Genomic DNA, 57,671 nt, shown 5'->3' with positions numbered 1-57,671 from the left:
CGGGCTGGCTGGCAAAATCGTGCAGCGTGACCATGACGAGCTTCAGGCGCGAGTCGTCGAAGACCTTGCCGTCGAGCATCGCGCGCAGGTAGCAGCCGTCGCGGCGATCGGTGCTGCACAGATCGTCGATGCCGTACTGCTTGATCGACGGCGGCGTGACGGTGAAGCGCACGGCCTCGAAGCCGTGGTCGAGCAGGAAGCCGACCGAGCGCTGGAAGCGGTCGACGCCGTGGCCGCCGTCGAGCATGCCGCCCCAGACGTAGGCGCCGATCAGCGGAGCGGCGATGGCGTGGCCGAGGCAGAACAGTGTGCCGCAGGTGATCAGGACAACGCGTTTTGTCAGTTTGAGCAAGGTCGAGTTCATGGCGAAACCTCTTTGTTATCACCGATTCCCCAACGGCGGAATGTTGCTCGTCACCTCGGCTGGGATTGCCGGATGACGAGCTTCATGGCGTATCGATCTGTGATCGAGGAGCTACCCACTCAATTCGGCAAGCCGAAATTCCACAGATAATGGTCGCCGTCGACGAAGTAGACGTTGCCGTCGACGACGGTCGGTGCCTGGAAGTGCAGGCTGTTCGCGATCGCGGGCGAGACGCGCAGTTCGTTGCCGCTGACCGGATCGAGTGCGACGAGGTGCTTGGCCCCGCTCGCGTCGGATGGCGTCGTGCCGGCGTAATAGAGCACGCCGTTCGCGATCACCGGTGAGGTCGTCAGCGCCGATTTGGTCCAGCGCGGCACGAAGCCGTAGACGGTCAGCTCGTAGGCGTTGAGGCCGAGCTTGTTGCCGACGAAGATCCACGGCGCGCCGGTTGCGGGGTTGACCCAGTTCGCGATCTGCTGCTTGACCTCGTTCGCGACGACATCGCCGCCGCTCGCGCAATTGTCCACGCCGGTCGGCAGGCCGACTTCCTGCAGCGCGCCGCCGACGTTGCCCGGGCCGCCGCGGCCGCTGAGGTTGTCGAGGTTGAGAATGCGCAGGCAGGCGTCCTTGCCGATCTGCATGGCGAGATGCGAGTAGTAGTAACCGCCCGGGATCGCGAGGATCACCGGCGAGGTCGAGCCGAGGTCGGCGTCGTTGTCGGCGAGCGCGTCGTAGGTCGCCGGCGTGTAGCTGTCGAGCGGCTTGCCGTTCACGCCGGTGCCGTTCGGCGTGAGCGCGAGCACGCTGTCGCCCCAGTAGGTGCCGCCCGCGTTCGCGTCGTACGGCCCGTTGCCGGTGGCGAGATAGACGCGATTGGTGCCGGGATCGAAAGCCACACCGCCGCGCGACCACATGCCATTACCGAAGCCCGGACAATAGTCCACGCCGGCGGTGCCGCTGGCATTCAGGTGCACGCTCAGGTTGCTGCACAGCGTGTTGAACACGTTCTGCGTGCCGCTCGCGAGGTCGATCGAAACGAGATGACCCTGATAGTTGCCGGTATCGTTGTAGCTCGCGGTGACGACATAGAGCGTGTTCTTGCCGCCGCTCGTGCCGACGGTGAGCCCGGCGGACACGCGCTCGACGTCGACCTTGCCGCTGACGAGCTGCGGCCAGCCGCCGCCGGTGACCTCGCTGCCGTCGGCGACGCGGTACTTGTGCACGTAACCCTGCAACGCCATCGCATAGAGATATTGGCGGTTCGGATCGAGCGCGGGCGTCGATACCGAATATACGGTCGCGCTGGCGACGGCGTACTGGCTGGCCGACCAGACGACGTTGCCGTTCGCCGCGTCGAGTGCGAGCACGGTGCCGTTCGAGGCGACGGCGAACAGCAGGTTCTTCTTGCCCGCCGCCGTGTTCACGCCGTTGAGGTAGAGCAGCTGGCCATCGATGCCGCTGCCGTTGATGCCCGACACCTGAGTACGGTAGCGAAGGATGGCCTGGTTGATGTTGTTCGCGCCGAGAGTCTTTTCGTTGAAATTGGTTCCGGAATGAATCGAGTCGTAGCCGAACTGGAGCCAGTCGTCGGCATGGGCCGCGGACGCGCTCAGGGTGAGGGCGATGGTCGCTGCCAGCAAGGATTTCGTATACATCACAGTGTCTCCTCTACTACTGCCGGATGAACAAAACCCTCGCGCGACCGGCGCGCGCGACGGCGTCGAGGCGCGCCTTAATTCATGGGCCAGCCCCGGACAAAGAAGGTGACCTGCGCTCGCGCGTTGCCGCCCACAGCCGCGGCAGGCGCAGGCCCGCGGCGAGCGCGCAGGCGAGCGCGAGCGTGGCAGCGATCGCGACTTGCCAAACGGGCGCGGCATGCAGCGCATGCACGCAGGCTGCAGCGAGCACGAGCGGCAGCGCCGCGGCGAGCGATTCGCGCACGAGATCGACTTCGTCGAGCAGATGGTTCTTGCGCAGTAGCAGCCAACCGGTCGCGATCACGCCGGCGAGCGCGCTCAGCGCGAGTCCGGGCAGGCCGAGCCAGTGCGGCAACAGCAGCAATCCCATCGCATTGATTGCGCTTCCTGCAAGCTCGCAGGCGAGCGGCGTGCGCGTGTCGCCGACCGCGTAGGAATAGCGTGCGAGCAGCGCGTTCCAACTGCCGAACACGATCACGCAGGCGTACCAGGCGAGCAGATTCGGCAGCGGTCCCGCGGCGAGGCCGCTGGGCAGCAATACGGCGACCAATGTCGGCGCGGCGGCGACGATCGCGACGGCAGCGGGCAAGGTCAGCAACGTCGACAGCGCGAGCCCCGCGCGCAGCAGGTCGAGGCGTCGGCGCGCGTCGATGCCGGCGCTCATGCGTCCGAGCAGAACCTGGTTCAAGCTGACCAGCGCGATCAGCGGCAGGTTAACGAGCTTGCGCGCGAGATTGGCCAGCGTCACCGCGCCTTCGCCGATGAGCGAGGCCGCGATGCGTTCGAGCAAGGTCAGGCCCTGGCTCGCCGCGCTGCTTGCGACCAGCGGTGCGAGGCGCGCATAGAACGCGAGCGTATCGCGGCGCACGCGTGTCGCGGACGGCATCGCGACAGAGCCGGCACGCATGCCCGGCAGCAGCACGAGGCACATGAGTACGCTGCCGCCGACGAAGCACGCGGACAGCGTCGTCGCGTTGGTGGCATGACCTTCGAATCCGAGCAGGCACACCGCGGGCAGGTTGTAGAGGAACGAGGCGAGCCCTGCGCGCACGAAACGCGACGCGGCCTGGTGCGGCACGCTCCACAACGCCTGCAGGCAGATCCCCGGCAGACACCAGGCGAGCGTGCGCAACGTCGCTGCGGCGTCGTCGCGTGCTGGCGCAGCGAGACCGGGGCCGATCAGCGCAACGAGCGCGGGCGCAAGTGCCCACAACGCGAACGCGAGCGCGAGGCCGATGAGGCCGAGGTTGACGCTTTGCCCGACGAGCCAGCCGTCGCGTCGCCGTGGCGTCTGTTCCTGGTAAAGCGGCAGTGCCGCCGAGTTGACCAGGCCTCCAGCCATCATCATGCGCAGTGCCTCGGGCAGGAACATCGCGACGAGAAACGCGTCGCTGCGCGCACCGCTGCCCCAGGCGGCAACGATGAGCCACTCGCGCGCGAAACCCGTGGCGAGGCCGGCCAGTGTCGCGAGCGTGAGCAGGGCGGCGGCGCCGAACATGGTCAATGGAAAATGTTGAACAGACTTTTGCCGCGGACCTTGTAGTCGAGGTCGCGTGGGCGTTCACCGAGTGCCTTCGCCGCGCTGCCGCCGACGATCTTGTATGGCGCAACATCCTTGCTGACCAGCGTGTTCGCGGTCACTGCGCAGCCGCGGCCGAGGTGCGCGCCGTTGGTGATGATCGCGCGTGTCGCGATCCAGGAGTAATCATCGATCGCGATCGGCGTGCCGACGGCCCAGAACTCCTTCGCGTGCATGTCGTGGCTGCCGGCGATGACGACGACGTAGGAAGCGATTGTCACGTGGTCGCCGATGGTCAGCCCGCAGCGCGCGTCGATCTGGCAGTGCCAGCCGATCGAGCTGTCTTCGCCGATGCTCAGGTTGCCCATGCCGAGCACTTCGGTGTTGCGCCAGATCGTCGAGTTGCGACCGATCTTCGCGCCGCCGAGGCGCAGCCAGGCGAGACGCACGTGGTGGCTCGGAATCTTGTTGATCAAGATGTTGTACCACTGCTCCCAGGCGATCGTGCAGAACGCGCGAAACGTGGCCATGTTGAAACCGGGAATCGGCACGAAACGGCGCATCGGCAACTCGTCGCGCAGGCGCAGGTAGAAGCGCCTCGTCGCCGGATCGTCGATGCGCGGAGTGAGATCGGTCAGCGACAGGTAGACGCGCATGCCGCTGCCGTTCGGCTCTTCGAACAACACCTCGTGTTCGAGCATCCACTGGTAGTGCGTCGACAGCGAAAGCGCGTCGGTACCGAGCTCGAGCGCGTACGTGCCGAGCCGATCGCGCAGGTCGCGCGAATGGAAGATGCGATGCCTCATCTCACGACGCCCTCGCCGCGAGCACGCGCTGCATCGGCGCGCGGCGTTCGACCGTGCCGACCTGCGGCAGCGCGCGCGCGGCCTGCAGGTTGATCCCCATCATCAGCCAGAACAGCGCGATCAGCACCATGGTGAAGCTGTAGTAATGATCGAACAGGCCGGTGACCAGCGCACCGCCGAGGCCGCCGAAGCACGCCAGCCATACCCCGTTGCCGTGATCGACGACGCGCACCGTGCCGCGCGGGCGCACCTCGCGCCACCAGCGCAACAGCACCGCGCAGTACAGCAGCGCGCCGAGCAGGCCGAGCTTGTAGACGTAGTTGAGCCAGAGGTTGGAGATGCCGATCAGGCCGCTGCCCGGCACCGGCGGATCGACCTTGAAGCCGATGCCGAACGGATACGTCGCCATCACGCGCGGGAATTCGCGGTATTCCTGCATGCGCACTTCGGTGCTCTCGTTCTTCGCCGAGAACGTCTGCGACAGGCGTGACTGCACGGCGGGGTAAAAGCTGACCAGCGCCGCGCCGAATACCGCGGCGGCGATCAGGGTTTTGCGCGTGCCGGGCACACGCAGCACGGCGAATATGCCGAGGACCGCGACGACGCTGAGCAGCGCGCCGCGCGAGCCGGTCAGGACGATGCCGACCAGGCCCATCAGCGCGACCGACGCGCCGAGCCAGCGTCGCCAGCCGCGATGCACGCCGGCGTAGTACATGGCCAGCGGCAAAAACATGACGATTTCGCCCGCGCTGAGGTTCGGATGCAGCCAGGTCGTGCCGAGGCGCACCTGCAAAGCCTTGAACAGATGCTGGGTCAGTTCCGGGTGCGCGTACTTGAGCGCGTCGAGCACGGGGATGATGTCGGTGGCGACGTTGTTGCGCAGGAACAGGGTCAGCGACAACCCGAGCATCGCGAAGTTGCCGAGCAGCAGCGCGGTGATCACCGCATCGCGCTTGCGCTCGCTGTCGATCACGAGCGGCACGAGGAAAATGCACGACACGTCGATCAGCCAGCGCGCCCAGTTGACGATGCCGCTCGGAGTCCCGGCGTTGCTGCTGCTGATGACCGGAGCGCCGATCGTGATCGGCGGATGCGGGTCGATGTAGATCATCCATTCGCCGACGATGAACGGCAGCGCGCTGAACAGCATCAGGTAAATCACCATGCGTTCGGTCGGGCCGAATGCGGGCAGGCGGCGGCCGAGCAGGAACTGCCAGGCGATGCCGAGCCAGATGAAGACGAGGATCGCCTCCGACGCGGTCGTGCGCAGACCGATCTGCACGGTCATGAACGGCACGAACGTCGCCGCGAATCCGAACAGGACCAGGCCGAATATCGGCCAGCGCAGGATCGCGATGAGGATGACCGCGCCGGCCAGCAGCGTGACGAACTGGCCCGGCGTCTGGAACAGCAGCAAGCCCGCGAACGCCACCGCGCAGATGACCGCAATGACGGCTTCAAGCTTCATGCGGCAAGTTCGTGCAGCAAGTTGTTGAGGCGTTGCGCATACGGCTCGGGACCGAAGTGCTCGGCCCATTCACGCCAACGTTCGGGTTCGCGCGCCGGCGGTTTCGCGGCGAGCTCGAGAATCAGCGCGGCGACTTCCTCGTGGTCCTCCGGATCGAAACGCACCGCGCCGGGCGGCGTCACCTCGTCGAGCGCGCTGCCGTGCGCGACCGCGACCGGCGTGCCGTTGCGCAGCGCCTCGACCACGGGCAAGCCGAATCCTTCCGCATAAGCGGGATGCCAGAAGCATTCCGCGCGCGCATACAGCGCCTGCAGCGAATGGTCGTCGAGGCGATTGACGAAGCGCACGCCGGGCGTATGCCGGTGGCGTTCGGCGAGATCCTCGGGCGAACCGACGATGACGACTTCGGGGAACTCGGTGCCGTTGACCGCATGCGCACGCGCGTTGGCGAGGCAGTCGAGAAAGAACGTCGTGTTCTTGCGCGGTTCCCAGGTGCCGACGAGCAGCCAGTAGCGGCCTTCCGGCAACGCTGCGGCGAGCTCGGGCGGCGGTGCCGCGCCGTTGTGGAAGCTCACGCAATTCGGCAGCACGCGCAGCTTGGCGGAGTGCTCGGGGAACAGGCGCGCGACTTCGCTTGCGGTGTAGCGCGACGGCGTCCAGATCGCGTCGGCGACCTTGACCGAATGGCCGATCGCGAAGCGGTCGAGGTTGCGATAGGCGAGCGCGGTCATCCACGAGCGATGGCGGTTGTCGAGGGTGAGCTGGAACACGTCGTGCAGCAGCAGCGCATAGCGCGCGTTGGCGGGCTTGTGTCCGAGCGGCAGGCCGGCGTTCGCCGTGGCGATATACAGATCGAGGCCCAGGTCGGCGACTTCGGCCGGCAGAAACTGCGATTCGAAACGCCAGCGCGGCAGCGGCCGGTGCAGGCGATACACCGGGATGGCCGAGTCGGGGCAGTGCGCTATGTCGCGATGCGGATGGCCGGGCGGACAGGCGCTGAACAGCTCCAGCGTCGTCTGTGGGCGCGCGCGCAGCACCTCCTCCATCGCCAGCACCTGGCGGCCGATGCCGGAGTAGGGCGATATGGTAACGGGGCGGTAATCGATTCCTATGCGCATGATTTCAGGGTTTGGTGGACTTGTTCGAGTTGGTTCGCCGCGTGCTCCCACGAGTGGTGCTCGCGCACATAGCGGCGGCCGGCGGCGCCAATGCGCTGCGCAAGTTCGCGCGACTGCAGCAGGTCGATCGTCCCTGCGGCGAGTTGATTCGCACTTTCGCCGGCAAGGTAATGTTCGTGATCGTGCACGCCGAGACCGGACACGCCCTGCGCGGTCGACACCAGCGGCAGGCCGGCGGCGAGCGCCTCGAGCACCTTGAGCTTGGAGCCGCCGCCTTGCCGCAGCGGCGCGAGGAACACGCTCGACTCGCGCTGCACCGTGCGCAGGTCGGCGACGAAACCGCGCCATTCGATGCGTGGATCGGGCCAGCGCCGTTCCCATTCGGCAGGCAGTTTGTAGCCGCATACGGCGAAGCGCGCTTGCGGTAGCGCCTGCCAGACGCGCGGCAGGATTTCGTCGAGCGCGAACGCCACCGCCTCGAGGTTCGGCGCGTATTCGAAATTGCCGACGAAGAGCACGCGCTGGCTGGCGTGATCCGGTTGCAGGCCTAGCGCGGCGCGCGTGTCGGCGCCGTTGACGACGAGGTGCGCCCTGCGCCCGCTGATCGCACGAAAGCTCTCGGCATCGCCCTCGGTAAGCGCGATCACTTCGGTCGCGTTGACGAGTGCGTTGCGCTCCCAGCGGCGGTAGCGCTCGCGGTCGATGCGTGCGAGCGGACGCAGCAGCGGCGGCAGGCGCTGGTAGGTCGCCGCGGAGAGGCCCGATTCGAGATTGTGCTCGGACAGCACGAACGCCTGCCCGCGCCGCGCGAGCGCGGCGATATACGGTTCGAGCGCGTAGCTGTGTTCGATCTGCACGATATCCCAGGGTTCGTCGAGCAGCGCCTCGAAGCGCGCTTCGAGATCGGGCGCGAAACCGTTGACGCAGACGAGCAGCGGATAGCGCGAGAACAGGACGCTGGTCAGCGTGCGCGGATGCTTGAGCGGGCGCCGTGGCAGCACGATCAGGCGCTCGACCAGCGGCGCGAGCTGATTGCGCGCCTCGTCGTCAAGCAGCGTCTTCGATTGCACGAGCAGGGTGATGCGGTAGCCGCGATCGGCGAGGCAGCGCAGCAGGTGGAACTGGCGCAGTTTGCCGCCGCTCGTCGTCGGCCACGGCAGATACGGCATCGCCCAGAGCATGCGCGGAGCTTTCATGGCGTCCACTCCAGCATCGCGAGGCGAGACGTCACCGGCACATGCAGCGCGCCGTCGTTCGCGGCGACCAGTTCCTTGTGCGTGTCGGCGAGCGGGTCGTGCAGCGTCGCGCGAGGAATCTGCGTCAGCTTCACTTCGCCCGCGTCCGCGGCCCAGAACATGAGCAGGCGGTGGCCGTCGGCGCGCGTCCAGGCGATGCCGATCAGGCCCGAAGGCACATCAGTGAATGCGGGCGTATCGGCCGGTTCGAGGCGCGGGCCGGTGATCGCGAGGAAGCGCTGCAGCGCGAGATACGCCGGCTTCGGCTGTGCGGCGAGGTCGAGCAGGCCGTAGCTGCGATCGCGCACCGAGGCGCGCTGGTCGAGGTCGGACAGGGTGAACAGAAACACGCGATCGAAGTCGAGTGCGCTCGTCAGCGCGACCCGGCGCAGGAGGAAATCGGCCTGACCGTCGCTGCCGATGATCGGCTGCTCTTCCTTTGGTCCGGCGTAGCTCGACCAACCCCACTCGTCGGCCCAAATCTGCTTCACGCCGAGCGTGCGCAGGTGCGCATTGAGCTTGTTCGACTTGTCGAGGAACTCGCGCGAGGTCGGTTTGTTGCCTTCGGGGTAGAGCGTGTATGGGTGATAGGCGACGACCGGAGGATCGATCTGCGGCAGCGTCGAGTTCGCCTGCGCGGCCAGCGCGCGCGCTGCGATCGCATCGATCATCGAGCCGCCGAGCACGCCCATCTCGCCGAAGTAGGCGAAGCCGCCGAGCACGACGGGTTTGTCCGGCACGGCCGAGCGCAGTGCTTTCGCGCTGGCGAGGAACAGGCGCGCATAGCCGTCGGGATCCTCGTGCGGGCGCCAGAAGCCCGGCAGGTTCGGCTCGTTCCACACCTGCCAAGCGGCGACGCTCGGATAGCGCTGCGCGAGTCCGGCCAGCGTGCGCGCATATTCGTCGTCGTCGCGCGGCGGATACTGGTCGCGGAATTCGCGTGCGCTCGCCGGCGCGGTCGTGGCGAAGCTCGCCGAACCGACCAGATAGACCTCGGGCTGTAAACCATCGTCGCGCATCGCGTCCACGATCGGATCGAGCACGTCGTAGCGGAACTTGCCCGGCTCAGGCTCGAGCAGTTCCCACTGCAGGCCGAGGCGCACCCACGACAGGCCGAGCGCGTGCAATGCCTGCATCTGGCGTTTGTATACTTCTGGCGGAAACCAGTGGAACTGCGCGTTGACGCCGAGGAAGTCGTTCCACACCACCGCGCGCGGCGCCTTGAGCGCAAGCGGCGGCAACGGTTGCGACTGGCAGGCCGCAACAAGAAGAAGCGCACCGGCAGCGAACAGCAGCACGGTCCGGCGGATGCTGGTTTCACGCCGCATGCAATTCCTCCTCGGCGAGGGTTTCGAACAGTTCGTGGAAACGGCGCGCGATCACCGGCCAGGTGCGTTGCCGCGACAGCCGCTGCGCGTGCGCGGCCCAGTCGGCGGCGAGGAACGGCTCGTCGAGCAGGCGCGTGATCGCGGCGGCGAGCGCGGCGACATCGCCTTCGCGGAAGACGACGCCGTTGCCGTGGCCGACTTCCTCGGCGAATGCGCGCGCGCTCGAGGCGATCGCGCCGCGGCCGCAGGCGATCGCCCAGGCGAGTGCGCCGCTGGTGCCGCGCACGCGGCCGAGCAGACGCAGCTTGCGCGACTCGCGGTACGGCAACACCATCGCGTGGTGCGCCTGCACGAGCGCAGGAATTTCTGATGCGTCGATATCGATCTGCCAGTCGACGATTTCCTCGAGGCCATGCCTCCAGATGAGTTTGCGCAGCTGATCGAGATAGCTCGCGTCGCGGCCGAAGGTCAGCTCGGGTGCGGTGCCACCGGCCAGGGTGAGGCGCAGGCTCGCCGCGCGTGCATCGCGTGCGCGCAGCAGCGCGAACGCGGCGATCAAATCCTCGATGCCCTTGCCCGGATAGATGAAACCGAAGTAGAGCAGGCGCAGTGCACCCGCGGGCAGCGGCGCCGGCGCGATGACCGGATGACCGTGTGCGATCACCGCGACGCGCTCGTGCGGCAACTGCATGCGCGCGCACAGCGCCTGCGCGCCGGTGTCGGTCAGCGCGACGATGCGGGCGAGGCCGTGGGCGAGGCGGCGCTCCTGTGCGAGCGTGGCCGGATCGCCGAGCACGCTCGCGAGCTTGGCCATCGGTTGCGGCAGGCGCTGCGTCCACGCGAGCGCAGGCGGCAATTTCGCCGCGCGCCAGATCAGGCGTTCGGGATCGTGCGCGGTCGCGGTCAGCGGCAATGAGGGCTTCAGCTGGCGCAGCAATTCGAGCGCGATGAATTCGCGCACGCGGCCACCGCCGAGTTCGGCGTGGGCGAGTTCGACGCCGCGCCAGCTCAGCGTTTCCAAGCGTGCGCGGATCGCGGCCGGATCCGCGGTGACGGGCATTCCGGCGAACGGGCGCAATACTTCGATCCCTTCGCCTTCGAGTGCGCTCGCGAAATTCGCGGCGTAGTCAGCGATGCCGTTCTGCTCGGGCGGCAGCGGTGCGAGCAGGACGATCTTCATGGCGAGGTCAGCCGCAGCAGCTGGCTGGAGCGGTCCATCAACGACTGCGGAATCTCGAAGTAGCGGCGGTTGAGGACGATGCCGCAGACATTGTCGAATGCCTGGCTAAGCGAACGCAGCGTTTCTTCGACCACCGGTATCGTCGTTGCGCGCGCCTGCACGACGACCACGATGCGGTCGGCGTATTGCAGTTCGTCGAAACCGATATCGTCCTTGAGCACGCCGGAGGCCTCGACAATGGCGACTTCGCCCGGATTCGCGCGACGCTTGCTCGTGATGCGCGTGTTGTAGCCCTGGCCCTGGGCGAAGTTGGCGATGCCTAGCGCGATGAAATGCACGCCTTCGCCGGGATTCGCCGAGGCGATGCCGATGGTCAGACCTCGCGTGGCTATGTCGTCGCTCGGCAACTGCCGCCAGATGCGGTGCAGCGCGGAGCGCAGCGGCAGGCCCTGCTTGGCGCGGCCGTTGAGTTCGGGGACCACGCCGAGCAGCGGCAGGCCGAAACGCTCGGTGACGCCGCCGCCGTCGTGGATGCGCTGGTCGAGCAGGCGGCAGAGGAAGACCGCGAACAAGCCAACTGCGATGCCGGCCGGTAGCGCGAAGAGCAGCATCGTCGTCGTCTTCGGGAACACGCGAGCGGCGACGAAGGTTGGCGGCTCGACTACGGCGACGTTGCTCAGACGGTTGGCGTTGAGGTCGCGCTGCACGCGCGCGTGCATGAGGAACTCGCTGGTCAGCCCGTAGGCTTTCTCGGCGGTGTTCAACTGCAGGCCGAGGCGCGAGAGTTCGGGTTCGATCGTCAGCACGTGGTCGCGGTCGGACTGCAGCGCGGCGATCTGCTTGTCGATCGCATCGAGCTGCGCGGTGAGATGTGCCTGCTGCGTTTCGCCGTCCTGGATGTCGCCCTTGAGCTTGAGCGCGAGTGCGTTCGGCGCGAGGTTCTGCGAGCTCTGCACCTGCTTGGCCAGCGAGTCGATCTCGGTGCGCATCGAAGCGATCGCCGCGTCGAGCGACTTCACCTTGGGTGCGTTTTCGTCGTAGGTACGCAACAGGTCGAGGCGCTGGGTCTGCATCGTGTTGAGCTTGGCCTGCATGTCCTGCTGGATCGGATTGAGGCTGATCGCGCGACCGGTGACGATCTCGGCCGGCATTGACGGCAGGCGCTGCTGCGCCGAGGCGATCGCGGCTTCGACCGCAACCTTCTGCGCGAGCGCGTCCTGGCGCCCCTTGTACAGGCGCTGCAACTGGTCGGCGGTGCTGTCGAGCTTCTGCTGCAGGCTGGCCGCGTTGAGGTCGTTGAGCTTGGTGTGCAGCTCCTGCTTGAGCGTGAGCACTTCCTTGCCGAGTTGCTCGCTCTGGTTTTCGTAGAAGCGCGACAGCTCGGCGCCGCCGGCAGCCTGCGCGCGTGCGTCGAAATAGGCGTCGACCCAGTGCTTGAGGATCTGCTGCGCCTCGGTCGGATCGTTCCAGGTCAGGTCGAGTTCCATGACGTCGGCGCCCGACTCATGGCTGACCTTGAGCGCCTTGGCGAGACCGGAGGCGAGTTTTTCCTGCGGCGTTTGCCGATCGATGATGCCGACGAAGGCGAGCGTCGCGTCGAAGCCGTCCTTGATCGCGCCGGTGAACACGCGCACCTTGGCCTTGATCCGTTTCCACAGGCTGCCGTCGCTGGCGTGTTCGAGGTCCTCGCGATAGGCATCGGCGACCTTGTTGATCACCGGCGCGCTGGTCAGGATCTGTTCCTCGTCGAGGATCGGGTCGCGCAACGTCGCAGGCTGGATGAAGTTCGGCTCGCGCATCACCTGCATCGGCACGCGCACCTGGTCGCCCTTCTCGAGGTTGACGAACAGGCGCGAGGTCGAGGTGAAGCGCGAAGGCAGGAACAGCGCGCCGAGCACGATCAGGATCATCGTGGCCAGCGCGGTCAGCACGAATGCGCGCTTGAAGATGAAAAGCAGACGCAGAAGGTCACGAAAGCTGCGGATCTCGATCATTTCACACCTCCCACCTGCTGCACGGGCACGCTGGTGTTGTTCAATTGATAGTTCGCGCTGACGCCGATGCCGTGGAAGAACGGAATCAACTGGGTCACGTAGAGATCCATGCTGTCGACGAGTTCGCCGATGCGCGACTTCGGCACGAACAGAATGTCGCCGCGCTGCAGGGCGATCGGCTGGCGGCCGCCGCCGTCGCCGGGTTGGAGCAGGTTCGCATAGTCGAAGAAATAGACCTGGTAGCGGCGCTTGTCGTCGAGGCGCACGAGCGCGACGTGGTGCGGATCCGCGCCCGAAAGCAATCCGCCGGAGGCGACGATTGCCTGCTCGGCCGTAGCGATCCCGGCGAGATCGAAACTCGCATTCGGCGTGCGCACCGCGCCGCCGACCATGACGCGGTTGCCGGGCGACTCGGCGATGTTCACCGTCACCCGCGGCTCCTTGTAGATGCCGGTCATGCGTTTGCCGAGGTCGTCGGCGATTTCCTCGGGCGTGCGCCCGGCAGCGTCGACCTTGCCGACTTCGGGATAGGAGAAGCTGCCGTCGCTGCGCACGGTGAACTGGGTCAGCGGCACCTCCTCGGGCCGCAGTGGCAGTTGCGAATCGCGCACGATGCGCAAGCTGTCGCCCGCATATACGCGCACGACCGCGGGTGGCAGTTGGTCGGACGATCTGGTGTCGATCTCGTGGGCCTTGGCTGTGCTGTCGCCGGGTGGGCGGATCGCGCCCGGCGTCGTGCACGCACCGAGCGTGAGTGCGAGGCTCGCAACAAGGCAGCCGGTGAGGTATTGGCGGTTCATGCGGAGTTCTCCTCCCAGTAACGGGGAAACATGCTGATGCGCCGTTTCAGCGCGGATGGCAGATGTGATTCGAAGAAGCCGAGCTTGTAGCCGGCGAGCTTGAGTGCGCTGCGCCACACCACTTCGATGCCGCGCCAGCGCTGGCCGGCGGCAGCGAGTGCGTCGACCTGGTCGCGGACGAAGCGCAGGCCTTCGCCGCCGGCATGGCCGAACGCTTCGGCGATCCACGACTCACGCCGGTAGAACGTGCCGATGTCGAAGTAGCGGCGCATTTCCTCGATCGGCGTGTACTCGTGCGAGTGATGTACCTGCGCGTCAGCGGCGTAGTGAACGGCGTAGTCTTTGAGCAGCATGCGCGCGGCGACCCAGGCGTCCTCGCTGCCGATCACGTCTTCGGGAAAGCCGCCGACCGCGAAGAGTGCGTCACGCCGATAGGCGGCGAACGCATCCGAGCTGAAGCAGGTCTTGATGCCGAGTTCGCGCGCGTCGCTGCGGCGCTTGATGCGGCTCTGTGGCGGATAGTTGAAGCTGCGTCCCGCGGCGCTGAGCAGGCTCGCGCCCGGATGCGGCAACTGGCGACCGTAGGCAACGCCGATGTCGGGCGCGGCGAACAGCGCGTCGTGAAGACGGCGCAGCGCGTCGCGGTCGGCAGGCACTGCGTCCTGGGTCATGTAGATCAGCACGTCGGCTTGGGTCAGCGTGCTCGCCCAGCGGCGCGTGCCGCCGTGATTGAAGCGCGCGGCATCGATCGCGACGACGCGTGCGCCGTATGTGCGCCAGCGTGCGGGCGAGTCGTCGCTCGAAGCACTGTCGACGACCAGCACCTCGTCGGGCTGCAGGCTCTGCGCCGCGAGCGCAGGCAGCAGGCGCGCGAGATGATCGGCGCCGTTTCTGTTCGGGATGATGAGTGCGCTGCGCATGCCAGGGTCCTCAGTAGGCGGCGCGCGCGGAAACGATCGCGGGGATCGTGCGCACGAGGATGTAGAGATCGAGCCAAACCGACCAGCGCTCGATGTATTCGAGGTCGTATTCGACGCGGCGGTGGATCTTGTGCAGCGTGTCGGTCTCGCCCCTGTAACCGTTTACCTGAGCGAGCCCGGTAATCCCGGGCTTGACCCGATGGCGCGCGGCGTATTCGGCCACGGCGTCCTCGAACAACACGTTCGCGGCCTTGGTCGCGCTTGCGTGCGGGCGCGGGCCGACCATCGACATGCTGCCGAGGAATACGTTGAACAGCTGCGGCAACTCATCGAGGCTGGTCTTGCGGATGAAGCGTCCGACCTTGGTGATGCGCGCATCGTCGCGCGTGGTCTGCTGCGCGGCATTGGCGTCGCGCAGGTGGTGGTACATCGAACGGAACTTGAACACTTCGATCAGGTGCTCGTTGTAGCCGTAGCGCTTCTGCCGGAACAGCACCGGGCCCGGCGACTCGAGCTTGATCGCAATCGCGACGGCGATCATCACCGGCGCCAACAGCAGCAGGCATAGCGTCGAAAGGACGATGTCCTCGGCGCGCTTGAGCAGCGGCGACCACCCTTGTAACGGGCGCTGCGAGAGATTCGCCATCGGCAACTCGGCGACCTGCGAGATGCGCGGCTGCGCATGGTGGAACGAGCCGAGGTCGGGCGCGAGCAGCACGTCCACCGGCATGCGCTTGAAGCGGTCGACGACCTCCTTGATGCGCTCTTCCTCGCTTGCAGGCAGAGCGACGATGACCTGCTCGACACGTTCGTCTCGCACCATGCCCTCGAGCCGATCGGTATCGCCGATCAGGTTCAACGCCTGGTTGTCGAGCAGCGCCGCATGCGAGGGTTCGTCATCGATGAAGCCGACGACGCCGGCGCGGATATCTTCGTTCTGTTCGATGTGTTCGGCGACGCGCAGGCCGTTCTCGTTGCAGCCGTAGATCACCGCGCGTTGCAGGTATTTGCCGCGTGCCATGAAATGATCGTTTACGCCGAGTATCGCGGCGCGCGCGAGCAGGAACAGCAGCACCGTCGCGGCGAACCAGGCGACGAGGTATTGCCCCGGAATCGGGAACGCGTTGAGGGTGAGGTTCTGCGCCACGAGCACGAGACCGAAGGTCGCGCTCAAGGCGAAGAAGGTCTTGCGCACGAGCAGGCGCTTGGAGAAGATTTCCTCGGAGTAGATGCCGAACGACTGGAACACGAGCACCGTGATCGCGCCGAATAGCATAGCCATCAGGCGTGGATGCAACAGATAGCGTGCTTCCTCGTGCGTCCCCTTCAGCACCATCAGAGTGACGAGGCAGGGCAGCGCGGCAAGCAGCCCGTGCAGCAGCTTGGTCAGGGTGACCGCGTAGGCGACCGCACCAAGGCGGAAGTCTGCGCTGAAGAGCTTCCCACTCGTTGCCGGACTACCGCCGGCCTTGCTGGACAAGGTCCTGGTTGAGCTCATCGAGCCTCCTTGATCGGCGTGGCCTGGAAGTCCGCCACGCTTGAGAAGGAAGCCGGTTTTTGGGTCAGATCAGCCCGGGGGAGGGAAATTCAAAGAACACCAGAAACCAACTTCGGCGAAACCCGGGCATCGATGCCCCGGCCATTTTTGGTTCTCGGTTCCCTGTATGACGAACGCTCGGAGCAGGTCATGCGCGAGGTCGAAATTCGTCACTTCATCGCAGTGAGAATCTGCGAAAAAAACTTGAACAAATCGGGGGTCGAAACGATGCTGCTGCTGTGCTCCTCGTTAGCGGAAAGTGTGCGCTGATGCACGATTGATGCTGCGGTGCAGAAGGATCATGCCATTGATTTTCCTGATTTTCCTGAACGTGTCCTGTCGTAAACACCCGTTTGAACGTTAAAAAGCGCGCGCACGCCGAAGGCCGCCACGCGCCGGAAAGCGCGTAGCGGCGGGCGATAGCGGCGAGGAGTTTTTTGTTAAACGAAGCCCAGATTCGGACTGGAAAAATTTTTCAGAAATGGGAACACGTTGGCAATGTCACACGACTGCATCCCGAGCCACGCGGCGAGCGTGGCTGAGTACTGATCACTCGACACAGTCGGGATCGTTTGTCCGCGTGCGAGGCAGTCGGGGCCGTTCAAAGTCTGATTCGGAAACAGCGTGCCGCTGGCACCCGGTGCGCCGTACAATTTTCCACCGCGCACCGCGCCGCCCATGACGAACTGGACGCCGCCCCAGGCGTGGTCGGTGCCGCCGCCGTTCGAGTTCAGCGTGCGCCCGAATTCGGATTGGGTGAACGTGGTGACCGCGCCGGGAATGCCGAGGTCGTTCGCCGTGCACTGGTAGAACGCGCCGAGCGCCTGCGAGAGTTGCGTGAACAGCGCCGGTTGGTCTGCGAGTTGATCGTGGTGCGTGTCGAAGCCGCCCATGGTCACGAAGAAGATCTGCCGCTTCACCTTGAGCGCGCCGCGTACCGAGATGATGCGCGCGATCATTTTCAATGCGTCCGCGAGCGGGTTGTTCGCCGGAAATGGTGCGTTGATGGCGGGGCCGGTGGCAAGCGCGGTCGACAGCGTCGCGGCGTAGTCGATCGCATTGTTGAGCACGGCGTTATAGCTGCGCGTGAGCGGATCGGGATAGGTGTTGGCCAGCATCTGTGCGATCGCATTGGCCGCCGCTGCGCCCGAAGCGCCGTCGTAGCCGACCGGACCGACCACGCCGCCGCCGGAAACGCAGTATGGCTGTACCTGCACGCCGGTCTGGAAGCGGTTGGTGCCGCTCAGTGAAATCGACATCGGCAGGGTCGCGCCGGGATTGAGCACGGCGAGCCGGTCGGCGGCGAGACCGCCCCAGCCGGTGATGCCGTGCGACGCCGGCTGGCCGTATTGCCACTGGCCCTGCTGGTCGAGATGCGAGAACAACAGTGGCGGCAGCGGATAGCCCGCCGTGAGGTATTGGCTCTTCGTCGTCGGCTGGCGCAAGGTGCCGACATTGACGATGAAGGCACCCTTGCCGGCATTGAACAACGAGCCCATTTCGTTGCAATTCGGATGCAGACCGTAGGTTTCACCGCTGGCCGCGCCCTGCACCGCGAGCGGCAGCAGTGATCCGCGCGCAACGGCGAGGCTGCCGCGTGCGTTGCCGTAGGTCGTGTAACGCGTCGTGTCGCTCGGAATGAGCATGTTGTACGAGTCGTTGCCGCCGGCGAGATAGACGCAGACGAGCGCCTTGTAGTCGCTGACCGCCGAGTAGCTGGAGCAGGACGCGGCGAGCGCCGAATTGACGAGGCCGAACTGGCCGTAGAGGGCGCCCCCGCCGATGCCGGCAAGGCAGGAGGAAGCGGCCGCGCGCAGGAAGTCGCGGCGCGAGCGCGAATGGGAAGTGGTCATGGTGGGAATTCCGGGCTATTTCTGTACGGCGAATTCGGGCGAGACAAGTACGACCTTGAGCAGGTCACGCACACGTATTTGCGCGGACAGGAAGGAGTACGAGGCCTTGTCGTTGAGCATGCCGATGAGTGCATTGCGTGCGACGCTGCTCATGCTTCCGTAGAGCAGATCGTGATTGACCTGGTCGACCAGATTCGCCGCGTTGCCCGCGATCGCGGTCAACGGCGAGATGTCGATGAGCAGTGCGTTCGCGGCGTTGCTCGGATTGCCGACGTAGGTCTGCGCGCGCGCGGTGAGATCGTTGGCGATGGTCATGATTGTGCTCTCGGTGAGCACCTGCAGCTCCGGCGCGTACTGGCCGCTTGCCGCGAGTTCGCCGGGCGGACGGTAGTCGGGTTGGTAGAAGTTGAACACCGAGTTCGCGCCGTAAGGATGCTCGGTGTAGTAGTTCTCCGGGTGCGATGCCATGTACTTTCCGGTCTGCGTCGCCGGCGCGTAGTAGCGCCACAATGCAGTCAGGCGCAGCAGCGGCTCGCGCAGCTTGCCGAAGGTATATCCCGGATATTGCGTCGGGATCGTGCCGGTCAGCGCTTCGGTGTCGAGCAGGATTGCCTGCGCGACTTGGCCGAGGTCGCCTCCGCTCGCGCTGAACACCGCGCTGACGCGCGCGATATAGGCCGGCGTCGGATTGCTCGTGGTCAGACGCTGGATCAACTGGCGCGAGATGAACGGTGCGACGTTGGGATGGGACGTAATCGCCTTGAGCGCGGCGGCGAGATCGTTCTCGCAGCTCGTGCCCGCGGGCAGCGTCGGCGCGTCGGAGGTGGCACCGTAGTTGCCGCTCGGGCTGATCAGGGTCTTGGCGCCGCTGTCGTGATAGGCGGCATAGCAGACCAACGGCTGGTAGTTCGCCGGCGCCCAGTTGCCGCTGCTCGGATCGGTACCGAATCCGCTCTGATAACTCCAGCCGGTGAACACGCGCGCGTTGGCGGCAACCGTAGCCTCGGTATAGGTCGGAATCTCGGCGCCATTGGCGTCGAGTTTCGGCGAGAAGTCGGCGTTGCGCAGGATCAGGCCGACCGAGAACAACTGCATCAGTTCGCGCCCGTAGTTTTCGTCGGGCGAGGTACCGAGAAGCGGGTCGCCCTTGCGGTTGCTGGTGTAGCTGAGCATCTTGCCCATCGCCGGGCTGCGCGTGACGTCGTAGATCAGATTGTAGTAACTCGCCGGGTGCGACACGCCTGCGGCGTCGGTATAGGTGGCGACGTCGCGCGCGAGCGTATCCGCGTACTCCGCGATCGCGACCGGATCCTGGTCCAGATTGCCGGCGCGGTCGGATACGACGAGGATCTGGCTCATCGTCCAGGCGAGGCGCTGGCGCAGCTGATCCGGCGCAGTGACCATCGTGCGGAAGGAAACTTCGAGGCGGTCGATCTGGCCCGGATTGGTCACGTAGGCGTCGAGCTTTTCGACCGCTGGGCGTTGCAGGGTCGGCGGCAGCGCGAGCTGGCGGCGGATCCATTCCGCGTAACCGAGTGCGCGCAGGCTGGCGATGTCTGCGGGAGTCGGTCCGAACGTGGCCATGGTCAGGAAACGCGCGGCTTCGGCGTCGCTGGCCGGAGCGCTGTTCAATGCCACTATCGCTGCGCGCTGCGGCGCGGACATCTCGTTCTGGGGCCGCTCGCCCCTTGCCGCGGTGGCGGGGCCGAAGAACAAAACCGAGACGCAGGCAAGCGCAACCCGGGCCAGGTTGGCTGAGAAAGAAGCTTGTGGATTCAAAAGAGGAACTCCGAGGGAATGCGCCGAACTCCACGGCGATTGCCCTTGTAACTACTAGGGTGCGTCAATTACTTTTGATTCGCGTTGCGCGAAATGCACCCCTGCCATGTTTCGCGATCGTAAAATATGCGTTAAGGAACCGTTCGGTCAAGTGATCTTCATCACAGATCAAGAAAATATTTTTCAGTCTATCGTTTTGATCCTGAACGGATTTTTGCCAATGTGATGTTAAGCGAGAGCTTCGCTCGTCTCTCTTCCGGATTTCCATGTGCCTGTTGCTGCTCGCCCTTAATGTCGTCGCCGATCGCCCCTGGCTCCTGCTTGGCAACCGCGACGAGTTCCACGCGCGGCCGACGGCGCCGGCTCGCGAATGGGCTGATGCATCCGGCGTATTCGGCGGGCGCGATCTTGTGGCCGGAGGTTCGTGGCTCGCGGTTAACTGCAACGGCCGCTACGCCGCCGTCACTAACGTGCGTCGGCCCGGCGCATCGCCGGCACCGCGTTCGCGTGGCGCGCTGGTCGGCGAGTTCGTCACTGGTGCCGCGATGCCGGCGGCGTATGCCGCGACTGTTGCGCGCGAATGCGCAGAATACGGGCCGTTCAACCTCGTCGTCGGCGACGGCGGCGGCGCCTATTTCGTCAGCAGCATCGACGCCAGCGTGCGTCGGCTCGGCGACGGCGTGCACGCCTTCAGCAACGGTTCGCTCGAAGACGAATGGCCGAAGATGCGGCGCCTGCAGGCTAATTTTTCCACTCTGCTGCAAAATGGAAAAGTGGAAGATTCCACATTTCTCGATCTGCTCTTCGACGATACGCGCCCCGCCGACGTGGACTTGCCCGACACCGGCATCGGCCTCGAACTCGAACGTCGCCTTGCATCGATCTTCGTCATGCCGATGACCGCGCACGGTGAAGCCTATGGCACGCGCGCGAGCACGCTCGCCTATGCGCGAGCGGACGGCGGTTCCGTCCTGCGCGAGCGGCGCTACGCTGCGGATGCGCAGGTGACGGGGGAGTCTTCGCTCGAGTTTTGAGTTTTGCTCGTTATTCCTGTGTAGTTCACTTTTGCTTTTTGACCTTGGATTTTTAAAGCAAGGACTTCCGCTCGTCCAGCGGACGAGCGGCCTACTTTCTCTACTCGTGCAGAGAAAGTAGGCAAAGAGACACGCCCCAGAGCATTGCGCCCGACGCGCATCCTGCGCGTCGGGTACGCGTCAGCGGCCGGGTTCCGCTAATTGCACGTCCCTGTGCAATAGCGGAATGCGCGCGATCCTCGCGCGCCCCCTGCGGGCGTTTCCGCCCGCTGCCGCCGCAATGCAATGGGGACCCGGGAGAGCGAAGCAGCGCGCTCCTGCGCGCAGAAGCAAGGCAACGGAAAAGCAAAGGCGTCGCACGCCGTTGCTTTTGATCTGGCTGTTGATCTTCGGGTCCCCGTTTGCCGCGGCGAGGGCAGGACGGAAATGCCTGAAAGGTCGCGCGCACGATGCGCGCGAGTTCGTTGCTTGGACAGGGAAGTTCAATCAACGAACCCCGGCCTGACCTCGCGAACTGCCGCAGGCAGCGCGGCATCCGGGGTGTGTTCTCTTTGGTCACTTTCTCTTGCACAAGCAAGAGAAAGTGACCCGCGCGCTGGACGCGCGCGGAAAAACGAATGGACGCGATTACAAGAAATCAAGCGCAAAACAAGCATCGAGTTTGCGTCCCCTCTTACTCCGTCGCGGGGACTATGAGAGAGCGCCAGCGTGTCAAGCCGGCAGTATCGCTCTCAGCGCCGCTCGTGCCGCATCGAACGAGAAGTGGGAACTCACGTTGACGAGCCCATTCGCCGACAAGGTGTTCCACAGCGTTTCGTCGGCGTAGAGGCGCAGGATCGCGGCGGCGAAGTCGGCAGGCGTGTCGGCGACGAGGACGTCGCTGCCGGCGTTGACGTGCATGCCTTCAACCGCGGTCGTCGTCGCGACCACGGGCAGGCCGTAGCTCATCGCCATGTTGACCTTGCCCTTGACACCCGCGCCGACGCGCAGCGGCGCGATCGAGATGCGGCAGCCGTCCATGAACGGCGCGAGGTCGGCGACGTAGCCATGCACGATCACACCGTCGACCGCCAGCTTGGCGATCGAATCCGGTGCGCCGGCACCGATGACGTGCAGGTCGATCTTCGCCTGCGCGCGCAGCAGCGGGAACACCTCGCGCACGAACCAGAGCACCGCATCGACGTTCGGCGGGTGCTGGAAACTGCCGACGAAGACGATGCCCTCGCGCGCGGCGAACTCACGCCGGCAGCCGTAGATCTCGTGCACGTTGCTCAATACCGCGACCGGCACGCCAGGCGCCTCGCGCGCGAGCAGGGTCTTTTCCGTTTCGCTGACGACGAGGGTGAGGTCGCATTCGTCCATCATGCGCAGTTCGCTCGCCCGCGTCGCCGCGGCCTGGCGCGCGAGCTCGGCGCTGCCTTCGATCTGCGCCGTGCGCTGCTCGCGCAGATAGTGCAGGTCGACGGTGTCGAAGATCATTTTCGCGCGCCGTGCATACAGGTAGACGAGGTCGAGATATTTCTCGGCGACGTAGTGGCGCGAGAGCACGACGACGTCGAGTTCGGGCCCGTTCGTGCGCAGCCATGCGCCTGCATCGGCAACGAACGGGTGGTAGAGCGCTTCGACACCGAGCGCTTGCAGCGCCTCGGTATAGCGCCCGTCATGGGCGTGATTCTCGGGCAGGAAACTGACTCGATAGCCGAGTTCGCGCAGCAGGCGTATGAGGTTGGTCATGCGCAGCGAACCCGAATCCTGGTCCGGCCGCGGCGTGTACGAATCGATGATCAGCACGCGCCGCGCATCGCGGAAGTTCGCTGCTGCGGCGGCGTGCTTGGCATTGTCGATCGGCGCCGGCTGCAGGGTGAGCGCCGCCTTCCACTTGTCGAGGAATTTTTCGCGGTTGACGACCTGGTACTGCTTGATGCCGCTGCCGACATCGGTGCCCGAGGTGACGCCCTCGAAATGGACGACGACCGAGCGCGGCTCGTAGAAAACCTTCTTGCCGGCAGCGCGCACGGCGAAGGCGAGATCGGTGTCTTCGTAGTAGGCCGGTGCGTAGCGCGAGTCGAAGCCGCCGAGCTCGTTGAAGAATTCGCGCCGCAGCATGATCGCCGCGCCGGAGCAGTAGTCGGCTTCGCGGCGGAATTCGTAGCGCGGATCGCCGGGGTTGTCGAAGCGGCCGTAGTTCCAGCCCGAACCGTCGCGGAAGACGATGCCGCCGGCTTCCTGCAGGCGCCCATCCGGATAGACGAGTTTGGCGCCGACGAGGCCGGCATCGGTTTCCTCGGCAAAGCAGGCGACCAGCGCTTCGAGCCAGCCACGGGTGACGACGGTGTCGTTGTTGAGGAACAGCACGTACTCGCCGCTTGCCATTGCGGCTCCCGCATTGCAGGAGCCGATGAAGCCGAGGTTGCGCTCGTTGCGCAGAGCGCGGATGCCGTCGATCTGCGCTAGCTGCGCCGGTGTCGCATCGCTGGAGCCGTCGTCGACGACGATCACCTCGAACGCCGTGGCGCCCGCGCGCTCGGCAAGCGAACGCAGGCAGGCGACTGTGTATTCGACCTTGTTGTAGACCGGAATGACGATACTCACCAGCGGCCGTGCCGAGGTGGGTACGGCGAAGGTTTCCAGTGGCGCATCGGTCGCGGTCGGTGCGGCCGGCGTGTCGACGATCGGCGCGGGCACCGGCGCGCCGCGCTTGCGCGCCAGTTCGTCGCCGATGCGGCGGAACGTGCCGAGCAGTCCGCGTCGCGCGAGGCTGCCGCGCGTGCGTATGCCCGCGCTGCGTACGCGCTTGAGCTGGAAGGCGATGCGGGTGCGCGTATCTCGCAGTTTGCGCATCACGAAGCGCAGCGGGCGGGTGACGCGCCATGACGTGCTCGCGAACATTTCCTGAACCTGATTGTTGAGTTGCAGCGCCCAGCGCGTGCGCTCGTCTAAGTCGCCTTGCAGCTGAATGTGTGCGTTGCTGAGCCGGGCGTATTCGTCGCGTGCTTCCTGCAACTGGCGGTCGAGTTCCAGTGCCCATTGCGTGCGCTCTTCCAATGCGCTTTGCGCAGCTCTCTCGCGTGCCGCGGCTTGGCGCGCCCACTTCGTGCGTTCGCCGATTGTTCGTTCGCGTTCGGCGATGACCTTTCGACCATGGCTTACTTCACGTTCGAGGTCGATTGCCCATTCGGCCCGCTGCGACAGCTCTTTTTGTTGCTGCGCAATTTCATCGCGCAGCCTGGCACTGAGTCGCTGCGCGTCGCCGAGCAGGCCGGTGCGAGTCTGCGCCGCGAGCGCATCCGGGGTCGGCAGCGATACCGGCGTCGCTGCCGTCCTCGCAGGCGCCTGAGGCAGCAGTTGGGCATAGTCCGCGGCCATCTGCGCGAGATTGCGGGGCAAGACGCTGGCGAGTGCCGTGCGTGCCGCCGCGATCGCCGCGGGATTTCGCGCGAGCCGCTCGACGCAGCTGGCGACCGCCTCGGCCTGCGGCTCGACCAGCCAGCCGCTCGCTCCCTCTTCGATGCGCTCCGCGAGCGCACCGAGCCGGGTAGCGATGACCGGAATGCCGAGGCTCGCCAGTTCCGACAGCGTATAACTGAAGGTTTCAGCGACGGTGGGCAGCAGCAGCGCCGCATCCGGCCGGATGCGTGCGAGCAGGGCCGGCAATTCCTCGCGTCGGTAGTTGAGCACGACGTGCACGTTCGCTTCGCCGAAGAACTGTTCGCCCTCGGCGCCGGCGCCGAGCAGGAAGATCTCGGCATGCTCGCGCAGCATCGGCAGCGCAGCGCGCAGCAGTTCCGCGCCCTTGCCGCGACGCACGCGACCGGGCACGACCAGGCGTAGGCGGTCGCGTTCGGGTGGCGCCGGCGTCGGCACCGGCGCATCCGCCGGCCATGAGGCGATGCCATGTGCAATCACGCTTGCGACCAGCGGCGCGAAGCGCGGTTCGATGCGCAACAGGTTGGCCAGCGCCGACCGGCTCGGCGCGACGATGTGCGCCTTCGCGGCGAGCACGGTAGCGACGTAGGCATCGCGCAGGCTGCGCCAGTAGTCCGCGTCGCGCTCGGCGAATTCAAAATCCGCGCGCGAGTTACGCAGGTCGGCGACGAGTTGGGCATCGTCGAAGGCGAGACCCGCGTCGCCGAAGTCGCGATGCAGGATCGGCCACAGCGGATAGTAGTCGTGGGTGACGATCACGGTCGGCAGGCCGGTGCGCAGCGCATCCAGGCTGTGCCCGATCAGCGAGGACACCATCACCGCATCGACGTGGAAATCGCCCAGCAGCGCGTCGAGGAACGCTTTGTACGTCGCGTCGCCGAGCGTGGTGCTGCGGATCGGATCGGGCAGCACGAGGCTGCGCAGCGCTGGCGTGGAAAACGTGCCGTCGACGAGATCAAGCGATTCGCCATAGCATCGGCGCTGAGAATTGCCTCGCGCGCACAGAACGAGATGGTGTCTTGCCGAGTCGATTCCTGCGAGATCGCGCACGAAACGCTCGGCACCACCGCCCCAGCCGTGTAGCACGTGCAGCACGACGGGCTTGCCGTCGAGGCCGAAGTAGGGTGGCAGCGGGTCGCGTCCGGGTTGCGCGTTCCTTGCCAGCGCCGCGGATACCTTTTCGCGCAGTTCGCCGAGAGGCGAGGGTGGCTCCGCATCGCCGCCGGGCGGCAGCGGCGCCGGTCCGCGCAGCGCACGCGCGGGGTCGGCGACATAGAGATGGTCGAGGACCACGCCGCGCAGTGGCGCCAGCGTTTGCGGCAAAGTATACGACTGTACTTTTTCCGCGCCGGCCTGGCGCAGGCGTGCGCCGTTCCAGGCGCTCAGCAGCGGCGACCAGGCCGAAGCCGCGATCGCGCGGCCGCGGCCGTAGGCATGGCAGCACGCGTCGACAGCCGCAGCATCGGCAGCGCTGTGCAGGCCGGTCGTCAGCGGCGATCGGCCTGGATCGACGTTATCGAGCGGAGAGGCCACGAGCACATCGTCGGCGCTGATCGCGCGCATAATGCGGACGAACCAGTGCGGCGGCAACACGACATTCGCGCGCAGCAGAACCAGATCCTCGCCCGGCCACGCACTCGCGGCGGCGCGCAGAACGGCCGCGGCATCATCGCTCGCTCTGCCCGCCGCGGCTCCGGCCTGCGCGCGCGAGGCGCCGAAAAGCTCGAGCTCCGCGTCGGCGATGTCCTTGCGCAGGCGTGCCAACCATTCCGTGCTTGCGGGCTGCGCGCCGAACACGCACAGGCGCAGTCGGTGGGTGGATTTGGATTCGGTCAAAGCAAAGTCCGTTGCATGCTGGGGGCCGCGGAATCGGCGCGCATGGAAATGCGGCTGCGAACCGATGGACAGGAGACAGGGCACATCTGCGCAATCCCGGGCCGAATGTGGCAAAACTGCGAAATTATCGCGGATGCCGCGCGCAAAGTCATCGCGGCGGCTCGGCATTCAGGCGAATCGGGTAGACTTTTGCTTGTTCCCACCGAGCCTGAAGCGCGCATTGTCTTTTCTCTCCGGCCTGTCCCAAACCCTGCGTATTCTCTGGCGCTTCGTGCGCGTGCCGTTCTGGCTGGTGCTCGGCTTCGCGCTCGGTTTCCTGCCGTTGTACGTGCACAACCTCGATGCGCAGTTGCGCAGCCGTTTCGACGATTTTTCCTGGGATCTGCCCAGCCGCGTCTATGCCCGTCCGCTCGAACTGCGCGCCGGCACCCCGATGTCGGCCGATGCATTGCTGCTCGAGCTCGAGGCTGCACGCTACGAGGCCGATGCAGCGGCGACGAGTCCGAATGCCTTCGCCGGGGCGGCGAAGGCGCCCGGCACCTACGCGCGCAATGGCGCGAAGTTCATCATCGCCCGGCGCGCGTTCGTCGATGCGCAGGGCGCGCAAAAGCAGCGCCGCGTCGCGGTGACGCTGGCGGCGAACACCGTCGCCAGCGTCAGCGACGCCGATTCGGGCGCCGCACTCGATTACGCACGCCTCGATCCCGCGCGCATCGCCACGCTCTATGGCTCCGAGCAGGAGGAGCGTCGCGTGGTCAAACTCGAACAACTGCCGCCGCTCCTCGTCGCCGGCCTGCAGGCGGTCGAGGACCGCGAGTTCAAGCACCATCACGGCGTCAATACGTTCGCAATCGTGCGCGCGATGCTCGCCAACCTGTTCGCAGGCCACGCCGTGCAGGGCGGCAGCACGTTGACTCAGCAATTGGTCAAGAACCTGTTCCTCGACAACGGCCGCAACTTTTCGCGCAAGTTCAACGAAGCGATCATCGCGCTGCTGATCGAGGCGCGCTACGACAAGCACCGCATCCTTGAAACCTACTGCAACGAGGTGTTTCTCGGCCAGCAGGGCGGACAGGCCGTGCATGGCTTCGCCGCGGCGGCGGAGTTTTACTTCGGCCGCGACGCGAAGGATCTGAAGCCCGCCGAGATCGCGCTGCTGGTCGGTATGGTCAAGGGGCCGAGCCTGTACGATCCGCGGCGCAACCCGGAGCAGGCGCTGACTCGGCGCAACATCGTGCTCAATTCGCTGTTCGAGACCGGCCTGATCGATGCCGATACGCTCAAGTCCGCGCGCGCGGCAGCGCTCGGCGTCGCCGATACGCCGGGCCTGCCGCGCAACCGCTTTCCGGCCTTCCTCGACCTCGTGCGCGCGCAACTGGCGCGCGACTATCCCGATGCGCAGCTGCAACGCGCCGGCCTCGTCGTCTACACCACGCTCGCGCCGTCGACGCAGGCGCTGGCCGAGCAGGCGCTGGTGAAGACGCTCGACGGCCTCGGCAAGAAGCAGGCCGAGACGCAGGGCGCGATGGTCGTCACCGGCGCGCGCGACGGCGAAGTGCAGGCGCTGATCGGCGCGCGCGATCCGGCCGACCCCGGCTTCAACCGTGCGCTCGAGGCGCGGCGGCCGATCGGCTCGCTGGTCAAGCCGTTCGTCAATCTCGTCGCGCTCGCGCAGCCGGACAAGTACTCGCTGGCGACGCTGCTCGACGATTCGCCGGTGGACATGGCGATGCCGAACGGTTCGCGTTGGACGCCGCAGAACGACGATCACGAAAGCCACGGCAACGTGCCGATGATCGACGTGCTCGCGCATTCGTACAACCTCGCCACCGTGCACCTGGGCATGGCGCTCGGCCTGCCGAAGATCCGCGGCCTGCTCGAATCGTTCGGCCTCGACGCCGAGATCAATCCGAATCCTTCGCTGCTGCTCGGCGCGGTCGACCTGTCACCGTTCCAGGTCGCCCAGCTCTACCAGTATTTCGCCGCCGACGGCCACGCGCTGCCGCTGCGCGCGCTGCGCGGCGTGGTCGATGCACAAGGCAAGGCGCTCGCGCGCTACGGCGTCAAGCCCGGCGCCGGCAACTACATCCAGCCGGCGCGCCTGGTCACGTTCGCCATGCAAGACGTCGCCGAGCACGGCACTGCGCATGCGATTTCCGACCAGGGTCTCGGCAGTCTGCATGCTGCGGGCAAGACCGGCACCAGCGACTCGCAGCGCGACGCCTGGTTCGCCGGCTTCACCGGCTCGCATCTGGCCGTCGTCTGGGTCGGCCGCGACGACAACAAGGTCACCGGTCTGTGGAGCTGGAGCGGCGGCGTCGCCGCGTGGGTCGCGCTGTTCAAGAAGCTGCCGAGCGCACCGCTGGACGTGCCGCTGGACGGCATCGAGATGGTCACGGTCAATCCGCAATCGGGCCAGCGCACCGAAGCGCAATGCACCGGCGCGCGCCAACTGCCGTTCATGGCCGGCTTCGCGCCGACCGAGACCGATCATTGCGTGATGCAGGAAATTCGCTCGATCTTCAGCGGAACGCCGTAAACTATGACCGCTGTCATCCCGGCATCGCTCGCCGGAGTGAACAGACCCCACGTCGTCGCTCGGTAGTCAGAGTACACAAATGAAATTTTCCAGATTCGCGATCATCGCGGCCGCGTCCGGCGCGCTGCTTTCCGCCTGCTCCCAACCCGCACCGCCGGCCAAGGCCGCGGCCAAGCCCGATCGCGACCCGACTGCCGCGGTCATCGCGATCCGCGCGGCCGGGGCCAAGGTCGATTCCGCGCTCGAGGTGAAACCGCTGCGCGACCCCGCGGTCGAAGGCCTGCTCAAGCAGGCGCGCGACCTCGAAGCGCAGGCACAGCCGGCGCAGGCGCTCGAGTCCCTGCGCAAAGCCGAGAAGGTCGGCGGCGCCACGCCGGAAATCCTCCAGTTCGAAGCCGAGTTGTTGATCCAGCTGCGCGAATGGCGCCAGGCCGGAGAGGCCGCGCAGAAAGCGTTCGACGCCGGCCCCAAGGTCGGCGCGATCTGCGCACGCAACCAGCAGACTCTGGTCGAGACGCGCAGCGCGCTCGGTGACGCCGCCGGTGCCGAACAGGCGCGGGCGCAGGTCACGGCGTGCAAGCAGGCGGCGCCGGCGCGCTATTAACACGTTGGCGCTGCGCTTGGCCTTTGTTCGTCATTCCGGCAGGGACTGCCGGAATCCAGGCTGCATGGATGCCATGCAGCCTATGCCTTCAGCATCTTATTGCGTGCCCCTTCAGTGTTCCGCGCGCGTCCGGCGCGCGGGTGACTTTCTCTTGCTCGCCCAAGAGAAAGTCACCAAAGAGAATGCGCCCCAGAGCATTGCGCCCTTTTGGCATCCTGCCCAGAGGGTCCGCGTCAGCGGCCGGGTTCCGTTGACTGCACATCCCTGTCCAGACAACGGAATCGGCGCGATCCATCGCGCTGACCCTGCGGGCGTTTTCGACCGCTGCCGCCGCAATGCTATGGGGACCCGGAAGAGCCGAAGCAGCGCGCTCCTGCGCGCAGAAGCAAAAAGCCCTCCACGCCGTGCTCTTGATTCGGCTCTTGATCTTAGGGTCCCCGTTTGCCGCGGCGAGGGCAGGTCGGAAATGTCTGTAGGGTCGCGCGCAGGATGCGCGCGAGTTCGTTGCTTGGACAGGGAAGTTCAATCAACGAACCCCGGCTTGTCCTCGCGCACTGCCGCAGGCAGCGCGGCATCCGGGGTGCATTTCTTTTGGTTACTTTTCTTTGTGCAAGCAAAGAAAAGTGACCCGCGCGCCGGACGCGCGCGGAAAGGAGAAAGGATGCGGGTGCAAAAGACCAACAGCAAAGCAAGTTCAAAATCGATTCCCGTCTACTCGGGAATGACGAGAAAAGACAAGCAAAAGCGGAGCGCAGCGGCATGAACGCGAATAGCCAATCCGCGCGCGAGCTGCTCGGCCCCAACGGCCCGTTCGCGCACGAAGTGCCGAACTTCGCCGCGCGTGAATCCCAGCAGGTCATGGCCGAAGCGGTCGAGGAGGCGATCGCCGATCGCGAGACGCTGATCGCCGAAGCCGGCACCGGCACGGGCAAGACGTTCGCCTACCTCGTTCCCGCGCTGCGCTCGGGCAAAAGAATCATCGTATCGACCGGCACGAAAACACTGCAGGACCAGCTCTTCCATCGCGATCTGCCGCGCGTGCGTGCGACGATCGGTGCGCGGCTGAAGACCAGTTTGCTCAAGGGGCGGGCGAATTATCTGTGCCTGTACCGCACCGATCAGGTCGCGCGCGACGGGCGGCTGACTTCGCGCGAGCAGGTCGCGCATCTGCAGGCGATCCGCGCCTGGGCCAAACGCACGGGGTCCGGCGATCGCGGCGAGTTTGCCGAGGTGCCTGAGGATTCGCCGTTGTGGCCGCGGGTGACTTCGACCGCGGAGAATTGCCTCGGCGCCGAGTGTCCGATGTTCGGAGACTGCTTCGTCGTCAAGGCGCGGCGCGCAGCGCAGGAGGCCGATCTCGTTGTCGTCAATCATCATCTCTTGTTCGCCGATCTCGCGATCAAGCAGGAGGGCTTCGGCGAGATCCTTCCTGGCGCGCAGGCCTTCATTCTCGACGAGGCGCACCAGATTCCCGAACTGGCAGGTGTGTTCTTTTCCACGAGCATCACCTCGCGCCAGATCACCGAACTCGCGCAGGACGCGTTGGCCGAATGCGCCTCGGTGACGGGCGCACTGGCCACACTGAAGGAGCCGATCGAGGCGGTCGCGCCCGCGCTGCGTCGCACGCGCCTCGCGCTCGACAAACTGCCGGCGAAAGGCGCGTTCGCACTGATCGAGAACGACAGCATCGCGCAGAGCGAACTGCACGAGCTCGAAGAAGCGCTGCGCAAACTCGCCGAGGCGCTGGCGCCGCATGCGGAACGATCGCGTGGGATGGATTCGCTACAGCAACGCGCCGAAGGCATGTGCCAGCGCCTGCATGCGGTGCTCGACGGCGCCGCGCACGACGCCGTGCATTGGTACGAGTTGTTCCAGCAAGGCTTTTCATTTCATGCGACACCGCTCGACCTGGCGCCGCCGATGCGCGCGCTGCGCGAAGCCTCGCACGCGAGCTGGATCTTCACTTCGGCGACGCTGTCGGTCGCCGGGGACTTCCAGCATTTTTCGCGGCAACTCGGTCTCGATGACCCGGTGCGCCTGAGTCTCGACAGCCCGTTCGACTACGCACGCCAGGCCCTGGCCTATGTACCGAAAGGGCTGCCCGACCCGAATGCGCAGGATTACACCGAGCGCGTGATCGCAGCGGCGCGGCCCGTTCTTGACGCGGCGCGCGGGCGCACGTTCCTGCTGTTCACCTCGCATCGCGCGCTGCGCCGCGCGGCGGAACTGCTTGCCGATTCCACTTTTCCACTTTTCATCCAGGGCACGGCGCCGCGGCATCAGTTGCTCACCGAATTCCGCGAGTCGGGCAACGGCGTGCTGCTCGGTGCGGCGAGCTTCTGGGAGGGGGTCGATGTCGCGGGCGAGGCCCTTAGCTGCGTCATCATCGACAAGCTGCCGTTTGCCGCACCCGATGACCCCGTGCTCGTCGCGCGCCTCAATGCGCTGCGCGATAGCGGCGCCAATCCGTTCTTTGACTGGCAGGTGCCGGCCGCGGTGATCGCGCTCAAGCAGGGGGCGGGGCGGTTGATCCGCGATGTCGCCGACCGCGGCGTGCTCATGCTGTGCGATCCACGCCTGACGACCAAGGCTTACGGCAAACTGTTCCTGCGCAGCCTGCCGCCGATGCCGCTGACGCGCGAGCTAGGCGACGTGCAGAATTTTTTCGCGATTGCGACGACGCCATGATCAATCGAGATTTTGTTGAGAAGTGCGGTCAGGTACGGCCGCTTCTTGATCTTCGCGCTCATGGATGAGCGCATGAAAATCCTATTGAACGGCGAGCCGGCAAGTGCCGACGACCTGCGTCATCTCGTGCAGACGAACTACGGTCACTTCACCGCGTTTCGTGTCGAGGATGGAAAGGTGCGCGGTCTCGACCTGCATCTCGATCGCCTGCAGCACGCCACGCGCGAACTGTTCGGCAGCGAGCTTGATCGCGAGCGTGTGCGCGGCTACCTGCGCCAAGCGGTCGCGGGCGAGGCGCGCGAATTGTCCGTACGCGTCAACGTCTTCGCGCGCGCGCTCGACCGCGAGCGTCTCGATCAGGCGGTTGAAGCCGATGTGCTCGTGATCGGCGCGCCCGCATCAAGCCATGCGGCCACATCGTTACGCGTGAAATCGTTCCGCTACGCGCGAGACCTTCCGTCGATCAAACACGTCGGCACGTTCCCGCTGTTCCACCATCGCCGTCTCGCCCGCCTGGCGGGATACGACGATGCGCTGTTCGTCGATGCCGACGGCCGCATCAGCGAAGGCTCGATCTGGAACATCGGTTTCGTCGATCGCGCCGGCGACATCGTCTGGCCGGATGCGCCACAGCTCGACGGTGTCTCCATGCAATTGCTCAAGGCGGGTCTCGCGCGCGCGGGCATCGGCAGCGTCGTGCGCACGGTCCAGCTCGCAGAAATCGGCGAATTCCGCGCCGCGTTCTTCACCAACGCGAGCGTGCCGGTGCGGCCGATCGCTTCGATCGATGCGAGCGAGTATTCGACCGACGAGACGCTGTGCAAGCAGTTGCTGCGCTGCTACGAGGCATCCCCGCCGCAACTTCTCTGACGCTAGCGCCACGGCATCGCCCGCTTCCGTCTCCGTTTCGCCCGAATCCCACCCTACACCGCGCCCGCACCAGCGCTGCAATGCCATTCGACTTCCACGGAGACGGGCGATGGCACTGAATCTTCCGCAATCGATCACGTTCAAGGTGCTTGGCATCGGTTTCCTCGCGCTGCTGATGCTGATCCCGCTGGTCCAGGTGCAGAGCCTGATCGGCGAGCGCAGCGGCTTGCGCGCGCAGGCGCTCGCCGATATCGCGCAACGTTGGGGTGCGGCGCAGAACGTCGGCGGTCCGGTGCTCGCGATCCCCAAGCGCGTGCGCGTGCAGACGTCGAACGGCTGGATCACGCAGGACAGCACGGAGATCCTGCTCGCCGACCGGCTCGATATCGACGGCACGTTGGCAACGGAGGTACGCAGCTACGGTATCTATTCGACGCCGGTGTATACGGGCGAGCTGAAAATCTCCGGACAGTTCCTCACCCGCGACCTGCGCGCGCTCGAAGGACGCAAGGCTGCGCCCGACGAGACCCGCGAGACGACATATCTCTTCGATCGCGCCGAGCTGCGCCTGCCGCTGGCCGACGTGCGCGGCATCCGCCGCATCTCGGCGCTGAAGATCGATGACGGCGAGCACGCGTTCGGTCCCGCCAACGGCAACGGCGCGATGCGCGCGATCGCGCTTCCGATCGATCTGTCCGGCTGGCTGAAGACGCCAAAGGACGACGAAGCGCATCGCTTCGAGTTGAACCTGACTCTCGCCGGCACCGGCAGCCTGCAGTTTCTGCCGCTCGCGCGCCGCACCGAAGCGCATCTCGCCGCGCCGTGGCCGAATCCCGGCTTCGGCGGCGCGTTTCTGCCCGCGCAGCGCGCGGTCGACGAGAAGGGATTCTCCGCGCAATGGCAGGTGCTCGATCTCAACCGCAGCTACGGCCAGCACTGGCAAGAAGGCGAGGGTGGCGTCGATCCCGCCGCCGCGGCATTCGGTGTCAACCTGTATCAGCCGGCGGACCTGTATCAGCAGAACGAACGCGCGGGCAAATACGGCGTGCTGTTTGTCGCGCTCACCTTCGTCGCGTTCTTCCTGTTCGAGGTATTGAAGAAACTGCGCGTGCATCCGGTGCAATATCTGCTTGTCGGGCTCGCGCTGACGACGTTCTACGTTGTGCTGCTCGCGCTGTCCGAACAGATCGGTTTCGCCTGGGCCTATCTCGCCGCCGCGGCGGCCGTGGTCCTGCTCGTCGGCGGTTACGCAGCAGCCGTATTGCAGGCCCGCAAAGCGGGAGCCATGCTCGGTGCCGCGCTGGCGCTGATCTACGCGCTGCTCTATGGTCTCGTGGTCAGCGAGCAGTATTCGTTGCTGATGGGAGCGATCGCGCTGCTCGCCGTCGTCGCGGCGCTGATGTATCTGACGCGGAAAGTCGATTGGTATACTTACGCCGCCGCAACAAATTGATGTTTCCCTTGTCCCGTGGGCAAGGCAAACAAAAACGAGAATTGTCCATGAACCTGCTTGCCATCGATACCGCCACCGAAGCCTGTTCCGCCGCATTGGGCTTCGACGGCAAGATTATCGAGCGCAGCGAGCTGGCGCCGCGTCGACACGCCGAGCTGATCCTGCCGATGATCGAGTCATTGCTCGCGGAAGCGGGACTCGCTCGCCGCGATCTCGACGGCATCGCGGTCGGGCGCGGCCCCGGCGCGTTTACCGGCGTGCGCCTGGCGATTTCGGTCGCGCAAGGCCTCGCGCTCGGACTCGACCTGCCGGTCGTGCCGGTATCCTCGCTCGCCGCGCTTGCGCTCGATGCGCCCGATGACGTGGCACATCGCGATGCCCCCATCCTCGCCGTGATCGACGCGCGCATGGGCGAGGTCTACACGGGAGCGTTCCGGCGCACGGCCGAAGGCCTGGTCGAGGCGATTTCGGACGAAGCGGTCGGTCCCGCGGAAAAGTGGATTTTGCCGCAAAATCCACAAGTTCACGAGGCGCAGTGGTGCGTGGTCGGCAGCGGCTGGGATGCCTATCGCGAAGCGCTTGCCGCGCGCCTGCCTGCATCGCCTTCATTCGCCGACGGCAAACGCTATCCGCAGGCGCGCGCCGTGCTGCGCCTCGCCGCGCCGCGTTTCGCCCGCGGCGAAGGGGCCGCACCCGAAGCCGCGCTGCCGGTCTATCTGCGCGACAAGGTGGCGCTGACGCTGGACGAGCAACGCGCGCGCTGAGCCGGGCTATTCGATCAGAAGATCTTTCTGCCACTGGCAGGTTTCCAATTGCCCGTTTGCCTCGCGGATCACGCCGACTTTGTAGCGGCCTTCCAGTTTCGAAGCGTCCATGATCAGCGAGAAGCCGGCGTCGTCCAGCTTCTTGCGATGGAATTGGGCGGAGATATCTGCACGCGGAACGCGCAAAGCGCGGCGGATCGTCGTTGCGCCCGACGCGTCGGTCAGCGTGATATGGACATCGCCACCGGACTTGCCATCGGCGCCGGATACGGTCGTCCATCCCCAGATATGGACGATATGGTCGAGGGGTTTTTTTGTCTTCGGGTCGAGCAGCGCAGTAGCGGAGTCGATACTGCCTTCGCAGGCGTCATTGCGGCGCGGTGGCATGTCGAGTTTCGGCAGCGGCCGCTCGGGCGTCGCGACATAACAACCGTGCGTGCTGGCGAAGTTCCAGCCCTTGGTGAACCCAGAGCGTAGCATGGGCATGAAGTAGGGGTCGGCATCGGCCAGGCACCCTGCGACGCCACCGAGCGGGGCATCGCCGACGAACGCTTCGGGATGTTGCACTGCCTCGTCGTAACGCTTGAACCATGGAGCGACGGTAAACGCCTTGCGTTCGGAAAAATAGGCGACAGTCGAGCTCCAGTCGAAACCGTAGGCGGCGATGGATTGGGATTCCGGAACTTCGCGTCGGAGAATCCGACCGATCGCTATATCGCGCGAATTGAACGAGTCGAATCGCGTGGCAGCGACGGTAAAGTAGTGCTCGCGGAAAGCCGCCAGGTTGGTGACGACGGCGATGGCGACACCGACCAGAGCGAGTGCCGCACGGCGTGAGCCCTCCTCGGCGCAGGCGCCAGCGATGACGGCAAGCCCGAACAGCGGGAAAATCACGTTCGCCGTTGGGTAGTAGAAGTGCTCGCGATGCAGGTTGGAGAACATCAGCGGCGGCAGCAGCCCCGCGAGCAGGCAGATTGCGACGACGAATTTTTCCCTGCGGCGGGTTCGCGGAAGCAGGATGAATGCTGACAGATACGCGAACAGGCCGAGTAGCCCGGCGAGATTCTGTTCGAACAGCCGCCGCCAGATCACCTCGAGATAAAAATCGCGTGAACTGCGTTGCGCCAGGGTTCCCCAGTTCCATTCGGTCAGGGCGCCTGACGTCAGTTGCGTGCCGGTCGGATTGAGTTGCTTGACCTGGTCCGTGTAAATCGTCCAAGCCGCGCCGACGACTACGGGAATGGCGAAGCAGACTACAGCCACTGCCAGCGTGCGCGGATTGAACGCGGCCTTCCAGCCCTCGCCGATGCGCAGCGCGTGGACGGCGTAGACCATGGCGAGCACCATGAGCAGGGGCAGTTCCGTCGTCGCTTTTTGCAGCATCGCCAAAGTGGAAAACAGGGTGAACCATGCGATGGGCTTCACCCGAGGCGAGTCCAGCAGGTCGACGAAGAACGGCAATGCGCATACAGCAAAAAACAGCGCGGCGGTCTCGACCATGAAGGTCCGCCCCCAATATACGTATATCGGGCTGGAAAACAGCAGCGCGACGAAGGCGTAGAAGACCGTGCTCGACAGATCGAGCTTGCGCATCACGCTGCGCACAGGAAACACGCAGCCGACCAGGAACAGGAAAGACAGCAGGCGACCGACCACGTCGAGCCGCGCACCGGTGGCCTTGACGACGATGGCGACGAGGAGCTGATAGATCGGAAATTCGAACGGGACCGACCATGGATAACCGACGACGGGGGTTTGATAGTCGAGCCGGAATCCCTCGTGGACGAACCAATACGAAGTCAGCGCCGTTTGCGTTTGACGGAACGAATGCAGGTCAAACGGAAGTTGGTTGGCGTAGCGCAGTGCTACAAAGAGGGCAAAGAGAAAACACAACGCGGCGAGCAGCTTAAGGAGGGACGTCGCTGGGGTAGCGCGCGCTCGTTTCAATAACTGCATTTTCTTCATGAGAACATAATTATTTTGATAGACGAAATATGACTAATGCAAGTCACCGATGCGGTTCGACGACAATACCCTTTTCTTTGCTCTTGAGCTCTACCACAAGGTAAAGATCGGGACGCAATAGTGGTACGCTCCGTTCAATCCAATGCACGATCTTGCCACCATATTTGCCGAGATAACCTGGTTCGTATTCCTCAACGTATGCTCTATCGACGCAATCGAAATCCGGTGATAGTACACAGAAGTAGTAGATGAGCTCGCGCAGTGAGTATTCTTTCCAGTGATGCGCGTATGTATGCCGACTCAGGATGTCCAGAACCTCTAGGCCACCGCCAAAACGCGCAAGAAATCGCTTCAAATTCCACTCCGGCCTCGCAAAGCGTAGTAGTTCGGCGTGGTTACAATCAATCGTGCGCCAGGTTTCATGATGCGATAGATCTGTCTCCACATCGCGACCGGATTGAAAGTGATGTGCTCGATGATCTCAGTAAAAAGCACAATGTCGAACGTGTTGTCCGGAATCTCCTTCAACGCGGAGGCGTGCTCAAGGTCAGAGTTGGGCAGTAGCCGAATATCGTGAGCTTTGGCGAGAGCACGCACGTTATCCCGGTCGAATGTGACAGGTAAGTCAACTCCTGTGACTTCGAAGCCATCGATCGCATAGAGAATTGCTTGATGCAGCCAGTGTGCGCCGATGTCAAGCAACTTGTTGCCGCGTGCGCGATCCCAATTGCTCAAAATACGTTGCTTGGTCTGGATGTAACGTTGGTAATGGTGACGCGATAGGAGATATCCGTTCCGCCATGTGGGGCGAACAGATGCAAGTATTCGTCAAAATTCCCGGGTATCTGAGTCACTGTAAAACTCCATTTTAATGAGTGGCGATTGTGCCGTTGCTGATACCCGACTGAGATTCATTACTTCGGCAGAGAGACGGGGGCGATGTCGCCAAGCACAGCTGCATTCCGTTGACTGTACAAAAGGATCACGAGCCGGTAGCGCCCGTCGCTGCGATAGTTGCGAATGTACCCATCGAAGCCGGTTTTGCGCGGCGTGTCGAATAGCAGCGCACTGTCGCGCACGATGTAGCTGAACTCGGCGAGTCCGACGATGCGGTTGCTTTCATCGAGCACGGCAAGCTGCCCTTCTCGTTGAACTTCGGCGGCGCCGGCGTTGATCTTGCCTTCGAAATGGGCGGCATGCATGCCGGTCGACGAATCGTCCAACGCGTTATAGACATGCGCTTCGCCTTTGAAATGATCGGAAGCTTCGATTGGTCTGTTCCAGATGCTATCGATCTCCTCGAACGAGGGATCGGCGAACATGGCAAGATGCCTTTGCTTGAACAGCGCGAGGCTGCGCTGCACGTCGCCGGCGCTAGCATCGGCACCATCGGGAAAGAGCCCGATCTCGAACAGGCCGCTGCGCACGATCGCTGCCGCCTGTTGCGAATGGCGATAGACGATGCTCGCCCAGCCGGCGTACGTGTGTTGGGTCGGCAGCGCGACGAGCGGCAGCAGGATCAGGAATGCCGAACCGGCTAGGGTGAGCGTCCTCCAGCGCAGGCGCTGCGCTTCGACTATGAGCAGGATAGCAAGCCCGCACCAGAACAGGTTGGGCCAAACGACGTAGCGGTCCGCCCAGACCTGTTCGGGATATTTGACGAAGTAGTCGAGCCGACCAAGGCTGATCACCGTGGCGGTGGCGAGTGCGAACAGACCGAACATGAGCGCCAGCGCCTGCAGACGCGTCGGCTTCGCATCGCGCACGAAAGTGAAGCGGCCGAGCAGCAGCAGGAACAGGCCGATGCCGGCGAAGCCGACCAGGCGTGAGAGCATGCGCCATGACAGGCCGCTTGCACTTTGCAGCCAGGTTGCGCTGGCGACGACCTGCTTGCCGAAGCGCGCGTACGGCATCGCATTGGTGAACGAATCGTCGAGCGCCGGCGGCGCATGGCCCAGCCAGAGCCGCACCCACGGCGAGGAGATCCAGTCGGCGGCGACGAGAAGGCTGTCGAGCGGGCGGAACGTGAGCACGTTGCGCACGCTCTGGTCGCCGGGCAGCGCGATCAGGTACAAGAAAAGGCAAAACGCCAGGACGGCCGCCGGAATCGCATACCAGCGCGCCGGCAGGCGCAGCGCGAAAGCGAGGACGATCACGGCGGGAAAGCTGGCGACGCCGGAGCCGAAGCAGAACATCGCGACCGTGCACGCGGTACAGGCCGCCAATAGCCAGCGCCATTGCTGCCGCCGCCAGGCCTCGAACGTGGCGATGCCGGCGATCGCGACCGACAGCGTGAGCAGGTAGACATGCAACGATTCGTAGCTGTGGAACAGCATGCGCCCGTTGACGAGGCCGAGCACGCCGAGCGTGCCGAGCATGATGCAAGCCGCGCGCGCTGCGGGTGTCAGTTGGCGTTCGCGCCAGGCGCACAGCGCGACGGCGAGCGCTGTCAGCACGGCGCAGAACAGGCCGAACACGAATTGCAGCGAGTGGTCGGCGGCGAACCAGCGGTTCTCCGCTTCGATGATGAGGTTGGGAAAGATCGGACGGTGGCCATTGCCCGGCTGCAACACGTTGGCCGGAAACGGCAGATTAAGAAACGTTTGATAGTTGACGAACTCGTCCGAAAACGGCTGGCGCAGGCTGAAATTTATGATCGCGCAGATCGAGGTCCAGGCGAAGAAGATCGACCAGCCGACAAACCAGGAAGTCAGCAGATAACGGTTTGCAATGGCGGACAGCGACGCGAGCGGCGGCAGCGATCGGTGCGCCGGCGAATTGGGCAAGCTGTTGATTGCCATGGTCTCTTGCGGTACGAACGGTCGCGTAGTCTAACCCAATCCGAATCGGGTTCGTCTGCCGCGATCGGCCCGGCGGCCAAGGGCGATCGGGTATGATTGCGCCCCTTTCGAGTTCATTCCGGCTTCGCTTCATCCATGTCCGCACCTGCTCCTTCCGTTTCCGTTTGCATGCCCGCCTACAACGGTGCGGCGCATCTGCGCGCGGCGATCGACTCGGTGCTGGCGCAGACGCACACGGATTTCGAGTTGGTCGTCATCGACGACAATTCAAGCGATGCCACAGCGGAAATCGTCGCGAGCTATGCCGATCCGCGTCTGCGCTATCTGCGCAACGCGCGCAACCTCGGTCCGCAGGGCAATTGGAACCGTTGCCGCGACGAGGCGCGCGGCAAGTATTTCAAATTGATGCCGCAGGACGATCTGCTCGAAGCCGATTGCCTCGCGCGCCAGGTAGCCGTGTTCGAGCAGGATGCGCAGCAGCGCCTCGCCCTAGTGTTCGGTGCGCGCGACGTGGTTAACGCGTCCGGCCGCAAGATCATGCGTCGTGCTGCCTTTGGCCATGAAGCCAGACGCATCGACGCGCATGCGCTGATTCGTGCCTGCGTGCGTCGCGGTACGAATCTCATCGGCGAGCCCGGCAACGTGCTGCTGCGACGCGAACTCGTCGCGCGTCTCGGGCCGTTCGATGCGACCTACGGCTACATGGTCGATCTCGACTACTGGTTTCGTGCGTTGCAATGCGGTGATGCGTATTATCTGGCGGAGACATTGTCGGCGTTCCGCATTTCTGGCGGTTCCTGGAGCGTGGCAATCGGTTCGCGCCAATATCAGGAATTTCGCGATTTCGCGAGAAAGTACGCGGCCATGCCGGACTACCGCGTCGGTCGCGGCGATCTCGCCCGAGGCGTCGCGATGGGCTGGGTCAATGCGCGTGCGCGGCAGTGGATCTATCGTTGGTTGCTTCGTTGATGCGGCGAACCCAGCCCTGGCCCGACACGAAACGAGGAATGCAGTGGCAAGTGAAATACCCGAATTCGGTTCGGCCTATGCGGCGGAACAGCTGCGGCGCAGTCGTCATCCGCTGCGGCGGCTGATCAAGAAGTTCTATCTCGATCACGTGCTCGGCGAAATCGAGGCGGGGCCGACGATCGACTTTGGCTGTGGCGCGGGCCAGCTGCTTTCGCGTCTGCCGGCCGGCTCGGTCGGTCTCGAGGTGAATCCGCACCTGGTCGAGGCGCTGCGCTGCGAAGGACTCGATGCGCGCCTGTACGATGCCTACAGTGACGACTTCTCGCTGAGCCAGCTCGAAGCCGGGCGCTATCGCTCATTCACGATCTCGCATGTGCTCGAACATTTCGACGACACGCCCGCAGTGATGCGCAAGCTCTGGCGCGCCTGCGCGCGCCTTGGCGTGACCACGATCGTCGCCATCGTGCCCGGGGCCAAGGGCTATGCCTCCGATGCGACGCACCGGACCTTCGTCACGCGCGAATGGGTGCGCGACAACGGCCTCGATTACTGCGAAGGCTACGCGCTCGAGCGCGCCGACTATTTCCCGATCGACAAGGCTTCGGTCGGCGACTGGTTCGTGTTCCACGAACTGCACCTGGTCTATCGGCGGAAAGCCTAAGTGACCGCAACGGAGAGCTTCTGGGCGCGCCGCATCGCGCCGCTGCTGCGCCCGCAGTTTGTGCGCTTCGTGCTCGTCGGCGGCGCCAACACCAGCTTCAACATTCTGGTCTACTGGGCGTTTCTCTGGATCGGACTGGCCGTGCCGCTGGCCAGTCTCGCCTCGCTCGTCGTCGGCATCCTGATCAACTTCACCACGCAGAGCCGCTTCGTCTTCGACAACCGCAATCCGTGGAAACTACTGCCGTATTTCGTCGTCTGGGCGATCCTGTACGTCTTCAACCTCGGCCTGATCTGGCTGTTGATGGGTTGTGGGCTGGACGCGTATCTAGCGGGCATGCTGTCGACTCCGACTACCGTGTTGCTATCCTATTTCCTGCAGAAATTCTTCGTCTTCAGGCGCGTGCAGTGATGTTTTTCTCTACTGTGACAATATCGCGAACGCCATGATAGTGGGCTCGGGACTGATCGCGACCACGTTTGCCTCGTACGAGGCGACGCACGCGCGGGTGTGCTTCTACGCAGCGGGTGTGTCGAATTCCTCGTGCACCGATCCACGCGAATTCGAGCGTGATCGCCTCAGGCTGGAACGGCATCTTGCGGACGTGGCGCAGGGCCGGCTGTTCGTGTATTTCAGCACCTGCAGCGTCGAGGATCCGTGGTCGAAGTCGGGTGCCTACGCGCAACACAAGTTCGCTCTCGAGGAAATGGTCAGGCAGCATAGCGGTCATCTCGTGTTGCGGCTTCCACAAGTGGCGGGGCGCACGCCGAATCCGCACACGATACTCAATTATCTGTACGCCCGGATAACACGATCCGAGCGCTTCGCGCTTTGGCGTCACGCCTCGCGCAACATCATCGACGCGCACGACGTAGGCCGGATCGCGGTGGATCTGATCGACAACGAAGGTGCCTGCAACGAGACGATCAACATCGCCAATCCGCGCAACTCCAGCATGGACGAGATCGTGGCCACGCTGGAACGCGTGACCCGGCATCGCGCGATCTACGATGCCGTCGAAAAGGGCGGCGAATACGCGATCGACACTTCGCGCATCTCGGCGTCGATCCGCCGCTGCGGCATCGTTTTTGACGATGCGTACTTATCAAAAACCGTGGCCAAATATTATGAATGACGCGCCCCCGCTCGATGTTTCGGTTTCCATCGTCGTGCCGGTCTATCGCAGCGAGACGATCCTGCCGCACCTCGTGGCCAAGGTGCAGGAAGCCATGGCGGACAGCGGCCTACGCTACGAACTGATCCTGGTCAATGATGTGAGCCCAGATGGAAGCTGGGAGGTGATCAGGCAGCTCGCCGCCCAGCACGCGTTCGTCAGAGGTATTTGCCTGTCCAAGAACGTTGGCCAGCACAACGCGACGATGGCCGGCCTGGGCCAGGTGCGCGGAGAGGTCGTGATTGTGATGGACGACGACCTGCAGCATCCGCCGCAGGCGATTTCGAATCTGGTGGGTTCGATCCGTTCGGGTTACGACGTTTGCTACACACGCTATGCGAACCGGCAACACGCGGCATGGAAGAAGATCGGCAGCTGGTTCAACGACCGCGTTGCAACAGTGCTGTTGAACAAGCCCGCGGGACTTTACTTGTCCTCATTCAAGGCCATGCACAGGCGCGTGGCAGATGAAATCGTGAAATACGATGGCCCGTATGCGTATGTCGACGGCCTGATTCTCGATGTCACGCGCAACATCGATGTACTCACGATCGAGCATCAGGCGCGCTTAGTCGGCGAGGGCAACTACAACCTACGTCGTTCGCTGTCGCTATGGCTCAAGATGGCGACGAGCTTCTCGGTCGTGCCGTTGCGCTTCGCCACGGTGTTGGGGCTCTCAATCACCGCGCTGAGCGTGATCGTCGGCATTGCCATCATCCTGCGCAAACTCTCGCATCCGGATCTCGCTTCCGGCTGGGCTTCGCTGATCGTTACGATACTTTTCGTCGGCGGCATCCAGACATTCTGCCTCGGCCTGCTCGGTGAATATCTGGGGCGAGCTTATTTGAAGATCAACAAGAAGCCGCAATTCGTCATTCGCGAGAAGATCTGAGTCAGGGACTTCGGCGCAGGCAGAAAGCGGGGGTCAGATGCCTCCACGTCCGGGTCGCGTTACCGCCGTCACCGCGGCCGTCCTTGCGCCGCAGGACCGCCAGCATGTGCGTCGGCGTGATGTTGCCGGCGAGGATTTCGGCCTCGTCGCGCGCCTGCACGCGATCGATAAAAGCGCGGTCGGTCGGCGAATCGGCGTCGAAATGCGGGCCGAAGCTGCGGTCGATGAACGGGTCGATCAGGTTCGAATGGGCGAGGAATAAATCGAAATCGAAGCGTTCGATCAGCAGCGGCAGGATGTCCTGTGCGCGTATGCCTTCGAAGCTTTCGCGCGAGCAGTCCCAGTCGCGGAACGTCTTCTCGCGGCGCTGCAGCTGCAGGTTGTAGCGATAGTCGATGGGCAGATCGCGCCAGAAATCGCGCACGATGGCGAGCGCTTCGGGCCAGCGCTGATGGCCGTTGCGACCGATGATGTCCGAGGTGACGAAGACGCCGCGTTCGGATATCGCGTTCGCGATCGTGCAGAACAGGCCTTCGAGATTGACGACGTGATGCAGGCTCTGGTTGGCGATGACCGCGTCGTATTGGCCTTGCGGCTGCCAGCGGTTGAAGTCGCCTTCGGTCGGCAGCACGTGCGCGGATAGGTCCGCCTCGCGCGCGAGTGCTGCACCGCGTTCGCGCATCGAATGATTGAGTTCCAGACATTCGATGGTGAAATCGGCGATGCCGCGTTCGCGCAGTCGCTGGGCGATGCGCACTTCGGCATCGCAATTGCCGGCGCCGATACTGACGAAGCGTGCGCGCCGAGCGCGAACTTCGCGCGCGGCCTGCTCTAGCGTATTGGCGAAGAACTGCTCTGGATCGGAGAAACCGAACGTCTCGAGCTTGGGGCGAAGATACTTGTTCGACCAGTAGTGCGCGATCGCAGGCAGGTCGTGCACTTCGGCCTGTGCATCGAAGCGCGCCTTCTCGTTTTCGACGTGGGCGAGATACGCCGCATCATCGATGCGGCCTGTATGTGCGACCGAGCGTGGCGCGAACGCGCGCCACACCTCACGCAGCGGTTCCTGCAGCGTCTGCGGCAAGTACCGGGCGAGCGGAACAACGTGGCGGCGCAGGAAGGGGCGGATCATGGCGTCGAGCCGCGGCGCGATCGGACCGTCAGCCGCCGCGGAAGCGCCGCAGCGCTATGCTCGCGACGTGACGCAGCCGTCCGAGCCGACCAGCGTACAGTGCTGCCTGGACCTGCTCGAAGCGCGCAGTCATCGCGGCAAGATCGCGGTAGAGACGCTGGTTGTGCTGGTCGCGGCGCTCGATGAGGGCGCGCAGTTCGTCGACGTCGGCTTCCTCGAGCGTGTGTCCGGCCTGGATGCGCGCGGGCAGCGGTGCGTCGACATAGATCGTCGAATGTGTGCCCGCGGTCTCCTCGACGGGGCGGTCCTTCGTATAGAAGTACAGCGCCACTGACTTGCGCGTCAGCGCTTGCTTGTCGGTCGGCAGCGCGATGCGCGGGAAGCCGTGCCAGCTCGTCTCGGTGGTCTCGAAGATCACCGCGCGGTTGAACTTCGGGGTGATCGTGATGATGCGGTCGTCGGCGCTGCGCGGATCGCTATGCAGCTGCAGCGATCCGCCATACGCATCGTCCCATTCGTGATTGAGATAGACGATGAGATTGAGGCGACGGTGCCAGCGGTTGGCCGGATGGCGGTTGAAGTCGACATGCGCATCGAGGTCCTGACCATTGCGGTTTTCGTGCGTGCCGCCGCCGAAGTACCAGGGGTCGTAGAGCAGGTCGTCGATGCCGGTGATGCGCCCGATCAGGTCGAGGAATTCACGCGACTGCACGAGATCGTCGAGTGCGGCGTAGGCCGCGCCGAGGCCGCGAATTTTTTCAACGGTCGACTTGTTGCCGAATTCACCCGCTTCGTTACGCGCATTGCCGCGTTCGAACGGCGGGAACTGGGCAAGGATCTGGTGCGCATACTCGTCGCGAAAAAAATTCTCGATGACGACGTGACGGAACGGATCGCGCGGGCGGAAGCGCGCGGCGAGCTCATCCTGTCTGGCGAGTACGTCCGGATTGATCTGGCTGGACATGGATGCGGTGGAAAGAACGGAATCGCGATGATGGGCTCGATGCGGGCTCAGTGCTGCAGGGTTTCGAGTACGCGTTCGATGCCGGCACGCGACTGCGCGCGCAACAGGGCCTTGCCAGCATGGCGCAGCTTCGCGTGCTCGCTGCGCGCGATCGCCTGGCGTACTTCGAGCAGTGACGATGGATGCATGGAGAATTCGGTGAGGCCAAGTGCGAGCAGCATCGCCGTGTAGCGTGTGTCGCCAGCCATTTCGCCGCAGAGCGCAACCGATTTCTTGGCGCGCTGACCGGTCGCGATGACCTGCGCGAGCAGCTTGAGCATGGCCGGATGCAGCGGGTCGTGCAGCGGCCCGAGTGCATCGTTGCCGCGATCGGCGGCGAGGATGTACTGGGTCAGGTCGTTGGTGCCGATCGAAACGAAATCGAGATGGCGCAGCAGCGTGGACAGCGCGATCGCCGCCGCGGGCACCTCGATCATCGCGCCGAACTCGTAGTGGTCGGCGATCTCGTGACCCTCGGTACGCAGCTCGCGTGCACATTGCGCGGCGAGTGCGCGCGTGGCCACGACCTCTTCGGCCGTCGTCACCATCGGCACGAGAATGCGCACCGGGCCGTAGCGGCTCGCGCGCAGGATCGCGCGCAACTGGGTCGCGAACAGGTGCGGGCGCCGCATCGACAGACGCACGCCACGCACGCCGAGCGCGGGATTGTCTTCGTCGGTCAGGGCGATGCCTGACGAATCGGCCTTGTCGGCACCGAGATCGAGCGTGCGTATCGTCACCGGCAGGCCGCCCATGCCGAGCACGAGTTCGCGGTAGGCGTTGAACTGCTCTTCCTCGCCCGGCGCGTCGCCGCGCTGCAGGAACAGGAACTCGGTGCGGTAGAGGCCGACGCCGCTGACGCCGATCGCGTGTGCCTGGGCGATGTCCACGGGCTGTTCGGCGTTCGCGTAGAGGCGAATTTCGACCTCGTCGCGGGTCAACGTGCGCGCGCCACGCAGGCGCGAGAGCTCATCCACGCTGCGCGCCTGTTCGCGCTGGTAGTGGCGATAGACGGCGAGGTCCTGCGCGGTCGGGTGGACCACGACCTGGCCGCTGCGACCGTCGACGAGGATCAGGTCATCGTCGGAGATTTCCTTGAGCGCATCGTGGACGCCGACCAGCATCGGCATGCGCATCGAGCGCGCGAGGATCGCGCTGTGCGAGAGCGGGCTACCCGCGGTCGTGACCAGCGCGAGCACGCCGGTCTCGCGCATCTGCGCCAACTCGGCCGGCGCCACGGTGTCGCTGACCAGGATGGTGCCGACGCGGGCGGCGATCTGGCGCTCGGCCGGCGTCTTGTCGCGCGTCAGCTCGCCCTGCACGCGGCCGATGACGTGGTCGACGTCCTCGCGCCGGCTGCGCAGGTAGGGATCGTCGATCGCGTCGAACGCCGCAACGAGGCGGTCGCGTTGCACCTTGAGCGCCGCGCTCGCGCGCAGGCGCGCCGTACGGATCAGGTCGTAGAGGCCGTCGACGAGTTCGGGATCGTCGAGGATCATGCTGTGCGCGTCGATGAATTCGCCGACCTCGTGCGACAGCGCTCCGTGCAGCTTGTCGCGCAGTACCGCAAGTTCGGAGCGCGCCGCGGCGAGCGCCGACGCGAGCTTGGCGACTTCGGCTTCGACTTCCGCGGCCGGCAGCGGGCGCTCGTCGACGCTGATCTGGCTCGGCTGGACCAGGCGCGCGCGGCCCAGCGCCATGCCTCGCACGGCAGGGGTTCCAACGAGGACAAGGCGGCCGCTCATCGGATCACGCGCCCTCGTCGAACTTGCGGTTGAACAGGTCGACCATTGCGTCCATTGCCGTCTCTTCGTCGGCGCCGTCGGTGCGCAGCGTGATCGGGTTGCCGACGCCGGCGGCGAGCATCATCACGCCCATGATGCTTTTTGCGTTGACCTCGCGGCCCTTGAAAACCAGGAACGCATTGGACTTGTAGCCTTGCAGTAGTTGCACGAGCTTGGCCGAGGCGCGCGCATGCAGGCCGAGCTTGTTGCTGATCGTGATTTCGCGTTCGAGCATCCCTGGTCCTTGCGTGCTCAGTCGATCCGGATGCCCGCCCGGCCGCCCTGTTCCGCGGTCTGGGCGAGGTCGGCGAGCGACTGCTCGGGATAATTTAGCACGCGCAACAGCATCGGCAGATTGAGGCCGGAGACGCGTTTGGTCGCCACGCCGGTCGGCGCGATGCGGTCGAGTACGTTGCTCGGCGTCGCGCCGAAGACGTCGGTCAGGACGAGTACGCCGGCGCCCGAATCGAGCGCGCGGATGCGCGCGGCGGTGGCCTCCATCGCGAAGTCGATGTCGGCGCCGGGCGGAATCGCCAGCGCGTCGACCTTGAGGCTGATCTTGCCGAGCAGGTGGCGCGAGGTTTCGATCAGCGCGTCGCCCATGCTTTCGTGAGTGAGCAGGAGTATGCCGACCGCCTTCATTCGAGCTCCCGATGGAAGGTGAGCACCTGTTCGCGCGTTGCGCGAAAGTGTTCGGCGAGTTTTTCTGCAAGGTAGACCGAGCGGTGGCGGCCGCCGGTGCAGCCGATACAGATCGTCACGTAGGAGCGGTTCTCCGCCTCGAAACGCGGCAGCCAGGTGTCGAGGAAGGTGGAGACTTCGCCCAGATACTGCATGACTTCGGGCTTCGCTTCGAGCCACTCGCGCACCGCGGGGTCGCGGCCGGAGAGCGGGCGCACGCGTGCGTCCCAGTGTGGGTTCGGCAGGCAACGTGCGTCGAAGACGAAGTCCGCGTCGGCCGGCACGCCGCGCTTGTAGGCGAACGACTCGAACAGCAACGACAGCTCGCCGCCGACCATGCCGAGCTCGGTCGCCATGAGCCGGCGCAACTGGTGCACGTTGAGTTCGCTCGTGTCGATCACGCGATTGGCGATGACCGAGACGGGCTTCAAGCGCTTGCGTTCGAGCGCGATCGCCTCGTTCAACGACAGGCCGTCGCCGGTCAGCGGGTGGCGACGGCGCGTGTCGGAATAGCGCTTGAACAGCACTTCGTCGCGCGCATCGAGGAAAATCAGCTCGTGCTCGATGCCTTGCTGCGCGAGCTCGGCGAGGATGGTCGGCACGCGCTGCAGGTCCTCGCTGCTGTTGCGCACGTCGATGCCGACCGCCAGGCGCGGGTGCGGGCCGGCCGCACCCGCGGTCGCCGCGGCGACAAATGCCGGCATCAGCGCCGCGGGCAGATTGTCGACGCAGTAATAGTCGAGGTCCTCGAGCGCGCGCAGCGCAATCGTCTTGCCCGCGCCCGACATGCCGCTGATCACGACGAGGCGCGATGCGGCATGCTGCGTTTTTTCATTTTTCCTGTCGTCGGATGAAGTCATTGCAGATATACCCTATCGCGCCCGGCAAAACCGTAGCGAGCGAAGCCAGGTTGCGCGACGCCGGAGCGCAGGAAGCGGAGTGTACTTATTACTGTACATGAGCACCGCCGGCGTGCGAGCTGGCGAGCGCAATAGGTTTTGCCGGGCGCGATCACCACGGCGACTGGCGCAGCATCTGATGTGCCTGGCGGTCGAGAAAGGTCTGCGCCGGGTCGATGCCCTTGGTCTTGAGCATGTGGTTGCGCACGGCAGCTTCGACGAGCACGGCGAGGTTGCGGCCGGCGGCGACCGGGATCGTAGTCTGCGGCACTTTGGTGTCGAGGATCTCGCGATAGCTGTTGTCGCCGTAGATGCGACCGAGGCCGGTTTCGTCGTTGTCGATCTTCTTCGTCGTGGCGAGGTGGACGATCAAGCGCAGATACTTCGACGGCTTGACCGCGGTCTGGCCGAACATCTCGCGCACGTTGAGGATGCCGAGGCCGCGCACTTCGAGCAGGTCCTGCAGGATCTCCGGGCAGGAGCCATCGATCACGTCGGGCGCGATCTGGGTGAATTCGGGCGCATCGTCGGCGACGAGGCGATGGCCGCGCGTGATCAGTTCGAGTGCGAGTTCGCTCTTGCCCGAACCCGATTCGCCGGTGATCAGCACGCCGATCGAGTAGACCTCCATGAGCACGCCGTGCAGGGTCACGCGACGCGCGAGCAGGCGCGTGAGGTGGTACTGCAGGTAGGTCAGCAGTTCGTGGCCGCGCTTGGGACTGTGCCAGATCGGCGTGTTGCTCTCGTTCGCCGCGGTGAGCACGTCGGCGGGCACATCCTGGTCCTTGGTCACGATCAGTGCGGTCGGCTGGAAGGCGATGATGCGTTCGACCGCCTCCCAGCGCTCGCGCGTGTCGAGACCGTTGAGCCAGTTCAGCTCCTCGGTGCCGATGATCTGGATCTTGTTCGGATAGATGATGTTGAGATAGCCGGCCAACGAGGGGCGTCGCGCCTGCTTCTCCGCCGGGGCGATCGCACGCTTCTCGCCGGCTTCGCCTGCGACCCAGCGCAGGGCCAGGCGTTCGGACACCTTGTCGAACAGTTCGCGGGCGGTTAAGCGTTCCATGACTTGGATGTTGGCTGCGCTGGGGTCATTTTGCCAGTTTCGTTGCGCGGTGTGTGTTTCCGCTTGTCTCTGCGGCGTTGATCCCACGCGTCATTCCATTGAAAGCCGGACTGCGCAAGCAGGATGCCGAAGTGAACATTCGCGCAGCGAATGGCCCGAAGGGCAAACTACGGATGCAGTTTGCAATCCAGCTTTTGCCTTTGATCGTTTTTAGATCAAGAGCTTCCACTCGTCCTGCGGACGAGCGTCTTACTTTCTCTGCTCGTGCAGAGAAAGTAAGCAAAGAGACACGCCCCCGACACCGCACCACGCGCGCGTTGCGCGCGTGGTGCCCTGCGCTTCTCGGCGCCGGCAGGCCGGCGCGAACTCGCGCATCCCTGCGCTCGGACATGCGCGCCTTTCCCCCGCCGGCACCAGCGATGCTCGGTGCGGTGAAGGGGGAGGAAGATCAAGATCGTAAGGCAAAAGCGGAAAGCAAAAGCTTTTCCTTCCCCTGCACGCAGCGCGGGGGAAGGTGCCCGAAGGCGGAAGGGGTGCTGTTGCTCTTGATCTTCGGGTCCCCGTTTGCCGCGGCGAGGGCAGGACGGAGATGCTCGCAGAGTCGCGCGCACGATGCGCGCGAGTTCGTTGCACGCACACGGATGTGCGTTCAACGAACCCTGGCCTGACCTCGCGAACCGCCGTAGGCGGCGCGGCATCCGGGGCGGCGTCTTTTTGGTTACTTTTTCTTCGCTGGAGAAGAAAAAGTGACCCGCGCGCGGGATGCGCGCGGAAAGGCGAAGGGACGCGTCATCAGGGAGTTAAAGGGATAGACCACGGCGTCCCTGCAGTCTGGATGCCGGCACTCCCTGCCGGCATGACGAGCCAGAGTAATCAAAGCCGGAAGCTCTCACGCGAGATGAATCGCGCGTCGCGCATCCCTGCGCGATGGCAACCACCTAATCAGCTGGCGTAGCGCGCCTCGCGCACGACTTCGCGATGGTGGTTCTGGATCTTTTCCTTGTGCTTCTTCACCTGGCGATCGAGCTTGTCGGCGAGGCCGTCGATCGCGGCATAGAGGTCAGCACCGGTGGCGTCGGCGTGGATGGTCTTGTTCATCGCGCAGTGCACGGTGGCTTCGGCTTTGTGGAACAGCTTTTCGACGGAGAGGACCACAGCGGCATCATGCAGGTGCTCGAAATGTCGGACGATGCGTCCGAGCTTGCTTTCGGCGTAATCGCGCAGGGCGGGGGTGACGATGATTTGATGCCCACTGACAGTGATCTGCATGACGAATTCCTCTGGTATTGAAGTTTCACGAGGTCCGCCCGACGAGGCGGACAGAAATTCAGACCGATGCTCTAGTCGTTGGTTCCGTGCCTCCTGTCTTTGAATGGATGCGGTTTCGATCATAGCGCAGAGGCCGCCAAGCACAAGCGGCCGCGCTCAGAAGATGAAGGAATATTCATACCCTCGCGGTACTTAGCCACGGTACGCCGGGCGACCTCGATGCCGCGCTTGTTCAGCTCGGCGGTCAAGGCCTGGTCCGACAAGGGTTTGCGCGGGGTTTCTTCGTCGATCAGCTTCTTGATCATCGCCTGGATCGCGGTCGAGGAGGCCGCGCCGCCGTCGACCGTGCCGACGCCGGAGGAGAAGAAGAATTTGAATTCGAACGTGCCGCGCGGCGTATGCAGATATTTGCGCGTGGTCATGCGCGAAACGGTCGATTCGTGCATGCCGATCTCGTCGGCGATGTCGCGCAGCACGAGCGGACGCATGGCTTCGGGGCCGAAGTCGAGGAAGGCGCTTTGCGCGCGTACGATCGCGCTGGCGACCTTGAGCATCGTTTCCGCGCGCGTGTTCAGGCTCTTGATCAGCCAACGTGCCTCTTGCAGCTGGCCGCGCAGGTATTGCGCATCGTCGCGCTGGGCGCGCGCGATCAGGCCGGAGTAATGGCGGTTGATCGATAGGCGCGGCTGGCAGTGCGGACTCAGGGCCACGACCCAGCGGCCGGCCTGACGTCGTGCGTAGGCGTCGGGCGCGACGAATTCGGGCGTGGTCGCACTGAATTGCGCGCCTGGCTTAGGATCGAGCGAGCGGACCAGGGCGATGGCGGCATCGATCGTCGCGGCATCGGTGCGCAGGAGCTTGGCCAGACGCTCGCGATCGTTGCGCGCGAGCGTTTCCAGATGGCTGGCGACGACTTCGCGCGCGGCCTGCAGACCCGGCGTGCCCGGTTCGAACGCGTCGAGCTGGACACGCAGGCATTCGCCGAGGGTACGGCTGGCGACGCCGATCGGATCGAAATGCTGGATGCGGTGGCGCATCGCTTCGATTTCCGCGAACGATGCGGCGTGGCCGTTGATCGACGGCAGGCCGGTCAGCGAAGCGCACAGCGATTCGGCGTCCTCGTGCAGATAGCCGTCCTCGTCGATCGCCTCGATGATCGTGGTGCCGATCGCGCGGTCGCGCAGCGACAGCGAAGTGAGATTGAGCTGCCAGAGCAAATGGTCGCGCAGGTCTTCCGGCTCGGGGTCCTGCTTCTCGACGCCATCCTCGTCGACCGGCTTCGGGCTGCCGTAGTCGTTGCCGTCGTCCTCGAAGTCGCCAGCAAGTTCGAAATCGTCGACCTCGCGCGTTTCGTCCGTGGCGCTGGAATCTGCGCCTTCGTCGCTGGCCTCGCGCTCGGCTTCGACGGATTCGGCGGCAGCGGCTTCGCCGTCGAACTCGTAGTCCTCGGCGCTTTCCGTATCGTCGTCGTTTCCGGCCTCGCTCAACTCGAGCAACGGATTGGATTCAAGCACCTGGCGCAGCTCGATCTCAAGCTCGACGCTGGACATCTGCAACAGTTTGATCGCCTGTTGCAATTGCGGGGTCAGCGAAAGCTGCTGATGCAGTCGGAGTTGTAGCGCGGGCTTCACGGTGAAGAGGGCAGATTGAGGTACACGGCAAATTCAGCATAGCGCCAAATCGCCGCAGAGGATCAATCCCCGGTCACATATTTTTGCCGCCGCACAGGGCCGGGTTAGGCCAGTGGCAGGACAATCTCTATCTCCAGCCCGCCGCCGTCGGCGTTGCTGGCGCGGATGCGGCCGCCCTGGCGCTCGACCGCGCGCTTGGCGATCGCCAGGCCCAGTCCCGAGCCGCCGCTCTTGCGCGCGCGCGCGTCGTCGGTGCGGTAGTAAGGTTCGAAGATGCGCGACAAATCGGCCTCGGCGACGCCCGGGCCGGAGTCGGCGACGCGCAGGCGCGCCTCGCGCTCGATGCGATCCAGACGAATGCGTATGGTCGAGTCGGGGCGGGTGTAGTTGACCGCGTTGCGCATGATGTTCTCGATCGCACTGCCAAGCAGGTCAGCCTCGGCCTGCACCTGCAGCGGCGTGCTCTGCTGGATCAGCAGCGAACACTGACGCGCCTGTGCCTCGAACGCGGCGTCGGCGACGATATCGGCGACCAAGGTGTCGAGCGCAAGCGGCTCGGCCTTCGAGGGTGTGGTCATTTCCATGCGCGAGAGCTGGATCGCCTGCGCGATCATCTCCTCGAGCCGCTCGGACTCGCGTTCGATGCGGTCGAGCTGGAGCTTGGCATCGCCGGCCGGCACCTGCGCGCGCGCGAGTTCCAGCGCGACGCGCTGGCGCGCGAGCGGCGAGCGCATCTCGTGCGAGACGTCGCGGATCAGCCGGCGCTGGCCCTCGACGAGCTCCTTCAGGCGTGCGGCCATGCTGTCGAACTCGCTCGCAAGCGCGAGCATCTCCGCGCTGCGCCCGAATTTGAGCTTGCCGACCCTGGCGTCGAGATCGCCGCCGGCGACGCGCCGTGCGCCGGCGCGGATGCGCGACAGCGGCGTGGCGACGTAGGCGGCGAGGATCAGCGAAAAAATCGCGCTGATGATGCTGGCGATGACGACCTGGTCCCAGAAATAGGTCGGGCGTCGGTAGAGCATGCGCAGCATAGTGGAATGCAGATACGCGGCGACTGCGGTGTAGCGTTGCCCGTCGTCCAGCGAAATGGAGCGGATGCGGGTGCGCCGCGAATGCAGACCCTGTTCGTCCGCGACCGCACTGGCGACTTCTTCCGCGATGCCGGGCGCGACCGTGTTGCCAAGGATGTCCTTGTTGTTCGCATCGAGCACGTACAGGGTGATGCCGCGATCGTTCGCGCCGCGCTGGACCTGGCGCAGCGCCTCGACGCCGCCGGCGTGCAGCGCGCGGCTCGCGCCGCGCAGTTGATCGTTGAGCACCGACTCCATGCGGGTGATGCCGAGGCCAGGGATCTCCTCGTTTTCGAACGTGTACGAGGTGCTCCAGGCGATCGCGAGGATCAGGACCACGGTGCCGGTCCAGAACAGGGCGAAGATGCGCCAGAACAGACGACGCATGTCAGGCCGTGGCGGACACAGGGATGCGTCGGCGTATCGTTCGCATCGGCACGGCTTTGCCGCGTCCGTTCGCGCGCATGTCGCGGCAGGATGCCCGATCATGCGTCATATGAATCACCCCTCGACGATGCGGAACAAATAACCGCCGCGCTGGATCGTGTGGATCAGCGAATCGCCGTCGGCCGCCGGGCCGAGTTTGCGCCGCAGCTTGGAAATGTGCACGTCGATGCTGCGGTCGAACGGACGCAGGGTGCGACCGAGCACTGCCTGTGCGATCGCATCCTTGCCGACCACGCGGCCGGCCTCGCGCATCAGCATGGCGAGGATGTTGAACTCGGTACCGGTCAGTGCGATCGACTCGCCGCGCACGCTGACCGTGCGCGCAGCCGCGGCGAGCTTGACCGGGCCGAGGCTGAGATCGCCCAGATGCGTCGCATCGGCCTCGCCGCGCGTACGGCGCAGGATCGCGCGCAGGCGCGCAGCAATCTCGCGTGGATTGCACGGTTTGGGCACATAGTCGTCGGCGCCGAGTTCGAGGCCGAGGATGCGGTCGATGTCTTCGCCGAGCGCGGTCAGCATCAGCACCGGCAATTGCGATGCCCGGCGCAATTCGCGCAGCACGTCGATGCCCGATTTCTGCGGCAGCATCACGTCGAGGATCATCGCATCGTAGTCGCCTTCGGCGAGGGTGCGCAGGGCCGAGTTGCCGTCCTCGGCGACATCGACATGGAAGCCTTCGCGCACAAGGAAGTCGCTGAGCAGCTGGCTCAGTTCCTCGTCGTCGTCGGCGAGCAGGATTTTGGCGTCGCTCATGGCCGCACTATACCGCGGCAGCGCGCGCTGTCACGCCGATTGGGTGGATTTTTGCAATTGGTTACATCCGCTAACAGGGTGTGTGCCTTCGCTCGTTACCCGCTGGCTTTGGCTTTTGCTGGTCAGTCCTGCATGTCCTTGGTGAGAATGCTCCAGTCAAAGCGAGACGACGGGTTCATGCACCCGACGGCATTAGAAACAGCAGCAACACGCCGAGGACTATTCGATACAGTGCAAACGGCGTGAAGCGGTGCGTGCGGATGAAGCCAAGCAGCCATTTCACTGCGATGAACGCGACGACCATCGAGACGATGAAGCCGAGTGCGAGCGCGCCCCAGTCCTCGTGGCCTTCGCCTGCCTTCATCGCCTTGAGCAATTCGTAGCCCGACGCGGCGAACATGGTCGGAATGCCGACGAGGAAGGCGAACTCGGTCGCCGCCGCGCGGTTGCTCGCACCGGCGAGCATGGCGATGAAGATCGTCGCGCCGGAACGCGAGGTACCGGGGAAAATTGCGGCGACGACCTGGGCCAGGCCGACAAGAATCGCCACCCTCCAGGTGATCGTCGCCGAGTCGCGCAGCTTCGCGGCGAAATGTTCGGCCGCGATCATCCACAGGCCGCCGATGATGAAAGCCCAGGCGATCGGAGTGATGTCGTCCTTGAGCTTGAAACCGAGCTTGGTCATGGCGAAGCCGAGCACGCCGGTGATCAGAAACGCGACGATCAGCTTCAGCGCGTAATCACGGTTTTCGCGCTGGTGGAAATTCGTCGCGAGCTGCCAGAGACGCTGGCGGTAGATCAGCACGACGGCGAGGATCGCGCCGGCCTGGATGACGACGTTGAACATCTCGCTGCGCTCGCCGAGCCAGTGTTCGGCGACGAGCAGGTGGCCGGTGGAGGAGATTGGCAGGAATTCGGTGATGCCTTCGATGATGCCGAGCAGGACAATACGGAGAAATTCGGGCATGGCGATGCGAGTTGGGTAAGTAGAATTAGTTTGGCTTGACGATGTGGAAAATTTCTCTTGCGCAAGGGGATTTGTGCTGCAATCTCCGCATCGGCAAGGGCGCCGCACGTCACGTTATGGCATCATACGATACCTTCGTTAAATCCCGCTTCCCGAACTCATGCTGATCTTCGAACTGTCGCAACCCGGCCGCGCCGCGGCTGCGCAAATTCCGGCCAAAACTTCCACTCCGGCCGATCTTCCCGACCAGTTCCGCCGCAAGACGCCGATCGGCCTGCCCGAAGTCTCCGAACTGCAGGTCGTGCGTCATTACACGAATCTGTCGCGCAAGAATTTCTCGATCGACACGCAGTTCTATCCGCTCGGCTCGTGCACGATGAAGTACAACCCGCGCGCGTGCAATTCGCTGGCGATGCTCGACGGCTTCCTCGCGCGTCATCCGTACGCGCCGGAGTCGAAGTCGCAGGGCTTCCTCGCCTGCATGTACGAGCTGCAGGAAATCCTCGCCGACGTCACCGGCATGAAGGGCGGTGTCTCGCTCGCGCCGATGGCCGGCGCGCAGGGCGAGTTCGCCGGCGTGGCGATGATCATGGCCTACCACAAGCATCGCGGCGACCTCGAGCGCACCGAGATCATCGTGCCCGACGCGGCGCACGGCACCAACCCGGCGACGGCGACGATGTGCGGCTGTACGGTGCGCGAGATTCCGACGCAGGCCGATGGCGATATTGACGTCGAAGCCTTGAAGAAAGTGCTGGGTCCGAAAACGGCCGGCATCATGCTGACCAATCCGTCGACGATCGGCGTGTTCGAGCGCCGCATCGTCGAGATAGCCAAGCTCGTGCACGAAGCGGGCGGTCTGCTGTACTACGACGGCGCGAACCTCAACGCGATCCTCGGCAAGGTGCGTCCGGGCGACATGGGCTTCGATGCGATCCACATGAACCTGCACAAGACCTTCTCGACGCCGCACGGCGGCGGTGGTCCGGGTGCGGGTGCGGTCGGCGTGTCCGAGCGCCTCAAGCCGTTCCTGCCGATTCCGATGATCGAGAAACGCGCCGACGGCAGCTACGGCTGGATCCGCAAGAAGGACCGTCCGCTCTCGATCGGCCGCCTGACCAGTTTCGCCGGCAACGCGGGCGTGCTGCTGCGCGCCTACGTCTACGCGCGCCTGCTCGGCCGCGAAGGCATGCCGCGCGTGGCCGAGTACGCGACGCTCAACGCGAACTACCTCGCCAAGCGCCTCGCTGAGAAGGGTTTCGACCTCGCCTATCCGAAGCGTCGTGCGAGCCACGAGTTCATCGTCACCGTGTCGAAGCAGAAGAAGGACAGCGGCGTGACCGCGCTCGATTTCTCCAAGAGCCTGCTCGATCGCAACATCCATGCGCCGACGAACTACTTTCCGCTGCTGATTCCCGAGTGTCTGCTGATCGAGCCGACCGAGACCGAGGCCAAAGAGACGCTCGACGAATTCGTCGAGGTGATGGGCGACTTGATCAAGCTCGCCGCGAGCGATCCGCAGAAGATGAAGGACGCGCCGATCACGCAGCCGGTGCGTCGCCTCGACGACGTCAAGGCAGCGAAGGACTTGGACATCGCCTGGCGCGGACGCACGCACCTGCACGCCGCCGACACCGCGGTGACGACCGGCGTCTGACGCGCCGTCGTCGACAGGGGAGGGACGATGCCGAGTAC

General features: G+C 64.8%; 47 protein-coding genes and 1 pseudogene (2 of these 48 only partly in view). 15 read left to right on the top strand and 33 right to left on the bottom strand.

Annotated elements, in window-relative coordinates:
• From F455_RS0116590 to F455_RS0116530, 13 genes are all read right to left on the bottom strand, one after another.
• A protein-coding gene (locus tag F455_RS0116590; RefSeq protein ID WP_018974443.1) for a hypothetical protein crosses the window boundary here: on the bottom strand, nucleotides 1-364 show its 5' portion. 776 nt of this gene lie to the left of the window's left edge; only the first 364 of its 1,140 coding nucleotides appear in the window; it begins with the start codon at nucleotides 362-364; the stop codon falls past the left edge of the window.
• A gap of 119 nt (nucleotides 365-483) precedes the next feature.
• Nucleotides 484-2,019, bottom strand: coding sequence for an outer membrane protein assembly factor BamB family protein (locus F455_RS0116585; RefSeq protein WP_018974442.1), 1,536 nt, complete (start codon nucleotides 2,017-2,019; stop codon nucleotides 484-486).
• An 82-nt stretch (nucleotides 2,020-2,101) separates the two neighbouring features.
• The gene (locus F455_RS21220; RefSeq protein ID WP_018974441.1) at nucleotides 2,102-3,559 is read right to left on the bottom strand and encodes a lipid II flippase MurJ; all 1,458 of its coding nucleotides are present in this window, start codon (nucleotides 3,557-3,559) and stop codon (nucleotides 2,102-2,104) included.
• A gap of 2 nt (nucleotides 3,560-3,561) precedes the next feature.
• Nucleotides 3,562-4,386: an acyltransferase gene (locus F455_RS0116575; protein ID WP_018974440.1), complete on the bottom strand. Its 825-nt coding sequence runs from the start codon at nucleotides 4,384-4,386 to the stop codon at nucleotides 3,562-3,564.
• Between the two features lies 1 nt (nucleotide 4,387).
• On the bottom strand, nucleotides 4,388-5,854 hold the full coding sequence (locus tag F455_RS0116570; RefSeq protein WP_018974439.1) for an O-antigen ligase family protein: 1,467 nt from the start codon (nucleotides 5,852-5,854) through the stop codon (nucleotides 4,388-4,390).
• Nucleotides 5,851-6,972 (bottom strand): glycosyltransferase family 4 protein, encoded by a 1,122-nt coding sequence (locus F455_RS0116565; protein ID WP_018974438.1) that lies wholly within the window; start codon nucleotides 6,970-6,972, stop codon nucleotides 5,851-5,853. Before F455_RS0116565 ends, F455_RS0116570 begins: the two co-directional genes overlap by 4 nt.
• Complete coding sequence (locus F455_RS0116560; protein WP_018974437.1) at nucleotides 6,963-8,168, bottom strand: glycosyltransferase family 4 protein; 1,206 nt, start codon at nucleotides 8,166-8,168, stop codon at nucleotides 6,963-6,965. Before F455_RS0116560 ends, F455_RS0116565 begins: the two co-directional genes overlap by 10 nt.
• Nucleotides 8,165-9,535: a beta-galactosidase gene (locus F455_RS0116555; protein WP_018974436.1), complete on the bottom strand. Its 1,371-nt coding sequence runs from the start codon at nucleotides 9,533-9,535 to the stop codon at nucleotides 8,165-8,167. Before F455_RS0116555 ends, F455_RS0116560 begins: the two co-directional genes overlap by 4 nt.
• On the bottom strand, nucleotides 9,525-10,715 hold the full coding sequence (locus tag F455_RS0116550; protein WP_018974435.1) for a glycosyltransferase: 1,191 nt from the start codon (nucleotides 10,713-10,715) through the stop codon (nucleotides 9,525-9,527). Before F455_RS0116550 ends, F455_RS0116555 begins: the two co-directional genes overlap by 11 nt.
• Entirely contained in the window at nucleotides 10,712-12,709 is a 1,998-nt protein-coding gene (locus F455_RS0116545) for a GumC family protein (protein WP_018974434.1), read from the bottom strand. The genes F455_RS0116550 and F455_RS0116545 overlap by 4 nt, the downstream gene beginning before the upstream one ends.
• Nucleotides 12,706-13,509: a polysaccharide biosynthesis/export family protein gene (locus F455_RS0116540; protein ID WP_018974433.1), complete on the bottom strand. Its 804-nt coding sequence runs from the start codon at nucleotides 13,507-13,509 to the stop codon at nucleotides 12,706-12,708. The genes F455_RS0116545 and F455_RS0116540 overlap by 4 nt, the downstream gene beginning before the upstream one ends.
• Nucleotides 13,506-14,429: a glycosyltransferase family 2 protein gene (locus tag F455_RS0116535; RefSeq protein ID WP_018974432.1), complete on the bottom strand. Its 924-nt coding sequence runs from the start codon at nucleotides 14,427-14,429 to the stop codon at nucleotides 13,506-13,508. Before F455_RS0116535 ends, F455_RS0116540 begins: the two co-directional genes overlap by 4 nt.
• Before the next feature lie 10 nt (nucleotides 14,430-14,439).
• A complete protein-coding gene (locus tag F455_RS0116530) occupies nucleotides 14,440-15,927 on the bottom strand; it encodes an undecaprenyl-phosphate glucose phosphotransferase (protein ID WP_157578953.1) in 1,488 nt (495 codons plus the stop codon).
• A 9-nt stretch (nucleotides 15,928-15,936) separates the two neighbouring features.
• On the opposite strand from F455_RS0116530, the gene F455_RS23085 reads away from it, so the two are divergent.
• Entirely contained in the window at nucleotides 15,937-16,236 is a 300-nt protein-coding gene (locus F455_RS23085; RefSeq protein WP_157578951.1) for a hypothetical protein, read from the top strand.
• 170 nt (nucleotides 16,237-16,406) lie between these two features.
• Here the strand turns inward: F455_RS23085 and F455_RS0116520 are convergent, their stop codons facing one another.
• Nucleotides 16,407-17,819 (bottom strand): DUF1501 domain-containing protein, encoded by a 1,413-nt coding sequence (locus F455_RS0116520; protein WP_018974429.1) that lies wholly within the window; start codon nucleotides 17,817-17,819, stop codon nucleotides 16,407-16,409.
• Nucleotides 17,820-17,834: 15 nt separating this feature from the next.
• Complete coding sequence (locus F455_RS0116515) at nucleotides 17,835-19,457, bottom strand: DUF1800 family protein (RefSeq protein WP_245540006.1); 1,623 nt, start codon at nucleotides 19,455-19,457, stop codon at nucleotides 17,835-17,837.
• Between the two features lie 407 nt (nucleotides 19,458-19,864).
• Here F455_RS0116515 and F455_RS21215 point away from each other — a divergent pair, with 407 nt between their 5' ends.
• On the top strand, nucleotides 19,865-20,632 hold the full coding sequence (locus F455_RS21215) for an NRDE family protein (RefSeq protein ID WP_018974427.1): 768 nt from the start codon (nucleotides 19,865-19,867) through the stop codon (nucleotides 20,630-20,632).
• 711 nt (nucleotides 20,633-21,343) lie between these two features.
• On the opposite strand, the gene F455_RS23675 is transcribed toward F455_RS21215, so the two are convergent.
• Entirely contained in the window at nucleotides 21,344-23,473 is a 2,130-nt protein-coding gene (locus tag F455_RS23675) for a glycosyltransferase (protein ID WP_425413747.1), read from the bottom strand.
• A 597-nt stretch (nucleotides 23,474-24,070) separates the two neighbouring features.
• A pseudogene (locus F455_RS23670) lies at nucleotides 24,071-24,874 on the bottom strand (glycosyltransferase family 4 protein); the annotation flags it as partial.
• A gap of 1,240 nt (nucleotides 24,875-26,114) precedes the next feature.
• Between F455_RS23670 and mrcB the strand changes: the two are divergent.
• The 6 genes from mrcB to tsaB all read left to right on the top strand — a co-directional run bounded on the left by mrcB (nucleotide 26,115) and on the right by tsaB (nucleotide 34,812).
• Nucleotides 26,115-28,433 carry a penicillin-binding protein 1B gene (mrcB, locus tag F455_RS21210; RefSeq protein WP_051084228.1) on the top strand — a complete coding sequence of 773 codons (2,319 nt, stop codon included), beginning with the start codon at nucleotides 26,115-26,117 and terminating at the stop codon, nucleotides 28,431-28,433.
• Nucleotides 28,434-28,512: 79 nt separating this feature from the next.
• Nucleotides 28,513-29,037 (top strand): hypothetical protein, encoded by a 525-nt coding sequence (locus F455_RS21205; RefSeq protein ID WP_018974424.1) that lies wholly within the window; start codon nucleotides 28,513-28,515, stop codon nucleotides 29,035-29,037.
• Nucleotides 29,038-29,796: 759 nt separating this feature from the next.
• Nucleotides 29,797-31,725, top strand: a complete 1,929-nt coding sequence (yoaA, locus tag F455_RS0116490; RefSeq protein ID WP_018974423.1) for a DNA repair helicase YoaA — start codon at nucleotides 29,797-29,799, stop codon at nucleotides 31,723-31,725.
• A 72-nt stretch (nucleotides 31,726-31,797) separates the two neighbouring features.
• Nucleotides 31,798-32,595 carry an aminotransferase class IV family protein gene (locus F455_RS0116485; RefSeq protein ID WP_026293471.1) on the top strand — a complete coding sequence of 266 codons (798 nt, stop codon included), beginning with the start codon at nucleotides 31,798-31,800 and terminating at the stop codon, nucleotides 32,593-32,595.
• 109 nt (nucleotides 32,596-32,704) lie between these two features.
• Nucleotides 32,705-34,048 carry a cell envelope integrity protein CreD gene (gene creD / locus F455_RS0116480; RefSeq protein ID WP_018974421.1) on the top strand — a complete coding sequence of 448 codons (1,344 nt, stop codon included), beginning with the start codon at nucleotides 32,705-32,707 and terminating at the stop codon, nucleotides 34,046-34,048.
• 47 nt (nucleotides 34,049-34,095) lie between these two features.
• Complete coding sequence (gene tsaB, locus F455_RS0116475) at nucleotides 34,096-34,812, top strand: tRNA (adenosine(37)-N6)-threonylcarbamoyltransferase complex dimerization subunit type 1 TsaB (RefSeq protein WP_018974420.1); 717 nt, start codon at nucleotides 34,096-34,098, stop codon at nucleotides 34,810-34,812.
• A 6-nt stretch (nucleotides 34,813-34,818) separates the two neighbouring features.
• Here tsaB and F455_RS0116470 read toward each other — a convergent pair whose 3' ends face one another.
• The 4 genes from F455_RS0116470 to F455_RS0116460 all read right to left on the bottom strand — a co-directional run bounded on the left by F455_RS0116470 (nucleotide 34,819) and on the right by F455_RS0116460 (nucleotide 39,578).
• On the bottom strand, nucleotides 34,819-36,777 hold the full coding sequence (locus F455_RS0116470; RefSeq protein WP_157578947.1) for an ArnT family glycosyltransferase: 1,959 nt from the start codon (nucleotides 36,775-36,777) through the stop codon (nucleotides 34,819-34,821).
• A 43-nt stretch (nucleotides 36,778-36,820) separates the two neighbouring features.
• Nucleotides 36,821-37,132: a hypothetical protein gene (locus tag F455_RS23080; RefSeq protein ID WP_157578945.1), complete on the bottom strand. Its 312-nt coding sequence runs from the start codon at nucleotides 37,130-37,132 to the stop codon at nucleotides 36,821-36,823.
• Nucleotides 37,129-37,602 (bottom strand): class I SAM-dependent methyltransferase, encoded by a 474-nt coding sequence (locus F455_RS0116465; protein ID WP_083918995.1) that lies wholly within the window; start codon nucleotides 37,600-37,602, stop codon nucleotides 37,129-37,131. The genes F455_RS23080 and F455_RS0116465 overlap by 4 nt, the downstream gene beginning before the upstream one ends.
• Before the next feature lie 89 nt (nucleotides 37,603-37,691).
• Nucleotides 37,692-39,578 (bottom strand): hypothetical protein, encoded by a 1,887-nt coding sequence (locus F455_RS0116460; protein WP_018974417.1) that lies wholly within the window; start codon nucleotides 39,576-39,578, stop codon nucleotides 37,692-37,694.
• Nucleotides 39,579-39,713: 135 nt separating this feature from the next.
• On the opposite strand from F455_RS0116460, the gene F455_RS21200 reads away from it, so the two are divergent.
• The 5 genes from F455_RS21200 to F455_RS0116435 are packed head-to-tail and all read left to right on the top strand — an operon-like array spanning nucleotide 39,714 to nucleotide 43,274.
• Nucleotides 39,714-40,547 (top strand): glycosyltransferase family 2 protein, encoded by an 834-nt coding sequence (locus F455_RS21200; protein ID WP_083918994.1) that lies wholly within the window; start codon nucleotides 39,714-39,716, stop codon nucleotides 40,545-40,547.
• A gap of 43 nt (nucleotides 40,548-40,590) precedes the next feature.
• The gene (locus F455_RS0116450; RefSeq protein WP_018974415.1) at nucleotides 40,591-41,208 is read left to right on the top strand and encodes a class I SAM-dependent methyltransferase; all 618 of its coding nucleotides are present in this window, start codon (nucleotides 40,591-40,593) and stop codon (nucleotides 41,206-41,208) included.
• On the top strand, nucleotides 41,209-41,619 hold the full coding sequence (locus tag F455_RS0116445) for a GtrA family protein (protein ID WP_018974414.1): 411 nt from the start codon (nucleotides 41,209-41,211) through the stop codon (nucleotides 41,617-41,619). It abuts the gene before it with no gap.
• A gap of 34 nt (nucleotides 41,620-41,653) precedes the next feature.
• Nucleotides 41,654-42,343: an NAD-dependent epimerase/dehydratase family protein gene (locus F455_RS0116440; protein WP_026293470.1), complete on the top strand. Its 690-nt coding sequence runs from the start codon at nucleotides 41,654-41,656 to the stop codon at nucleotides 42,341-42,343.
• A complete protein-coding gene (locus tag F455_RS0116435) occupies nucleotides 42,336-43,274 on the top strand; it encodes a glycosyltransferase family 2 protein (RefSeq protein ID WP_018974412.1) in 939 nt (312 codons plus the stop codon). The genes F455_RS0116440 and F455_RS0116435 overlap by 8 nt, the downstream gene beginning before the upstream one ends.
• Before the next feature lies 1 nt (nucleotide 43,275).
• On the opposite strand, the gene F455_RS0116430 is transcribed toward F455_RS0116435, so the two are convergent.
• From F455_RS0116430 to F455_RS0116375, 12 genes are all read right to left on the bottom strand, one after another.
• Nucleotides 43,276-44,406: a class I SAM-dependent methyltransferase gene (locus F455_RS0116430; RefSeq protein WP_018974411.1), complete on the bottom strand. Its 1,131-nt coding sequence runs from the start codon at nucleotides 44,404-44,406 to the stop codon at nucleotides 43,276-43,278.
• Between the two features lie 28 nt (nucleotides 44,407-44,434).
• On the bottom strand, nucleotides 44,435-45,370 hold the full coding sequence (locus tag F455_RS0116425; RefSeq protein ID WP_018974410.1) for a 2OG-Fe(II) oxygenase: 936 nt from the start codon (nucleotides 45,368-45,370) through the stop codon (nucleotides 44,435-44,437).
• A gap of 47 nt (nucleotides 45,371-45,417) precedes the next feature.
• A complete protein-coding gene (gene ptsP, locus F455_RS0116420; RefSeq protein WP_026293469.1) occupies nucleotides 45,418-47,154 on the bottom strand; it encodes a phosphoenolpyruvate--protein phosphotransferase in 1,737 nt (578 codons plus the stop codon).
• A gap of 4 nt (nucleotides 47,155-47,158) precedes the next feature.
• Nucleotides 47,159-47,428: an HPr family phosphocarrier protein gene (locus F455_RS0116415; RefSeq protein ID WP_018974408.1), complete on the bottom strand. Its 270-nt coding sequence runs from the start codon at nucleotides 47,426-47,428 to the stop codon at nucleotides 47,159-47,161.
• A gap of 17 nt (nucleotides 47,429-47,445) precedes the next feature.
• Nucleotides 47,446-47,835 carry a PTS sugar transporter subunit IIA gene (locus tag F455_RS0116410; RefSeq protein ID WP_018974407.1) on the bottom strand — a complete coding sequence of 130 codons (390 nt, stop codon included), beginning with the start codon at nucleotides 47,833-47,835 and terminating at the stop codon, nucleotides 47,446-47,448.
• Complete coding sequence (gene rapZ / locus F455_RS0116405; protein ID WP_018974406.1) at nucleotides 47,832-48,734, bottom strand: RNase adapter RapZ; 903 nt, start codon at nucleotides 48,732-48,734, stop codon at nucleotides 47,832-47,834. The genes F455_RS0116410 and rapZ overlap by 4 nt, the downstream gene beginning before the upstream one ends.
• Before the next feature lie 151 nt (nucleotides 48,735-48,885).
• Complete coding sequence (gene hprK, locus F455_RS0116400) at nucleotides 48,886-49,839, bottom strand: HPr(Ser) kinase/phosphatase (protein WP_018974405.1); 954 nt, start codon at nucleotides 49,837-49,839, stop codon at nucleotides 48,886-48,888.
• 942 nt (nucleotides 49,840-50,781) lie between these two features.
• Entirely contained in the window at nucleotides 50,782-51,108 is a 327-nt protein-coding gene (hpf, locus tag F455_RS0116395) for a ribosome hibernation-promoting factor, HPF/YfiA family (RefSeq protein WP_018974404.1), read from the bottom strand.
• Between the two features lie 119 nt (nucleotides 51,109-51,227).
• Nucleotides 51,228-52,739, bottom strand: a complete 1,512-nt coding sequence (locus F455_RS0116390; protein ID WP_018974403.1) for an RNA polymerase factor sigma-54 — start codon at nucleotides 52,737-52,739, stop codon at nucleotides 51,228-51,230.
• A 104-nt stretch (nucleotides 52,740-52,843) separates the two neighbouring features.
• Nucleotides 52,844-54,196, bottom strand: coding sequence for a sensor histidine kinase (locus tag F455_RS21195; protein ID WP_018974402.1), 1,353 nt, complete (start codon nucleotides 54,194-54,196; stop codon nucleotides 52,844-52,846).
• Nucleotides 54,197-54,310: 114 nt separating this feature from the next.
• Nucleotides 54,311-55,009, bottom strand: coding sequence for a response regulator transcription factor (locus tag F455_RS0116380; protein WP_018974401.1), 699 nt, complete (start codon nucleotides 55,007-55,009; stop codon nucleotides 54,311-54,313).
• Between the two features lie 175 nt (nucleotides 55,010-55,184).
• Nucleotides 55,185-55,976: an undecaprenyl-diphosphate phosphatase gene (locus tag F455_RS0116375; protein WP_018974400.1), complete on the bottom strand. Its 792-nt coding sequence runs from the start codon at nucleotides 55,974-55,976 to the stop codon at nucleotides 55,185-55,187.
• 160 nt (nucleotides 55,977-56,136) lie between these two features.
• Between F455_RS0116375 and gcvPB the strand changes: the two genes are divergently transcribed.
• Both gcvPB and F455_RS0116365 read left to right on the top strand, forming a co-directional pair.
• The gene (gene gcvPB, locus F455_RS0116370) at nucleotides 56,137-57,633 is read left to right on the top strand and encodes an aminomethyl-transferring glycine dehydrogenase subunit GcvPB (RefSeq protein ID WP_018974399.1); all 1,497 of its coding nucleotides are present in this window, start codon (nucleotides 56,137-56,139) and stop codon (nucleotides 57,631-57,633) included.
• Nucleotides 57,634-57,660: 27 nt separating this feature from the next.
• On the top strand, nucleotides 57,661-57,671 hold the start of the coding sequence (locus F455_RS0116365; protein ID WP_018974398.1) for a diacylglycerol kinase. Its footprint extends 364 nt past the window's final position; the window shows 11 of its 375 coding nt (coding positions 1-11); the start codon lies at nucleotides 57,661-57,663; its stop codon lies beyond the right edge, outside the window.

The sequence above is a fragment of the Rudaea cellulosilytica DSM 22992 genome, assembly GCF_000378125.1.
Classification (GTDB): domain Bacteria; phylum Pseudomonadota; class Gammaproteobacteria; order Xanthomonadales; family Rhodanobacteraceae; genus Rudaea; species Rudaea cellulosilytica.
This window is presented reverse-complemented; position numbering and strand designations above follow the sequence as displayed.

Bases quoted from the DNA above. Each gene is read 5' to 3' on its own strand.
- F455_RS0116585 (WP_018974442.1), bottom strand. From the start codon at position 2,019: ATGTATACGAAATCCTTGCTGGCAGCGACCATCGCCCTCACCCTGAGC.
- F455_RS21220 (WP_018974441.1), bottom strand. From the start codon at position 3,559: ATGTTCGGCGCCGCCGCCCTGCTCACGCTCGCGACACTGGCCGGCCTC.
- F455_RS0116575 (WP_018974440.1), bottom strand. From the start codon at position 4,386: ATGAGGCATCGCATCTTCCATTCGCGCGACCTGCGCGATCGGCTCGGC.
- F455_RS0116570 (WP_018974439.1), bottom strand. From the start codon at position 5,854: ATGAAGCTTGAAGCCGTCATTGCGGTCATCTGCGCGGTGGCGTTCGCG.
- F455_RS0116565 (WP_018974438.1), bottom strand. From the start codon at position 6,972: ATGCGCATAGGAATCGATTACCGCCCCGTTACCATATCGCCCTACTCC.
- F455_RS0116560 (WP_018974437.1), bottom strand. From the start codon at position 8,168: ATGAAAGCTCCGCGCATGCTCTGGGCGATGCCGTATCTGCCGTGGCCG.
- F455_RS0116555 (WP_018974436.1), bottom strand. From the start codon at position 9,535: ATGCGGCGTGAAACCAGCATCCGCCGGACCGTGCTGCTGTTCGCTGCC.
- F455_RS0116550 (WP_018974435.1), bottom strand. From the start codon at position 10,715: ATGAAGATCGTCCTGCTCGCACCGCTGCCGCCCGAGCAGAACGGCATC.
- F455_RS0116545 (WP_018974434.1), bottom strand. From the start codon at position 12,709: ATGATCGAGATCCGCAGCTTTCGTGACCTTCTGCGTCTGCTTTTCATC.
- F455_RS0116540 (WP_018974433.1), bottom strand. From the start codon at position 13,509: ATGAACCGCCAATACCTCACCGGCTGCCTTGTTGCGAGCCTCGCACTC.
- F455_RS0116535 (WP_018974432.1), bottom strand. From the start codon at position 14,429: ATGCGCAGCGCACTCATCATCCCGAACAGAAACGGCGCCGATCATCTC.
- F455_RS0116530 (WP_157578953.1), bottom strand. From the start codon at position 15,927: ATGAGCTCAACCAGGACCTTGTCCAGCAAGGCCGGCGGTAGTCCGGCA.
- F455_RS0116520 (WP_018974429.1), bottom strand. From the start codon at position 17,819: ATGACCACTTCCCATTCGCGCTCGCGCCGCGACTTCCTGCGCGCGGCC.
- F455_RS21215 (WP_018974427.1), top strand. From the start codon at position 19,865: ATGTGCCTGTTGCTGCTCGCCCTTAATGTCGTCGCCGATCGCCCCTGG.
- F455_RS23675 (WP_425413747.1), bottom strand. From the start codon at position 23,473: ATGCGCAAACTGCGAGATACGCGCACCCGCATCGCCTTCCAGCTCAAG.
- F455_RS21205 (WP_018974424.1), top strand. From the start codon at position 28,513: ATGAAATTTTCCAGATTCGCGATCATCGCGGCCGCGTCCGGCGCGCTG.
- yoaA (WP_018974423.1), top strand. From the start codon at position 29,797: ATGAACGCGAATAGCCAATCCGCGCGCGAGCTGCTCGGCCCCAACGGC.
- F455_RS0116485 (WP_026293471.1), top strand. From the start codon at position 31,798: ATGAAAATCCTATTGAACGGCGAGCCGGCAAGTGCCGACGACCTGCGT.
- creD (WP_018974421.1), top strand. From the start codon at position 32,705: ATGGCACTGAATCTTCCGCAATCGATCACGTTCAAGGTGCTTGGCATC.
- tsaB (WP_018974420.1), top strand. From the start codon at position 34,096: ATGAACCTGCTTGCCATCGATACCGCCACCGAAGCCTGTTCCGCCGCA.
- F455_RS0116470 (WP_157578947.1), bottom strand. From the start codon at position 36,777: ATGAAGAAAATGCAGTTATTGAAACGAGCGCGCGCTACCCCAGCGACG.
- F455_RS0116460 (WP_018974417.1), bottom strand. From the start codon at position 39,578: ATGGCAATCAACAGCTTGCCCAATTCGCCGGCGCACCGATCGCTGCCG.
- F455_RS21200 (WP_083918994.1), top strand. From the start codon at position 39,714: ATGTCCGCACCTGCTCCTTCCGTTTCCGTTTGCATGCCCGCCTACAAC.
- F455_RS0116440 (WP_026293470.1), top strand. From the start codon at position 41,654: ATGATAGTGGGCTCGGGACTGATCGCGACCACGTTTGCCTCGTACGAG.
- F455_RS0116435 (WP_018974412.1), top strand. From the start codon at position 42,336: ATGAATGACGCGCCCCCGCTCGATGTTTCGGTTTCCATCGTCGTGCCG.
- F455_RS0116430 (WP_018974411.1), bottom strand. From the start codon at position 44,406: ATGATCCGCCCCTTCCTGCGCCGCCACGTTGTTCCGCTCGCCCGGTAC.
- F455_RS0116425 (WP_018974410.1), bottom strand. From the start codon at position 45,370: ATGTCCAGCCAGATCAATCCGGACGTACTCGCCAGACAGGATGAGCTC.
- ptsP (WP_026293469.1), bottom strand. From the start codon at position 47,154: ATGAGCGGCCGCCTTGTCCTCGTTGGAACCCCTGCCGTGCGAGGCATG.
- F455_RS0116415 (WP_018974408.1), bottom strand. From the start codon at position 47,428: ATGCTCGAACGCGAAATCACGATCAGCAACAAGCTCGGCCTGCATGCG.
- F455_RS0116410 (WP_018974407.1), bottom strand. From the start codon at position 47,835: ATGAAGGCGGTCGGCATACTCCTGCTCACTCACGAAAGCATGGGCGAC.
- rapZ (WP_018974406.1), bottom strand. From the start codon at position 48,734: ATGACTTCATCCGACGACAGGAAAAATGAAAAAACGCAGCATGCCGCA.
- hprK (WP_018974405.1), bottom strand. From the start codon at position 49,839: ATGGAACGCTTAACCGCCCGCGAACTGTTCGACAAGGTGTCCGAACGC.
- hpf (WP_018974404.1), bottom strand. From the start codon at position 51,108: ATGCAGATCACTGTCAGTGGGCATCAAATCATCGTCACCCCCGCCCTG.
- F455_RS21195 (WP_018974402.1), bottom strand. From the start codon at position 54,196: ATGCGTCGTCTGTTCTGGCGCATCTTCGCCCTGTTCTGGACCGGCACC.
- F455_RS0116380 (WP_018974401.1), bottom strand. From the start codon at position 55,009: ATGAGCGACGCCAAAATCCTGCTCGCCGACGACGACGAGGAACTGAGC.
- F455_RS0116375 (WP_018974400.1), bottom strand. From the start codon at position 55,976: ATGCCCGAATTTCTCCGTATTGTCCTGCTCGGCATCATCGAAGGCATC.
- gcvPB (WP_018974399.1), top strand. From the start codon at position 56,137: ATGCTGATCTTCGAACTGTCGCAACCCGGCCGCGCCGCGGCTGCGCAA.